This window comes from Mesorhizobium sp. B4-1-1, from assembly GCF_006439375.1.
Taxonomy (GTDB): domain Bacteria; phylum Pseudomonadota; class Alphaproteobacteria; order Rhizobiales; family Rhizobiaceae; genus Mesorhizobium.
In genome coordinates this window covers 112806-163715 of record NZ_VFTH01000013.1, presented here as the reverse complement: position 1 = coordinate 163715, position 50910 = coordinate 112806, and the positions used below count along the sequence as shown (strand labels likewise).

Sequence of the window (50910 nt, the reverse complement as noted above, 5' to 3'; positions counted from 1 at the left end):
GGTCAGGAAAATGGCCGGCGTGCGGACGCCGGCGGCGCGCACCGCCTTGATCATCGACAGGCCGTCGAGGCCGGGAACCATGCGGTCGGCGACGATCACGTCATAGGCGTTGCGGGTCGCGGCGAAGAGCCCGTCATGGCCGTCGCGCAGCAGATCGCAGACATGGCCGGCCTCGGTCAGTCCCCTGACGACGTAGTCGGCGGTTCTCGGATCGTCTTCAACAAGCAGAAGTCGCATCTTTGCGTGTGCCTACAACTATATCGGCAAGACATGCTTTCCCGGAAGGCCTACGAATCGAAAAAACCCAATGCCGGTTCTATGTTCTCGAAACTCTGGTCCATTTCGTACGCGCCGATGATCGGAACGGCGACATGACCAAAACGGATCGAGAGCTGCGCTTCTGACTTCTTCTCGCCGGTGTGCGCAATCGCCGCCATGTAGAGCGCCGCCGCCAAGCCGCTCCTGTCGGATCCCGCCTGGCAATGGATCAGCAACGGCTTGGGCGCCGATTTCATCAACGCAATCAGGGCAAACGACTGCTGTCGCGTCAATGTCGTGCGCGCCGACATGGCGAAGTCGATATGGCGGATGCCGAGTTCCTTCGCCGCGCGCAGCTCGGCATCGTACCATTTCTGGCCGGGAGCCGCGCCGCGCAGATTGATGATCGCCGCAATATGCTGGTCATGGTGATAGACGGCGATCTCATCGGCCGTCGGCTGGGCCGAACGATAGGCCTGGCCCTCGACAATGGCATATCGCTCAGATGGGTGGTCGCAAGCGCCCAGCCGCCCCATACGAACACGCCAAGTGCCGCTGCCGTCCAGACCGTAATGCGCCGAGATACCCTCACCGGCGGATTCCTCGCTGTTGCCTGGAAGTCTGAAATGGGGCCGGCAGCTGACGGGCAGCTTTTCAGCGGTGATAGTCAAAAACAGACCTTCAGGCATTTCTTCGACGTGAACGTCCCGCGGGTAGATCGTTGACCGGATCTTTCATTTCGTAGGCGACGACAGCAACTGCGGGACGAACTCCTCCGATGTGTCGTCAAATAGGGGCGGTTCTTCTTCAGCCTCCTGCTTGGGCTCGACCATCAGGAGACCAACGACGATGAGCGCCAGAGAGACCCAGGTGAGCGCCGGTATCGCCTCACCCAGCAAAAGCATGCTCCAGCCTATGCCGGCTACGGTGACTGCGTAGGCGTTCTGGCTTGCAAAAACAGCGCCTGTGCTGGAGATCAGCGCGATGAAAAGCAGCATCGCCAAATTGCCGGCAACGGCCATTAGAACGACGATCATGCCAAGCCGTCCGGTCAGTAGATCAAAAGGGATGAAATCCCGATAGAAAGCTGCCAGCGGCATCAGCATCAAAACCGAAGCAACAAGGGTGATGCCGAACAGAGCGACGCTATCGATGGCAGCAGGCTTGTACTCCGAGAGGTAAATATCCTCGGTCGCGTAAGTGATCGGGATGACGAGTGCAATGGCAAGCCACAACCAACTGGTCGCCATTTCCGCCGGCTCTCCATAGAGAAGTATGATGAAGATACCGGCGAGACCCAGTCCAAGTCCCAAAAACCGCTTCAGATTGGGCGCCTCCGTCCGCATCAAGGAAGCGAACAGGAATACGGCGAATCCCTCGAGGACAATGACAATAGAGACGATGAAGGCGGGAAGCTTGCTTGCCAGCCAATAGACCAGCACCTGATTGATCACCGAGCTGATGAATGCAAGGATGAGAATGAACTTCCAATCCGAGCGCGTAAGATCAGCAAAGCGGGGCATTGTCTGCCGCTTCATGCTTATCCCGATGCAGAACACAGCCCCAATCACGTCAATAAGGAGCGCCAGTCCGATCGGATGAGCTTCGACGAGTGAAGCCATCTTCGATAGTGGCACGACAAGGCCCCATAATCCTCCGCAAGCCAGCAGCAGCAGTGCGCCACGGAATGTGCGGATATTCTGCCGCATTTTGCGCTCGCGCTCATAGACCTTCTGGGCCATTGTGGCGAAAACCGTAGCGAGCTTGCCCAGACCATCCGGGCGGCCTGCCACATCGCGGATGCCGAGCTTTGAAGGATTGAACCTCCCGCTTTCCAAGGTCGCGGCCGCCTTCGTCAGCTTTGTCACCTGCCGCAGATATTCTTTCTCGATGTCGCGCAGCCTCTTCTTCTCGATGCAGGTGGAAACCCGTGCCTTGAGAAGTGCGAGTTCGAAGTCCTTGGGCAGGAAATCCTCGGCCCCCAATTCGATCGCCTTGACGACGCTGCTCATCTCATCGTCGAGCGCGGAAATCACAATAACCGGAACATCCCGCGTTCTGGACGATACCTTGAGATTCTTCAGTACCTCGAAGCCGTCCATTACCGGCATGATGATGTCGAGAAGGATGAGATCGAAATTTTCGGTGGCGAGCAGATCGAGCGCCGCCCGGCCGCTGTCTACCGCCGCGGCTTGGTGGCCGAGAGCCTCGACCGATTTCTTGAGCTTGATCCTTATGGTCCGGGAGTCGTCAACGATGAGAATCCTGCCAGGGTTGCTCAAATTATTCTCCCAGATTGAAGATCATTCGAAGCTCCGTCACGGCGGCGTCGAACGCGCGCTGTGCATTGTCGATTTCCGCCAAATCCGTCGGCCCGCCACTTGCGCATCGCGCCTCGACCCGGGCGCAGATTTGGCTGAGTTCGGCCGCACCCATGTCCCGCGCGTTGGATTTCAGGGAGTGGGCAGCCCGCCGGATGGCGGTCAGGTCGGAAGCCGGATCCGGCCGCATGTCTTGCATGATGGATGCCCCCTCATCGAGGAAAGACTCCACGAGCTCTACAAGGTCGGCTTCTTCGCCACCGATAAGCTCGCGCAGTTTATCAAGTGCCCCTATATCTATCGCCACGATGTCCCTCGATTTCGACCGAGAATTTCTATCGGCGCTGGCGATGTACGATCGAAATCGACCGCCCTGCTTGAATTTGTCAGCATTCCCTCGCGCTGAAAAGGTAGACTATCGTGGGCGCGCTAAATTAGCGATAGCGCATAGTTTTCGATCAATGCTGCAACGGCTGGTGGCGATTGCGCCAAGATCCGACCTTTGCATTTCAGAGCCTTGGCACGCTGGGCTCCTGGAAATCTCTCCCTGCACAGGCAAGTCTCTGCCCGCCAGCCAGCACCGCCTTGTTCAGCGAGGCGATGAGGTCTTCCACGCGCAGCGGCTTACTGAGGTAATCATCCATCCCTGCATCCAGATATCTCTCGCGATCACCGGCCATTGCGTTGGCGGTCAGGGCGATGATGAACGGCTGACGCGCATGTTGGCTGCCGGACGCGCGGATCAATCTTGTCGCTTCGAGACCGTCCATGTCAGGCATTTCAATATCCATTAGGATAACGCCATGGCTGCCCTGGGTATATGCAGTGACTGCCGACTGCCCGTCGACCGCCAGTTGCGGCTTGTACCCCAGGCGCTCGAGCACCTTGGAGCCAAGTTTCCGGTTGGTGGCATTGTCGTCGACCAGGAGGATGCGAAGCGGAAATTTCTCCGCCATCGTACTGTCGAGTGCCGGCGCCTTCAGCTGATCGGATCGGATGGAGCGTATCGGAGTTCCGGCAAAGATCGACAGCAATGCATTGAGCAACGGTGATGGCTTGATTGGCTTGGAAAGCATGGCCGCAAACTTGATACTTTCCATCTCTTTTTTCTTGTCTTCCGGTATCGGCACCATTGAACTGAGCAGCAACAACGGAACGCTGCCGTTGCCTTCGAGCGCGCGTATTTGCCTGGCCAGTTCGATCCCATCCATGCCGGGCATGTTCATGTCGAGAACGATGACATCGAAAACTTCACCTCCCGCAAGCCGTCGAAGCGCGTCGGCGGGATGTTCGATTGCTGATGCAGCCATGTCCCAGGCCTGTGCCTGCAAGGATACGATGCGCCGATTTGTTGCGTTATCGTCGACGATCAGCAGCCGCTTGCCAGCCAGTTCATCCTTCGTCGGCAGCAGTTGTGTCGCTCTTTGGCTCGAGGCAACCGGAGCGCGGATGGTGAAAAAGAATGTCGTGCCTTTTCCTTCGGCGCTCTCCACCCAAATCTCACCGCCCATCAATTCCACCAGACGCCTGCTGATCGCCAGACCGAGCCCGGTTCCGCCATAGCGTCTCGTCGTGGAAGCATCGACCTGGCTGAATGATTTGAACAGGCGATCCATCCGGTCCTTGGCTATGCCGATACCGGTGTCGCGCACCGCGAACTGGAGCGTACACGTTTTGCGCTCGCCCTCGCCCTGCGGACTGGTGCCCGCGGCTCCGGACGGCACCTCCATCACGGAAAGCACGACCTCTCCCCGCTCGGTGAATTTGACGGCATTGTTGAGCAGGTTGATCAGAACCTGCCTTAGACGGTTATTGTCGGCGACAATAGTTTCCGGCGTGCCGGGCTCAACGACATAGCCGAGGTCCAATCCCTTCTCTGCTGTCCTTGGCGCAATCAAATCGATCGCGCTTTCGAGGCACTCGCGTAATTCGAACTGCCGGGGATCGAGATCAAGCTTGCCCGCCTCGACCTTGGAAAAGTCGAGTATGTCGTTGATGATGGTCAGCAGCGCTTCCGCGCTGTTGTTTATCGTCTCGCCGATTTCCCGCTGCTCGTCGTCAAGTTTGGTAGCCAGCATCAGGTTGGCCATGCCGATAACGCCGTTCATCGGCGTGCGGATTTCATGGCTCATGGTAGCAAGGAACGTGCTCTTGGCTTCGTTGGCAGCCTCCGCCGCCTCCTTTGCCTCTGTCAACGCCGGCGAAAGTTCCTTGAGCTCGGTGAACAGTTGTGCGTTGTGAAGCGCCGCACCCGCATTGGCGGCGATGGTCGAAAGCAGCCGCAGTGAATTTTCGTTGAACATACCCTCTCGTGTCGTACTCTGCACACTGATCACTCCGACATTGCCCTGAGCGGTCTTGATCGGAACACCAAGATACGAAAGTGCATCCTTGCCAACCGGAGTTGCTCCGATTTCCGCGCCGCGTTCCGCGACATCCTGGTTGATGAGCAACGGCTCGCCGGTTTCCAGGATCTTGCTTGTAAGGCCCTCGCCGAGCTTGAGTGTGGTGAAGGCTTCGCCGAACTGATAAGGAAAATGGATCAGCTTTGTGTCCGGATCGAGCAGAGCGACGTAGACTATATCGGCGCTGAAAATCTCCTGCATCTGATCGCCGATCAGCTGGATTGTGTTGCCAAGTTCGGCTTCGCCGATGAGTGCCTGACTGACCTTGCTGATCGCACCCAGTTCAGCGGCTCGGTGCTCCGTTTCCTTTAGAAGCCTCTGGGTCTCATCGAAGAACCGGGCGTTGGCAATCGCGACACCCATATTGGAAGCTATCGTCTGCAACAATCGTACGTGATTCTCATCGAAGGCATTCTTTTCGTAGCTTTGAACACTAACCACTCCGAGCGTTCTCTCGCCCGAATTGATCGGCACGCCAATGTATGAAGAGGTCCTGTCATCTTCGTCCGGGAAATAGGCGCCGCGCGTTTTTCCTTCCTCCAAGGTTCTGAAAACCAGCGGCTTTCCCGTGGAAATAATCTCCGACGTAAGTCCTATCCCCATCGGGAACGGCTCGATGGTTTTGTAACCTCTGTAGTAAGCGTAAGGAACCCGTACTAAACCGGATTGGCTGTCGTGCAACAGAATCTCGCTGACCTCGGTGCCGAAGGCCTCCCTGACCTTATCGCCCACTAGCCGAATAATTGTGTCGACGTTCAGCGACTTCGTCATCGCTTCGCCTACGCTGTTGAGAATGGCAAGTTCCTTGGCCCGATCTTGCGCCACTTTCAGGAGCCGCTGCGTCTCGTCGAAGAGATACGCGTTGGCAATAGCAATGCCCATGCTAGACGACAGCCCTTGCAGCAGGCGCATATGATCTTCGTTGAAGGCGTTTTTTCTGTAGCTCTGCACACTAACCACGCCCAGCGTTCTGTCACCGGCAATAATAGGCACACCGAGATAAGTTTCAGTCTCGTCCTCTTCCTTGGGCATTAGGGCGCCCAACCCGATGGCTTCATCGAAGGTCCCCAGGAGTAGTGGCTTACCCGACAATATAACTCTCGAGGTAAGTCCTTCGCCCATCGCAAAAGGTTCAGGATACTGGTAATTGCCGTCGAATGCATAGGAGACGTTGATCAGATTGGACGTCTCGTCGTGCAGCAGGATTTCCGTCAAATCCGCGCCGAACATCTCGCGAACCTTGTCGCCAACGATACGGGTCACTGTTTCGACATTCAGCGTCTTGGCAGTCGCTTCGCCGACGCTGTTGAGGATGGCCAATTCCTTGGTGCGTTCCTCGATGAATTGAATCAATCGCTTGTTTTCGGCGGAAAGACGGTCAAGTTCGATTGCCGCAGCTGCCTCGGCCTTTTCCAGCTCTGCAATACGCCGGTTTGCGGATTCAAGGCAGCTGGAAAGGTCGTTTTCGACTGAGCCCTGCATGTCGGCTTCTCCCAAAAGGGACATTCCGCCAAGTTCGAGCGGAACGCTTCCCTCAACCCATCGTATATTAGCAAGCAATGTTACATGCCAGATCCCCGATTGACAGTACCTGCGAAGCTTGGCCTGAGGGGACAAGCTAGACTCCCGATGCAGACTACATGTCTGCTTTCAGCGGGTGGCAAGATTGCCTTCAGCGGCCGACATGAGGCGCAAAGCTGCCAATGGCTCACGGCAGGTGCCAAAGCCCAATTGTCACTTCAAGGTTTAGGCCCGACGCTACCATGTCACAAATGGTCGGCAACGAGCCAGACGTTACCCATTGCGGTGCTGCCCGCGTTACGTCGCGGCAGGGTATACCCCCTGGTGACGTAACGCGGGCAGTGCCGCTCTGCGTAACATTTAGGTCGACATCGCACCATTGGGACAATGTTGGGCTGGCCTAAACCTCAAAGTGACATCAACGCTTCGACAGGTTCGAGCAGCGCCAACGCCTAGCCTAATCGCAGGACCGCCAAGTTTTTCCGATGGCTCTTGCGGAGTTTTGGGAGACCATATCAACTAAGCGACGTTATCAACTAAGCGACGTTTTGCCGGAGTGCGGTTGTGGCTGAAGAAACCATCGTTTCTGCCGACCCACTTTATCTGAGTGCCCTGCCTGCCTCGGGGCAAGCGCCCCGGCAGGTCTGAAGACCGAAGTTCCTCATAACAGTATCGCTGTCTTGCCTTTCGTGAACATCAGTGGCGAGCCCGCGGAGGACCAATTCACCGACGGCCTAACTAAAGACATCATAACCGACCTTTCAAACGTCTCGGGCTTTCTCGTCATCGCACGAAATTCAACGTTCGCCTACAAAGGCAAATCCACTGATGTTCGTGAGATCGCCCGCGACCTAGGTGTCAAATACATACAAGGTAGCGCCCGGCGACCCGACAAACGCCTTCGGATCAATGTGCAGCTTATCGACGGTGCAGACAAAGGCACCCCTGAGGGAGTCGAACCGGCCCGATTGGCCAGCAAATGATCGGCGCTTGGTGACGACTAATAAGCAGGCCCTCGATTCTATCTTTAGAGTATGCTAAATTAGCATAAATTCTAAGGGAGGTTTTACCGATGCGCAAATTTCAAATTTTCCTCGCAGCTGGCGTCGTTGCTAGTCTGACTGGCGGGCCGGTATTGGCTGGCAAATTACCGAAAGACGCAGTCCCCCTATCGGCAGACGAGGTCAAGGCTATATACTCCGGTAAGACAGGGCTCTATGGAACCTCGACGGAATATTATGCGCCGGACGGAACGACGAAAGGGTTCGTCGGAAAGTCAAAAATCACAGCTACTTTTAAGGGAACCTGGAGCGTAAACGGAAACGAGGTCTGTGCAAAAAATAAGCCAAAAGGGGAAAGCAAGATCTATACGGACTGCAATAAATACTGGCGCTCTGGGAAGAAGGTTTTTGACCTTTGGGCAACCCACTACGACGGTTCCACACCTGATATGAAGAACGGCTATGCGACGGACACCGCAAAGAAACTCAGAAGCGGTGATTTGGTCTCGGCCAAATATGCTGCGGCTGGCGGAGAATAGTGAAAACGAAATCTCTCGCTAATCGTTAGCCTGATCCAGCTTGACATCGACTATTTGCAGCAAGGTAGCGTCGAGCCTCAAAACCTTGAGGTGACAGGCTATGGCTCGCATTGGTTACGCTCGCGTCAGCACGATTGATCAGGACCTCGAAACGCAACTCGCAAAGCTAAAAGCCGAGGGCTGCGAGGTCGTTCGGTCAGAGAAGGTGACGGGCGGCAGCCGCGACGGGCTGTCACACGTTTGCCAGCCGGATGTCGAAGGCCTATGCTGTTGAAATCGGCCGCCAGTGTTTCCGGATGCCGCCGACAGTAAGAGGTACGTGCTCTTGCCCGTTAGGGAGGAGAGCCATGCCTCAGTCCATCCTTCGCAATCACGTTTTGAAAACCCTCGCTCCAGAGGATTTTTCGCTTTTGCAGCCTTCGATGCATCGTGTCGAACTCCCCATCAAAGCTCGGCTGGAGGAGCCCTATCGACCGATAGGGCACGTGTATTTTCCAGAGATGGGTATTGCATCGGTTGTCGCCACCATGGCCGGAGGGCGGCAGAGCGAAGTCGGCATCATCGGCCATGACGGTGTGACGGGAATCGCGGTCATTCTCGGGCAAGATAGATCTCCCAACGAAACCTATATCCAAGTGGCCAGCAATGGCTGGTGTCTGCCCGTTGAAACTCTTCGTGCTGCTATTGCAGAAAGCCAGAGCCTTCGTGAGACGCTGCTTCGCTACGCCCACGCATTCCTCGTGCAATCATCCCGAACGGCGCTGGTCAACGGCCACTCGAAAATCGAGGAAAGGCTGGCCCGGTGGTTGCTGATGGTCCACGACCGGACTGAGGGAAAAATCCACCTGACGCATGAATTTCTGGCGACCATGCTTGGCGCTCGGCGACCCGGCGTTACCTCCGCCCTCCAAATGCTTGAATACCGGGGATTGATCCACGCCAAGCGCGGTGAGATTACAATTGTTGACCGGGCCGGAATGATAAAACTCACCCACGGAGCCTATGGCGAGGAGGAGCAACGTCATTTCGGCATAACATCCGACTGATTGTCCGGAAACAGACAGAGCCTTGAAAGCTGTCGCCTGTTGCCCGTAAATCGTTTTGGTTTGGGTTTCAGGGAGGCTTTCTTGATGACCAACACGTTCCACGCCATCACGGTCGAAGGAGCGGCCGAGGCCTATGTTCGTTCGAGAGGCAAGGCCCGGTATCTCTCCATCGAACAAGCTATCCGCGCCATCCGAACGCTTATGCCAGCCTGCCGGACTTCCGACCACGAGTTGGAGGAAATGCTGGCCGCAGCATGTATCGTCCAGGGTGTCCCCGTCGCTTTCGAAGTTGCAACGGCTGACAGCTCCGAAACGAAATCCTCCTCATAGGAACCCGCGATGCCTGCGCTCGCGCCGATGCCTGTTTTGTCGGACTATCGCTTGGCGATAGTGCGCTACCTGATTGACAACGTAGACCACCCAAGCGTCTCGATATCCGAGGTCATCCGCGCCGTGCGGGAGTTGTTTCCGCTTTGTGACCTGACGAATTGGGAACTTGGCGATTACATTGCACGAAGCGCAATCGATGCGGGATTTGTCGTCGAATTCGACGCGGAAGTTCCCTGAACGGATCGAGTTAACTGGAGACCTTCGTGGAACGCTAATGTTCCCATTGCGCGCCACGGCTGTTGAAGGACCAGAAACTCAAAAGCTTCCTAAGGCGGTGGTTCCGGAGGCTGTAGCTTGTCCTTGATGGCTTTCGCCTCTCGAAGCAGCGAGGACCAATTTGCCCCGAGCAGCGAGATCAACTCCAGCGCCTGCTCTTCGGTTATGCCGGTCTCTTCCAGCAACCTTTGCACAAGGCTTCGGTCCGATTCCTGCGCCACAAGACCACTCCCTAGGTCCACCCCAACCTTATCATTTGATATTGGTTCCACGGTATCCCATTGATTTTTAACGAGATGGCTTTCCTATTTTTGCCATCCCGGCACGTCCACCATGGGCTGGAGGACTGCTGAAGCGCCGCGCACCCGGATTGAAATCACCTCGATTGGCGCCTCGATCCAGCTTGACATCGACTATTTGCGCCGGGGTAGCGTCGGGCCTAAACCTTGAGGTGGCAAGCTATGGCTCGCATTGGTTACGCTCGCGTCAGCACGATTGATCAGGACCTCGAAACGCAGCTCTCCAAGTTGAAAGCCGAGGGCTGGCGAGGTCGTTCGGTCAGAAAAGGTGTCGGGCGGCAGCCGCGACGGTCGCGCCGAACTGGCAACGGTTTTAGACTTCCTCCGTCCCGGTGATGAACTGGTGGTGACACGCCTCGACCGGCTCGGCCGCGACACCCGCGACGTGCTCAACCTGATCCACGAATGTGAACAGAAGAGTGCCTTTGTGACCGTGCTCGACCCGCATGTTTCGACGCGGGGCGAGATGGGCCACATCGTTCTGACGGTGCTTGGCATGGTGGCTCAAATGGAGCGGCGTTTTATTAAGGAAAGGCAGCGCGAAGGCATTCAGCAAGCGAAGCGCGACGGGGTCTATAAGGGTGGTAAGCAGCGGCTTGACAGACAGTGGGTGATGGCGCTCCGGGCTGACGGCCTCGGCCCGGCTGGAATCGCGAACGTTGTGGGCTGCTCTAGGATGCAGGTTTATCGAATTCTCAATGAACACGCGGCGGATCGGCAGAACGGCAGGGAGTAACGGTCAACCGGTTACGAAGGCGCAAGCCGTGGAGCGTTGATGAAAGTCTTGTCTGCCACCGCGCTTAAATCACCCTTCTTCGGGCACGGTCATTCATCTCGCCGGATTACATGCCGTTCCCATTGGACTCCGTTCAGGCGGCGATGGACTTGCGCTCATGGAGCGGGCCGAGCAGGTGGAAAGAGGAGTTGCCCGTGACCGTCGAACCGCCCTATGGTTCAAGGCGGTGGGGGTGGGCTCCGATGGCGCCAAGGTTCATAGCGAAACAGCTTTCTTGGCCGACCGGAATCGGCGGCTGGCTCGTTCGAGCCGGAATGAATCGCGGCAATGCCCGGCTGAACAGCTACGCTCTCGATCAATTACAGCTGGTTCCGGAAGATCGTGCCATAGAGGTCGGATTCGGCGGCGGGGCGGCACTGCCACGACTTCTCCGGGGCGCAGCATTCGCCTGCGGAGTTGATCGCTCACAGGATGTCGTGGACGTCGCCGCCCGCCGGCTCGCCAATGCAGTACGCGCCGGGCGAGCTGAGTTTCGCGTCGGGACGGTCGAAAACCTACCGTTGCCGGATGCCACATTCGACAAGGCTCTCAGCGTCCACACAGTGTACTTCTGGCAAAGCCTTGGTGCTGGATCCGCGGAGCTCACACGCGTTCTCAAGTCTGGCGGGCGAGTCATGCTGGGCTTCCTTCCGAAGGCGCATATGGACCGAATGAACATGCCCGCCGACATCTTCACCCCGCGCGAGCCGGACGAAGTCATTGCTGTCTTGCAAGATGCCAGATTCAGCGACATCGAGATGCGCAGACCTGGCCCGGAAACCGCGTGGCTCGTTGCGACAGGTGTGCCAAGATGAGTGAGCACACGCAGAGCACGGTCGAAAGCATGTAGTTGAACTACTCAGCGAGTGGGCAATAGAGCTGACAATTTCGCCCGCAAGTGCGGCCTGACGAAGCGGTCGGCTGCTCAGGAACGCAGGTCTACCGCATTCTCCAAACGAACGGCCTGCCGGGCGGCAACTAAATTCTGCGTGAATTTGCGTTTGCGTCCTACAGTCGCCGGATTGAGACGCTCGAGCCCAAGAAGAGCAATGGTGACGCCGGGCCGCCTGCGCCGGGCATTACGGAAACGAGTTCCTCGAAATTGAGCTCCGCTCATTGCGTGCGTAGCGGAACCATTCCCACCCCGAAAGCTTCCTGAGTATGGATGACCTGGCTAATGATCTCAGCTGACAACTTGAAAGGGCAAGCTGCGCTTGTGGGCAACGTCAGGCGCCAGCTAGGCTCCAGGGCGACGAGGCGCTTCGCGCAGTCGTTGCCGAGCTTGCGGATCCATCCTGACATCCCGGATCATTTCAAAAGACTACTCAAGCAACTTGAGCATGAAGAAAAACGGCTTAAGTGAACATTGCTCGGCTCATGATCCTCTTCCCGAAACCAAATAAGGCGCGGACGTATGGTCGCCATTTGGTTGAACGACATGTTGAACGACATAGTGACTTCGGGATCGTAGCTGGTTTGCCGCTTGCCTAGTGACGGGCGCGATCCATGTAGCGGGCCCTTGGCCCCAATCTTGCGCGGATTGTTACGGCTGCACTGGCTTTTCTTAGCGAAGCCGCTAAGAGTGGATTATTCGTCAGGAGACATTGCATGCCGAGAGAGATTGGGAACGCCCGGGGCCAATTGATCGAACTGACCGCGGACATTGTGTCGGCCTATGTCAGCAATAACCCGGTGCCGGTTGCGTCTCTTTCGGAGTTGATTGCAAGTGTAAATTCATCGCTCGCGAAGGTCGGACAACCGGTTGAGCCCGAGAAGCCAATTTATGCTCCAGCGGTGAACCCGAAGCGGTCGGTATTTCCCGACTACATCATTTGCCTTGAGGACGGAAAGAGGTTCAAATCCTTGAAGCGCCACCTCGGAGTGCACTACGGCCTGACGCCTGATGAGTATCGGGAGAAATGGAGCTTGGCGCGCGACTATCCTATGGTGGCACCCAACTACGCTGCGCAGCGCTCTGCTCTGGCAAAGTCAAGCGGGCTCGGTCGAAAGGTAGGCACCAAGCCGACGAAAAAAATTTCAGCCAAGCGCCGGACGAAATGAAGGCACTCTCCGTCGCACTACTTCAGTTGGTAGGTGGCTCCCTCATAGCTGCCGCTTTCCTTCAATGGGTCACATATGAGTACCCCGACATTAATCCATTGGCACCGGGCGCGATCTTCGCACCCGGGATGCTATCGCAGCCGTTCAATTGGATACTCGTCTGCCTCCTCGGCACCACCGGAGTAGTTCTGATCGGCTTTGCTCGCAGCTGGCGGCAGAGGCAATACACGTAGCCGCTCATCGTTCATCCCGCCAACTACGTCTTGCCAATCGGATTTCCTTTAGGCGAAGGCAGCGGATTGTGAGAGACTCCTAGCCGGGCTTCCGGCGTTAGCGTGATCCTTGCGGACTATCGAGGACGTCGCCGGATTCGAAATCGGCAATTCGCATCATCCCAGCGGGATGCCCTCGCCCTTGGCCGCAGCCCTAGGTTCTTGGAATACGCCATGCCTAGAAATGAAATCTTCAGGATAGTTTGACAGGCTCGCGCCTTGCGGAACCCTGGAAGGGGTTCGAATGGATGATCAGGAGAAAGCGTAAGGCCTATCTGTGTCAGACCTCATGCACCTCGATGTGCAGGATGACCCTGCCTTAACCGCCGAAGTTGACCGACTGCTGGCGCGCCGAACGCGCGATATCCGCCTCAAAGGTGAAATCAAGCGTCTGTTTCGCGCACGAGTCTGGGCGCAAACGGCGAAGATCATCCGAGCCTGGATGATTTGGGTGGCCTTGTTGGATGTGCTGACGCTGGCGCTCAACACGCTGATGCTCCCAAGCGCAATCGCGCAGTCCATGCTCTTGCCTGGAGCCATCATCCCGCCTGTCGTCATCGCAGTAGTTCTCGCATGGCGAAAACCGCGCCCCTCCTGGCTCGAAGCGACTTCGCTGATTGTAGGTATGTTCCTGATCCTATTATCGGTTGCCTTGGTCGGCGTAAGCGCTGGCGGCGAGTTCTATGAACGGCAATTGAACGTCATGCTGTTCGTGGCCATTACCGCCATCATCATCTTCGGTATCCCGCTGGCCTGGACGGTCACCATTGCCGCGGAGGCGCTCGGATTGTATCTCGTGTTTCAGGTGCAGAATCCGGCCATCGAGCACGGGAGCGCCGTCGCTGGAACGCTGTTCTTCGCCAGCGGTATCTTCGCGACGGTCGCAGCACGGCGCATCATGACAATCCTCGCTCAGAAGACTTTCCTGTTTGAGCTGCGCGACCGGCGCAGGGTCGCTGAATTGGCTAAAGCGAACGATCGGCTGGAACTGCTGGCGAAGACCGATCCGCTCACGGGCATCGCCAACCGGCGCTGGATGACTGAAACACTCGACCAGTTGTGGGGAAATGACAAGCGTTGCCTCGACGGTGCCGCAATGCTGATGTGCGACATTGATCACTTCAAGAAGCTAAACGATCATCTGGGCCATGCCGAGGGCGATCGCTGTCTGGTGACGGTCGCCAGAATTATCCAGGAAAACATCAGGCGCGATCGCGATCACTTGGCGCGCTACGGTGGCGAAGAGTTCCTCGTGCTCCTGCCTGGAGTGACAGAGGAAGAGGCTGTCTCTGTGGCTGAGCGGATTCGTAAGTGCATTGAGGCCGCCGCTTTGCGTAACCCCGGATCCCGCGTCTCGCGCAGCGTCACCCTCAGCATTGGAGTTGCAGTTCAGACTGCTGACGAGGCCATTTCACCGGAGCAGTTACAGGGTAAAGCCGACGCCGCACTCTATCTGGCCAAGCAAACGGGCCGGAACCGGGTGCTGCTCCACAGACCGGACCCGGCGGGGCGCAAACATATTCACTCGACGCGGTGATGCCTCGAGGATCGATCGGCGCCTTGAATGCGCTTGGAGGAACCTGCGTTGCCAAACAAGGAACATCGGCAGCGTGTTCTCAAGGGCGCGACGATCATCACCCGCATTACGAACTCGGACACCACGTGCACGATTCGCAATCAACAAGCGACTGGAGCAGAATTGAAAGTGCCGGTTGAAACTAGGGTCCCGGCAGAAATTCTACTCAACGTCCCCGTCGATGGGATCGCTTACCGGTGCGTTATGCGCGGGCGGAAGAACGACAGGATAGGCGTTCAATTTACCGGCACCGAAACCAAGCCGAAGCTTCACTATTGCTGACGGATTGGCAATATTTCGCTTGGCATCTGACCGGATATTCGAAATGAACAAAGCCATCGTATGGGTATGTGAGGTCGGGGTGGCGTTTGATCCTTTTGTATGTCCTCCAGCACAATGGGCTGATCAGATTCTAAGTCGCGCCGGTCACGGTCAGTAGCTGGCCGCTGCCAGATCCAAAAGGAACATTGGCGAGCGAATCTCGTTGGTGAACGCGGCGCATAGGTAGGACTGGAACATTACTTGGCGCGCCGCCGTTGGGGATGACCTGACCAGCCCGCCCGAGATCGTTGTTCGGGCGGGCCAGCGTTTCACTTCGTCCCTGCCCCAAAAACCAGCGAGGTGCTCCTTGAACAAAACGGCATCACGGCAGGCTGGCGCTCCGGGCCAGCCGCTAGAGCAATAGAGCTTGAGCGAGGTCGAAGGGCGCGCACGGGAGGACGACCTCGAGATGCTGGTCAACAACGCCGGATTCCAGACCTATATGCCCTTCGTCGAGCTGGATCCGGCTGTCGGCGAGGCTGAAATCTCGGTTCAGGTGACAGCCGTCATGCGCCTCAGCCGGGCGGTCCTGCCGGCGATGTTTGGGCGCCGGTCGGGCGCGATCGTCAACGTATCCTCAATGCTGGCATTTAGTGCTGGGCTGGACAGCGCGTTTCTGCCCAAACGGGCCGTCTATGCGGCGACGAAGGCGTTCGTCAACTCCTTCAGCGAGACCCTTGCGAGCGAACTCGCCGGAGTGAAGGTGCAAGCCCTGGTCCCGGGCGTCGTCCGCACCGAATTTCATGACGTCGATGGCAAGCCAATCCTGCGACCTAACGTGCCGATCATGGAGCCGGAGGCCGTCGTTCAGGCTTCTCTGGCCGGCCTTGAGCTCGATGAGGTCGTCTGCGTTCCGGCATTGGACGAGCGTGGCCTGCTGGACGATGAACTGGAGGCTCGAAGGACCCTCTTCGGCAACGGACGCGGCAGCGAGCTTTCGTCCGGCTACCGAAAGGGCGGCTGAAACACCTTGCGGCGCAGCGACTCGAAAGCCCATGCTCTCCCAGTCTGATGTTCGGGAGCGCCGTAGAGGTCGGCGACGTACCCAACGCTGCGTCGGGATGGGTCCCGCATCGATCACGCTGGGAAACCGGGAAGGCGCACGCTCTAGGCGAACTGGAGTCAGAGGGCCGGCCAAGTGACAGTGAGCACGTCCGCGCGGTGGTGTCGCGCTTGCCGACAGCGCTGTCGGGAGCAAATGGGCGCTCGACGCCGAGATGGTGCCGTGACTGGCGGCAGCGGCAGCTGCTCGATGAACTGATCTAACGCGAGAGCTGGGGGAGACCTTGGGCGGGGCTTTCCTGCTTAGTTGATCTCCGTCGAACATTATTGGCGAAATTGAAGTCTCCGCGATCGCGACCCTGCCAGCCAAGCCTGCAGCGTCGCTTTCGATGACCGGCGACGTCGCGTTGAATGACAGGATTGAGGCGCGAAGCTGGCGGACAGCCTTAGGCCGAAGAACGACCCGCTTGCAACCTCGGCGCGGGGTCCCGATGATGTGTGCTTTGGGATGTAGACGGATGCCACCCTGGAAATTGTCCGCCTATCTCGAAGAGGCGCGAAATCACTCGCCTGACCACAGTGCAACCTGAGTCCCTGCCAGGCCAACAAAATTTTTTTTCTGCATCAATGTTGTTGACGGAGTGAGACACCGCCAACACGAGTCCTTCGGCGTTCAAAGGATCACTATTGCGGCGTCTCGGCAGGCTATTGTGGCCCTCTCGTCGATGCCCCAGCCTCGTATGCATGAATGGGGCATGCGGGCAGACAGGCGAGGATGGAGCGGCGGCTTTTTAGGCCGCCTTCGCCGCCGCGGGCGTTACCCGCAGCGCCCGCCTTGCCGACGAGCGCGAGCAGAAGCGTCGTCGGAAAGCACGCCAGCGCAGGGAGATGCCGAAGGGCCTGACCGAGGCAGCTCAGCGGACATGGCGGCTCAAGAAATTGCGATCGGCGTCGGCCCACAGACGCGTGGCGACACCGTGTTTCACGCCGTGCTGCCGTTGGCACTCCTGACCGGCATGCTCGCCGCCTGGAAGCTACGGCGACGTTGAGATGCGGATCATAGTGCGCTCTGCGATGAAAAGGGCGAACTGGTAGCCTCGCACCTTCTGATCCTCAGTACACCGGGCGCGGGCATTCGGTCTGGGACGCTCTGCGTCGATTGCCACCGCAAGAGCAGCGTCAGCCGGCGGCCATCTCGTCTTTGCCTCGTTGCGAGATCCCGAAGGGAAGATGTCGGGGGCACGGTCGGTTTGTAAAGTCGGCGTCGCGGCGGTCGTCGTTGAATTCGAGGCCGTGTCACAGGACGTCGTGCGAATTTTCGTCGAAGCGGTGCAGCGTGTGCATTTGCACATGTTCACCTTGCAGCCGGACGGCCATTATCGGGTATCGGTCGAGCCCTGGGACGATCCGCCAGCGCGAGACATCAAGCTTCGTCCACTCTATGACTATGCGCTGCTGCGGTTCGAGGCCTTATGTCGCCGCGCGGGCTTACCGGAGGTCACGACCAAACTTGTCCTGGCAGGCTTCCCCGCTGATCGCATCGCGGGGATACGATCATTGCCCTGGGTCACGCTTTCATATCTGGGCCAGGACTCTCCTCCACACTGGATACCTGTCGCCCAGAGGCAAGCTCTCCTTGAAGCGCCCTCGTTGCTCGATCGGCTTCGACTATTGATTGATCTGCTAGGCGGAGTTCGTCCTCCGGCCTCGCTTGCGGCCGACATGACCCCGTTCATCTTGCGAGCCGCGAATTCGGCGCAACTCACTTGAAGCCTGCTCGGACGGAGAAGCTCCGCTTCGCTCCTTTCGAAACACCTGTTTCTTCGCGCGGTTGCCGCATGTGCCCATATCGCACCAGCGACGAGAACCGTTTTTTGTGCGATCGATAAAGAGCCAATGACAGTCATCAGGCGGACATTGCTTCAGCCGAGGCAGTTCATCGCCACGAAGAAGATCGAGTGCGGACCAGGCGACGGCTCCAACAATCTTGTCGATACCCTGGAATGCAAAGGTTACGGGCGCTCCTGAAATTTCGGATGCCTGAAGCGCTCCGGCCGCGAGATCGCGGATAACATCCAACGCGGATGCGGGAGCTTCCTTGTGATGGGCAATCGCCGACCCTGCTTCAGTGATGGCTGACCGCAAGGCCATTGTGCGGTTCACCAAAGCGCCGCGTTCGTGCGCTGGGATGGCAAAGCGGCTGTCGATCGAACCAGCTTCCTTGGCCCAGGCCACGATATCGTCCACCGTCGTGAGATGGTCTGTCTCGCGGTCTGTTCCGCGCCAACTGATGGTGTTGGCGAGGTCCAGCGCGATGTTCCCGGAAATGCGATGGGGGAAGGACATCGATCCCTATTTCTGGTTCGTCCGCCGGTCTCCCGACGGGTCGTTGTGCGACAGTGCTATGCCGGCCGCCGTCAGCAACAAAACCGTGCCGCCGATTTCGGCAACGCCGATCGTCTCTCCGAAGAGCCACGCCCCCGCTGCGAGCGCGATGATCGGCGAAATAAACGCATAGAGGCCCGCTCTGGCGGTGCCCCACGCCTCCAGAAGCCGCAGATAGAGTGTATAGGCGACAATGGTGCCCAGGACAGACAAGTAGAGCAAGCTGCCGGCCACCGTCCAACTCGCCAAGCTGTTCAAGGCCCTCGGCTGAATCTCACCGGCAGCAAACGAGATCGCCATCAATGCGGCGCCCCCGATGATGGCGTGCAGCATTGTCAATGTCAGCGGTTTCACAGATCCAACGAGCGGCCGCGCGATGACGCTTCCGATGCAATAGCAACAGGTGCCCGCTACGATGGCGGCAAGCCCCATGCCGTTTCCCGCATCCTGCTCGGCCAGACGACTCCAGAAAAGGCCGACGAGACCGGCGCAACCCACGCCAAGCGCGAGCCCGTGACGCCATGTCGGCCGATCCTCGCCAACCAAAACGGCCAGGGCAAACAGCAACACGGGGATCAGCGAGAGATTGACCAGCCCCGACAGACCGGAGGGTACGGTCTGCATTCCCCAGAACAGGAGGCCGTAGGTGCCTGCATTCGTGAGCAGCGCTGACGCGATGATCCGGCCGGATCGCCCCTCCGAAAAAGCAGATCGGAGCTCCCTGATGATGGGCAGAAGGATGAACGCGGTGAGCATGTAGCGCAATCCTGCCAGGAGGATCGGCGGGGCGCCGGCATCAAGCCCGAACTTGATAGCTGCCCATGTCAGTCCCCAGATCAGCGCCATGAGGCCGAAGAGGATGAGATTGTGCACGCCGCTTCACCGTCAGCGCAGGTTCTGATCATCGATGAGGATGCGGTGAATTTCGATACGCTCGGGCAACTCGATCAGCAGTTCGGTATCGCGGTCGAGCGCGACTTTCTGAAGCGGTGGAATTCCTTCGGCCCGCATATAGGGCTCGTAGATATCCGCGATGTCTCGACGGGTGCGGCCGCGCCAGATGCGCGCGATGGTCGGCTTCGTAGCCATGGCAGTCTCCCTGCAATGAAAGCGTCGGTCGGCTCGACGCGGTTGGCGATCAGCGAAGCGTGCGCTGGAGAAAATCGCGGATCAGTGGCAGTACCTGCTCGAAATGCGTTTCCAGCAGCCAATGTCCGGCATCCTCGATGAGGTGCAGTTCCGCATTCGGCAGGTCGCGTTGGTAGGCGCGAGCCGACTCCTCGGGCATGTAGCCGTCCTGCGGCCCCCATACGACCAGAGCCGACGGTTGGCGCTCGCGCAGGAAAGATTGGTAGCGCGGGAACCATTCAAGGTTCTGTTCGAGCTTTTCCATCAACCCGACCGACACAGCCCGACGCACTGGCGTGTCCATCAACGGCCAATGCAGCTTCCAGAGATCAGGCGGCACCCGGCTGGCTACCTCGTCCGAAACTTCGCCGATGAACTCCTTGCGGAATCCCTGTTCGCTCACGGCCTCTTCGAGCGGACGATGTTTCTCATCCGACTTGTCAGCCCACCATGCCTTGATTGCCTTGTATTTCGGACCGAGTACATCCTCGTAGATGTCGCCATTCTGGATGATGAGCGCCATGGTCTTCTCGGGCCGTGCGATAGCGTGTCTGAGTCCGATCTGAGAGCCGTAGTCACGGAGCCAAAGCCCATAGCGTTCTAGACCGAACCCATCGGCGACATCGGCGAGCACCTCGGCATAAGCGTCGAAGTCCTAGCCGAATTCAGCGGGGTCCGGCGTGTCACTATAGCCGAAGCCCGGCCAATCGAAGGCGACCGTATGCCAGCGATCAGCCAAAGCGGGCACCAGCCGCCGAAACTGGAAGGACGAGCACGGATACCCGTGCGGCAGGAGCAGAACCGGAGCATCCTCCGGACCCGCCTCGCGCAAGAACAAGTTCCGTCCGCCGATCTCGGCGTATCGATGAACTGTGGAATGCTGCTGCACGACACCGTCCTCTCGAACTGGAATGGTCTAAACGCATATAGGCGGTTCCAGTTCCGATCTTTGGTGACGTTCTCGAGGCGGACGTCGCTTCTCAGATCGCGCGTGACACGAACCTCCGCGTCGTCGGGAATGGCGTGTCCCTCAGGGATTGTTTGAGGGTAGTTTGGCGGTCGCCCTTAGGACCGGGTCCTCGATGGCCGCCGCAACCACCTTGCAGGACTGCGAGCCGGCGCCCTCAAAGGCATCGCCGGCCTAGACAGCACGGACCGAGCGGGCGGTAGTCCGAGGTCAGCCACGCCAGTGCAATTTCAGGAATCTTTCAGCCGCTGTTCAGGACTGGAAACTCCGTGCTCGGCTAGGTTGCGGACAAGACATCCGCGGAATCGCGAAATGAGAAGGAGGGTGGCATGCGCGTGCTTGAAGGCAAACCGCAAGTCCGGCCGCATGCAACGGCAATGGCCGCAACCGCCATTTCGCGCTGCGACTTGATCATTTCTCTTCGGGCGCGCATGGCCGGCCCCGGCGGCTACTACAATTTTGGAAATGCGCTCGGGCTGACGACGGGCATCACAGTACAATTCGCCGCTCTGGCGCAAACCGGCGGCTCGCATGGGCAAACTACTATAACGGCGGCAGTGGCGGACTACTTCGCCGGCAGCCCTGGGGCCATCGCGTTGACATTGGCAACCCTGGTCTTCTTCTGCAGTGGTGAAATCTATCATCGCGCCTGGGCGGAACGACGGACCCCGGACCAGGCACTGAACCGCCTGGGGGACCTATTGTCGGGGCTCGGCGCGATCGGGCTCGGCGTGGCTCTGTACCTGCTTGGCGATCCACTGCTGGCTGCAACATCCGGCCTGCTGCACGCCTTGGGCAAATTCGGCAGCGCCTATCACCAGCCCGGGACGCCTGCCTTTATCGGCTGGCCCGGCACGTGGCCGGACCCGTTCCGCAGCGCCGTCCTTGCAAGCCGACTGCCCGCGATCGCGGCGGCGGGCGCGCAGTCATGGCTGGCACTTCCCGCCACCGAAGCCGGCGGACCACTGTCTGCTATCGCTGGTTCGACCACGCTGCTCGTCTGTTACCTGCTCTGGGCGAAAGCGGATCTGATGCTTTTCCGCAGTAGCGCGTGCAACGCGGTCGAGAAGAAGACCGACGATACCGTGTCCCTGCCCTTCATCTGAAGTAAGTGGAGATAAAACCATGTTCGGTAGCTCTCAAGACCAGGAACCTACCCTCCCACTCGACGACGCTCTTTACCCGATGCAGACCCGGATCCGCACCATCTGCGTGTTCGGCGGCGCCAGGACGGGCAACGACCCGCGGCTAGCCGAGGCGGCCACGGCACTTGGCGACGCAATCGGATCGGCAGGTATCCGCCTGGTCTATGGCGGCGGCGGCGAAGGCTTGATGGGCGCGGTCGCGGCCGCCGCGGCGACTGCGGGCAGCGAGGTCATCGCCATCGCACCACGCTTCCTTGTCGAGCGGATGCGCATGCCGCGCGGTGTTGTCCAGACCATCACCGTTCCCGACATGCATATGCGCAAGCGGCTGATGTTCGACTACGCGGACGCTTTCGTCGCGCTACCGGGCGGCATCGGAACGATCGAGGAGCTGGCCGAGGTCATGACCTGGCGCAAGCTGGAACGGCACAGCAAGCCGATTCTGGTCGCCAATTTTTGCGACTTCTGGTCGCCCTGGCTCGAACTGCTCGACCATTTGGAGGATGCGGGATTTCTCTGCGGCCAGGTTTCAGCAGCATGTCTTGTTGCCGATGCACCGGCCGCCATCGTGCCCATGCTTCAGCGCGGCGTCTGCTTCTCGCAGGACAGGTTGTCGCTGGCCGAATATTTTCGCTCGGCCTCGCGCCCCGGGACCCAACTCTTTTCGGCACCGCCACTTTGATCGACAGGCCCGTGGCAGCGACGTGTGGATCACAAGATGACAATCGCCCTCACCGAAGACCTTCTTGCCAAGTTCGACCGTAGGATCGAGGACACCGGCCCGGCGCCCGGGATTAAGATCCTCAATGATCGCGACTATCGCGCCATCCGCGCGCGGCTGCTTGCCGAACGTCCGCCGGGGACAGTCTGGGTGTTCGCTTATGGTTCGCTGCTATGGAACCCGTGCTTCGATGTCGAGGAGGAGCGAAAGGCCATGCTGCATGGCTGGCACCGCCGCTTCTCGCTGTGGCTGACGCGCTGGCGCGGCACGCGTGAGCGTCCCGGCCTGATGCTGGCGCTCGACCGTGGCGGCAGTTGCCGGGGGGTCGTCTACCGAATTCCCGAGCATGACGTGGAGGCGGCGATCGACCGGCTCCTGCGGCGCGAGATGGGCGCCAATCCGCCGACCAACGTTCCCCGCTGGATTTCCGTACGCAGCACGGGGGAGAACCTAAGAGCCATCGCCTTCGTCGCCGACCGCAATGGGCCAGCCTATGCGGCCACCTTGCCCGACGAGGCCACGGTCGAGATCCTGTCGCTCGCAGCCGGCCATGTCGGCAGCTGCGCCGACTATCTGCGCCGCACCGTTCTGCAGCTCGAGGCGCGCACAATTCGCGACACGACGCTGTGGCGGCTGCAGGCAAAGGTCGCCGTCTATCTCGCATCGCTCGATACCGACGCGACGTTGCCGCCACCAATCGTGGAGATCGACCATGCATGTGAAGGCTGACGGGATTTCACCCTCGGTGCTGGCGCGCGAGGAAGCGCTTAACATCCTCTCGAAGGTTGGCGCCGGGTTCTGCTGCGGCGAGGCCAACGAGATGCTTGCCTATCTCGACAGGCTGGCACCACTCGACGCGGCCATCGCGCCTGCCAGCGAGCGGCCTGGAACATGGCGTCGGCTTCGCAGCACCATTCTGGGCGGCCTCTTTCGCACTTGACCTTGCCTGCGTCTACGGTTCCGATACCAGACGCGCAACGAAGCGCGGCTATTGGGGCAAGGGATTGGCGCAACAGATCGGCAGCGCGGTTCTCGATCTCGACCTGGGTACGCTCAGGCGGGACGGCGAGATCGTGCCGGTGCGACCGAAGACCTTTGAGCTGCTCGCCTTCCTGGCGCGCAATCCAGGCCGTGTCCTGAGCAAGGACGAATTGCTGCAGGCGGTTTGGCCGGGCATCACGGTAAGCGAGGATTCGCTCACCCAGTGCATTCGCGACGTACGCAAATCGATCGGCGACGAGGCGCAAGCGTTGGTCCGCACGGTCCCCCGGCGCGGCTATCTGTTCCTGGCCGCCGACGACCAGCCGGCCGCGACGCCGGCCATCGTTGCGCTCACCGCCACGCGCGCGGCCGAGCCGATGGTTGCCATTCTACCTTTTCGTGTCCATGCGGCGGACGCTACCGCCAAGACGCTGTTCGACGGCGCGGTCGAGGAGATCATCAACGCGCTGTCTTATTTCAAGACCATCAGCGTTTTGGCCCGCCATTCTGCCTTCGCGCTGTCCGGGCATCCTTCCGAAGATATCGGCGCGACCGCCGAGCGGCTCGGCGCCGACTACATCGCGGAAGGCAGCGTCGAACCCGCTGGCGACGACTACAACGCCCAGATCGTGCTCACCGAGACCACGTCTGGCCGGCGCATCTGGGCGCAGGGCTTCACCTTCGCCAGGGAGGGCATCTTCGCGTTTCAGAAGACAGTGGCACAACGCATGGCGACAGCGCTGGTCGTCAATGTGGAAAGCGCGGCCATGCGACGCGGCCAGCCCGCGCCCGCCGCCAATGTCGAGGCCTACCTCCATCTGTTGCGTGGCATAGCGCTGCTGCGCAGCTATGGCGAAGGCGTCAACCAAGGCGCGCGCCAGCATTTTCTGAAGGCCCTGGAACTCGACTCGGCCTCAGGGCTGACGCATGCATATCTGGCGCTGGCCGATGTGATCATCGGCGGTTATTCCGTCGCGTCGCGCGCCGTGCTCGATGAGGCGCGCGACCGGGCGCTGCACGCCATCGCGCTCAGCCCCGACGAGGCGCGCTGCCACAGGATTCTTGCCCTTACGTTGCTCTATCGGAGCCGGGAGGATTACGATGCGGCCGAAAAGCACCTCACCCGCGCACTTGAACTCAACCCATACGATGCGGATACGCTCGCCCAGAACGGTTTCTTCCGGGCAATACGCGGCGATGGAGAAGCCGGCCTTGCCATGCTCGACCAAGCCATCCAGCTCAACCCGATGCATCCGCCCTGGTATAATTTCGACCGCGGTGAAACCTTGTTCGTCGTCGGCCGGTACCAGGAAGCGGCGGCGTCCTTTTCATGCCTGCCGCGCAAGGATGCCTGGCATTGGGCGCGGCTGGCAGCCTGCCATGCACTGGCCGGCGACACCACCAAGGCCAGGGCTTGCGCCAGGGAGGGCCGCCATCTGGAGCCCGGCCTAACCGTGGCGGATATCCTGGCGGACCTGCGTATGGAGCGCGCGGAGGACAGGGACCGGTTGCGCCTCGGTCTCGAGCGCGCCGGTTGGGACCATGTGGGCTAGCAGCGCCTCGTAAAACATAGCCGCAGCCCCATCTTCACGAAGGAAATTGCGGGCGCTGGTCATATCGATTCCGCTCAAAAGAGCTGCAGTGCTTGAGAAGACCTCCCACCTAACATCCGGAGCCCAGACGTTCCCACTCAGCGGGGAGATGCGCTTGAGCAGGCCATCTGGAATGAAGCGGCGGCCGTTGCGTAAATGGGTCACTGCTCGCTCGATATAGACCGTATTCCAGCTTCCTGATTAGCACGATGACGGTGATGACGCCCCGCCGATCCGTTTCCGTGCCGTTGGAGGAAACGCCATGAGCCTTGCTGACGGGCTCCTGGCCGGGCTGGCGCTCGGCAGGCCTGTTGCGCGGCCGTGTGATGTTCGCGGCGAGCTTGGTCTGGGGACCTACGTCGGCCTGATTGTCGCCTTCTACGACCGCGTCAGAGCGCCGCGCTCAAATACGGCACACGCGGAATCCACATCAACGCGATTTGCCCCGGCCTGATCTGGACGCCGATGGCCGATCGGATTGTTGGCGACGGTCAGGCGATGCGCTTGCGGCGATGGAAAGGGCATTCCGATGGGGCGGGTCGGCCGTCCGGAGGAAATCGCAAATGCGGTGCTCTGGCTTTGCAGTGATGCTGCCGCTATGTGACGGGACAATCCATCTCCGTGGATGGCGGCTTCGTCATGCGCCGACGGAGGTATTGAGATCGGCGATCTTCGCGGCTGCGGGCGCCAAGCTCAAAAAGTAGATTATTGGATGACGAGCATCTTCGTTCGAAATTTGCCCTGCAGCCAATCCAAAAAGCGCGAATGCGAGAGTTGCGGGGACGAAAATGGGCCGTTTGAGGTGCATCATGTTCGTCATCTGAAGGACATGCAGGACAGCCATTGGCCTCCAGCGCAGAGCAGCACGGCAGCGCAAGACGGCAGTCTTGTGTCGGCCATGCCATCTGGCGCGACACCAGGTCGAGAGCGCTCGTGGGCGGAGAGCCGTGTGCGATGAAAGTCGCACGCACGGTTCGGAGGGGGCGCAGGAACATCCTCATTGAGGTGTCCCGCGCCTACCCTATCCGAGCCAGGGTCTCATCCGGCTCCTCTGCGGGGGAATGTTTACCGAAGATCATACTTGAGATCTGTATTGTCATGCCCCGCGCAACCGTTCGGCAGCTGGTCTGCCTCCGGACCAGACGATTTGATCATCCGGACAGGCGATGTACTTTCAACGCGCCGTCCTATGGTGTTGAGATACTCGCAGACCAATCGCCGGCGGAATACGGTATTGCGAATCGAGTTTGCCTGCAGACAGTCGAAGCGGCGGCTTGCAGTAGAATTAAACGAAAACCGCCGGTGCGCAGTTATTTGAGCGGAAGATAAAGGTCCACGACGACTTCATGCGCCCGTATATCTGCGATGGGGACAAGTTGTCGCCGCGCGTAGATCGGGAAGTCACGCAACTCTTCTCCGCTTTCCGGGAGCCAGTCACGATAGAGGTATAAGGCCGCTGGTTCGAGGTTGTTGGTATTTCCAGGGTAGCGCAAGACGGCACAACGTCCCCCGGGTATTGTGCCAGCCTTCATCCATTCATCCTCCCTGGAGATCGAGCGATCGGTACTGACACAGAGGTCCACGCTGTAGTCTTCCGGCACGGCAGGCTCCCTTTCGGATCGGAAGACCATAAAGCTTGATCGCCCGGATCCAACCGACAGGCCAGATGCCTCACACCAGGCCCTGAAGCGCTCGGACGTTTCCTTGATTTTCGCGCGGCTACCGCGATGCTCCATGATTGCCACTGGCATATCGGGCACGTCGAGGATGGTGACGTCGTCGCGTTCGAAAATGATCTGCATGGCTTTGCCTCTCGCATTGTCCAAAGGCCCGAAGGCCGAGAGCCACGAAGGCCAATCGGGTGACTTCCGAAAGGACGACGGCGATTGCGCTAACCGTTGCCGGAAGGCACGGGCGAACGCATCAGGGGTGTCATATCCGGCATCCATCGCTATGGCAGTGATCGTTTGAGTATCATCCCATGCAAGTGTTTGAGACGCACGCTTTAAACGCGCGAGTTGAACATAGCGATGCACGGACAACCCGAAGGTTGCCGAGAACTGCCGGTGGAAGTGAAATTTGGAAAAAACTGCAACATGACTGAGCACCGCAAGGTCCAGTTCATCATCGAGATGAGCATCGACATAAGCCAAGACCCTTCGCATTCGAGCCCAATAATTTTCCTGTGCTGCGGTCATCCAACTCCCTTCGTGGCGCACTCCTTATGTACCCCAGGGCCCACCTCCGCTCGTCCGATCTTGCTATAGCGATAAAGCGAGCACCGTCGATTGAAGCTGCCTAGAACCGTCCAAAGAGGCGAGATCTATCGTTGTTCCGGTGATATTGTTTCGGAAGGCTTGTCGATGCGATGGCTCGAACAGCTGAACCTCGGGCCTCAGCTGTTGAACTCATTCTCCTATCCCCAGAATGACAGAAGATGCTCATTCGCGCAGCGTTGCCCCTGTAGGCGTCCGGCAATCGCTGCGGGCTTTCCGGATGCCGGGTTCATTTGACCACCGGTCGGCGCCAGCGCAGCCATCGTTTCTTCGTCGGGGTGGATCACCTCGACCTGTGCGCCAGCAGCCCTCAGAATGTCGACGCCGGCTTCGACAGGCACAACGCGCATGGCTTGGGGAGGCGAACGAAGCGCGAGTATCAGTATGCGCTCGTAGCCAATTGCGAGATCGGCGTTGTCCGACGAGTAGTAGCCACCATCAATATAATGGTGGCCGTCAAAGAACATCGCGGGCGAACCGAAGGAAGCTGTGGTCGCAATGATGGCGTCAACCAGATCAATACCGGACTCCCGATCAAATGCGCGGCGTTCTCCCGTTTCCGCGTTCACGGCGGGGATCAACACTCTCTGCTTTGGCCAAGTCCGCGAGGAAAGCTGGCGGGAAACGGTCGCCCGCCGATCCGATGCGGTCCCGGCACCGACAACCAACGCAAGCTGACCGTATCGCCGGAGTATTTCGGTGGGACTACCGCCCGACTGCCTCGCATCGTCCACACCCGCCCTGATCCGAGCCCAATCGATCTGGGGCGGTTGTTCCAACGAAGGGCCGTCGGGTCCGACGCGCTGCTGATAGAACTCCTTGAGCGATCTGCCGCTTGTCAGATCGACCGCAACCCTTGCCCCCGCCGAGGTTCCCACGAGCAGGTCCGTATCCCGCACATCGAGCCCACTATCGGCCATGCCTGTGACGAGGCCAATTTCCCATGAGCTTGCGACGTATCCGCCGCCTGCCAAAATCAAAGCCCCTCGTGTCTTACTCAATTTGTCGTTTCCGTCAGCACGAATTTCCGGCCCGCGATTGCAAGGCTAACCGGTGCCCTGGCGAAAGGAGAGGACCCGGGTTACGGTTTGCAGCCTCAGATCGCCACCGAGATACCTATCGATGCCGTCCTTTCGAACGCGATCGGAGCGTATGGCTGTGAGCCAGGTTTACGTCTTCCGTTTCGGGAAGCTGCGAACTAGCTAGAACACGCCTCCGCCTGCGCCGATCTCCTGCCCGGTAATCCACCGCGCTTCATTGCTCGCCAAGAAAAGGGCGACAGCCGCCACATCCTCAGGTTCGCCAATTCGCTTGAACGGCGATGCCTCGGCGGCCACGCGGCGATCGCGCTCCGGTAGTAGGTCTGTTTTCGTATAGCCTGGAAGTATCGCATTGACGGTGATGTTACGCGGTCCGAGCTCCTGGGCCACGGTGCGGACGAGTTGTTCGATAGTTCCCTTACTCGCCAAGTAAAGAGCGTTGCCTGGTATAAGCATTCTGACGCCGCCAGTCGACGTGACAATGATGCGGCCACCGTTCCGCAGGCGCTTTGCCGCCTCCTGGAGGATGAAGAAGACGCCTTTGGCGTTGACGTTGAATACCTGATCGTATTCGTCCTCGGAGAACTCGACGAACGGTTTGATAACTGCCGTGGCCGCGTTCGCGACGACGATGTCGATCTCTCCGAAGGCCGTCTCGGCCTCGTCAAACAGGCGCTGGATATCCTCGACGCGAGACATGTCAGCCTTTACCGCGAGCGCCTTGCCTTCGCCTTCGGCGATTGCCCGAACCGTGTCCTTCGCGGCCTCATGGTTCGAAACATAGTTGACGACGATTGCAGCTCCTTCACGACCCAAGCCTTCTGAGATGGCTCGGCCGATGCCGCGGGAGCCACCCGCGACGACCGCGACTTTGTCGCGCAAATTATATTTGCGGTGATGGGGGATCGACATTTCACATCTCCTGGGTTGCGCGCGAGAAGTCATCTCATGAGGGCTATGAAACGTCCGTCAGCCGTCTGTTGAGGCCGGTGCGAAGGTTCACACCGAACTGCAGATAGGCCTTCAAAGCACAAAGCGTGTAGGTCCAGCCGGCATTCTGACCGAGGGCGAGGTTCACACCGTCCTCGTCAAGTTCAAAACTCGCATCGATGACCGTTACGACCGTTGCGTCAGGACCATCGGCGTCGAACGAAATCGTCGTGCGCAGCAATCGCCCGAGCGCCGACGATTCATAGACGATCTTGCTGTCCTTATTCACTTCGAGGACGTCGATTCCGACCTTTGCGCCGACGTCGGCGAACTCCCAGGTCACATGCGCGCCTTCTTCCAACGGACCGCTTGCACCGCTGATGAAGTAATTGGCCATTTTGACCGGATCGACGAAGGCGTCGAACACCTCGCTAATGGGCTTGAGAATTCGTTCTCGGACTTTCACATCGAAGGTCATCACTTGTCTCCTCTTACTTTACTCCGTGTTTCGTCGCGCACTCGGGCGAGAGCCGAGATAGTCTTCGGACGTTGCCTCAGATGTCCCCTTGTGGCCGATCATCCAGTCGCTGCATCCGCACGCCCTCGATCGCGTAACGTGCAAACAGAAAATCATGGATCGCCACGACCCGCTCTTCGTCGAACGACAAGGCGATGAAATAGGCCGGCTCGTCGAGCGATACCTCGCGATCGTAGACGAGCATGGCTGGCCGTCCCTCGACAACGCCGGCGCCAAATATCCACTGCTCGCATGCCGCATAGCGGCCGTAATATTCGCCGACCATCGATTTCCCCCGCCGGGTCAGCTTCGACACCAGGTCGAGGCGGACGTCCTCGGCAAGCATGGCGCGCACCGCGTCGAAATCGCCGCTCTGGAAGCCATCGACATAGGCGGCGAGGCGATCCCGCATCTCGCGGGTCAGCATTGGCTGCTCGATATTGTCCGGCTCGTTGGCGAAGCTAAGCAATGCGGTACGTCCGCGTTGCAGCGCCGATTTTGCGGCCGCCGCGCTGACGCCATTGACCTCCGCGACTTCGTCCACCGAGTGACCAAGCACATCCTTCATCACCACCGCGCTGCGTTGCAGGGGTGGCAGTCGCATGAACGTGCGGATCGACAGGGACGCTGCCAAGGGATCGAGTTCGGCCGAAGCAGCAATCATTTCCATGGTCTCCAGGTCTTCGATCACCGGCGCGCGGCGGCGCTGGCGCAGGAAATCGAGCGCCGTGTTGTGAGCGATGCGAAACAGCCAGCCTTCGGGATTCGTCAGCCCCGCATTGCACCACGCTGTAGCCGCCTTCAAAAAGGCGTCTTGCACGATGTCCTCGGCATCGATGGTCGAGCCCACCATGCGCGCGCAATAGCGGTGCAACGCTGGGCGCATTGCGGACAACAATCGTTCGAGTTCCTGCTGGTGGGCGCTCATCGATCAGGCTTGATGACTATGGCGGTAGCGCTTTGAGCATCGATACCGCTCAACCCTCTTTGCATACGACCCCGGTACTTTCGTTGTGCTGCGGTCATCGTGTTCTCTTCTGGTCCACTACTTTTGCACACCTCGACCCAGTGCCACTCGTCCGATCTTGCTATTATGACAACGTCTTGCGAGCCGATCGACTAGCCTCAATCGAGCGGGAAAGGCTGCATGCCGGCTCGAATGCCGTAGGCCACGCCGGTTGTGTAAGCAGGGTCGGCGAGCCATTCGGCGACCTGCCGCCCGACTTGTCGGGGTTCGAGATGCGCGCCGTAACGCGCTAGGATATGCTCATCGATCATGATCCCTTCGGCTTCGGCATAGGCCGCCGCGACGCTGCGTCCAAGTTCGGTCCCGGCTATCAATTGTGCGGGAACGAGAACCTGAAAGCGGATGCCGAGTCCGCGCTCGCGAGAGACCGCATTGGCCTGGTGTGCCATGAACCATACCATGCGCTTAGCGCCGATATAGCCGCCGGACATGCGCAGATCTTCCGGCTTTATGGCGGGCATGCTCATCACCATCGCCGCTCCGCTCGACGTCACGAGTACGCGCGATCCCGGTCGCAAGGGCTTGTCGAGCGCTGCCTGGATGCCGACGAACGTCGCCCTGACATCGGTATTCCAGATCGCCGAGAAATCCTCCCAATTCTGACGGTCCAACGGTTTTGCGACCAGTCGAGCGCCGGCGTTGAGGATGAGGATGTCGGGATCGATATCATCGATCGCGCTCGCAATCAGATCAGCATCCGTCGCGTCGCCAGCGACTGTTCGAGCACCGCAATCGCGGGCAGCGACCAGCCTGCTTTCATCTCTGGCGATCGCGGTAACTTCTGCTCCCTGAGCGGCAAGCGACCGGACCATCTCCAGTCCGATACCTGAGCTCCCGCCGGTGACGATCGCCCGCTTGTGTTCCACTCCAGCCATTGTTGCCTCCCTCTCAAGCCACGCGCACATGCGCGACGGTGGTGAGGATGGAATCGAACCGTGCAAGCGCCGTGATCTTCGGAAAATAGGCTTGCATGCGCTCGTCGCTCTGCATGGCCTTGACGGCATCGCCGTCTCGCCACCGGGACACGATGACGACCTTTGCGCCATCCGCCGCCGCCAGCAGGCTCGTCGATATCCAGCCGTCCAAGGTCGAGATCACCTGATCGATATTCGCCTGCAGCAGCGACAACAGGTTTTCCTGATTGGCGGGATCGCAGGTCAGGACGTTCACGAGAGTGACGCCGTCGCGCCCAGAAGTAATGCTGTTCATCTTGAACCCTCCGATGAACACCGGGGATCGGCGTTCTCTGCAAGGCTAGACGTTGCGATTGATCGAAACGGATCGCAGATCGGAAGACTTTTTTCTCCCTGCAGCGCGCCAGACTGTGAGGGGCCGAGCAAACTCATTGGCGAGGAGTGCCACTGCTTGCATCCTGAGCCGAGGGATCGTTCCGGGAAACCGCGGCCGTTCGGACGTCAGGCAGCAGCAATTACTTGGATTTCGACCAACAAGTACCTCATCGACCTCGCCGCGCCAGAGGGGCTGATCGTCGCGCGAACATCATTTACGGTGAGTCAGCACGCACCATCCCAGTAACCGGACGGTTCCGGCTCGCCGGGTCATGATCCTTCAGGCTGGAAACAAAAACGCCGCCGCGGGATCGAAGAAGATTTGTCGGCCCGCAACGTCACCGACGTTGCTCCGATCGGTCGAATCCGAAATCGGCCTGGCATCGATCTCGTCGCCCCACTCGGTACGGGCCACGACGCGCCGGCGGTCACCAAAGAAGGCCGCATCGACGATCTCGACGGTGAGTGATGCGTTCCCCTCGACAGGCCTCATGCGGAATGCTTCCGGCCGCACCATCAGCCTGGCCTTCTGGCCGCGTTCGAACTCGTGCGTCGTCTTCACGCCCTTAACGATGGAGCCGTCGGCCAGCCGCACGCTGGCCGTGCCATTCTCGCTTTCTAAATGCTCGGCTGCGAGGAAATTCGAGTTGCCGATGAAGCCGGCAACAAAATCGGTTGCGGGTCTAAGGTAGAGGTCTTCGCCGGTGCCGATTTGTTCGATGCGGCCATCCCTGAAGAGCGCGATGCGGTCCGACAGATGCAGCGCTTCTTCCTGGTCGTGGGTGACGTAAAGGATGGTGACGCCGGTCTCGCGATGGATGCGGCGGATCTCGGCCTGGATCTCCTCGCGCAGCTTCTTGTCGAGCGCCGACAGCGGTTCGTCCATCAGAAGGATCGGCGGATCATAGGCCAGCGCACGGGCGAGGGCGACACGCTGCTGCTGGCCGCCCGAGAGCGCCGCGGGCAGACGCTCGGCGAAGCTGTCCAGCCGCACCAGCGAGAGCATGTCGGCGACCTTGCGCTTGACCTCGGCATCGGGCCGGCGGCGGACGCGGAGAGGGAAGGCGACGTTTTCGGCGACGCTCAGATGTGGGAACAGCGTATAGCGTTGGAAGACCATGCCAATGTTGCGCTTGTGCGAGGGCACCGACAGCAACGACTTGCCTTGCAGCAGCACGTCGCCGGAGGTCGGATCCTGGAAGCCGGCGATGGCATAGAGCGTGGTCGATTTGCCGGAACCCGACGGTCCGAGGAAGGTCAGGAACTCGCCCTTCGGAATGTCCAGCGTCACATCGTGAACGGCGGTGAAGGCACCGAATGCCTTGCGCAGTTTGCGGATCGAGAGAAAGGGTTGGGTCATGTCTGCAGCTTTCGGCGTAAGAGTGCCGTCACGATCATCAAGGCCAGCGTGAGCGCGACCAGCAAGCTGGAGGCGGCGGCGATGACGGGGGTGAGGTCCGAACGGAGGCTCCCCCAGATTTTGACCGGCAAGGTCTGCAAGGTGGGACTGGCCATGAAGATTGCCACCACCACCTCGTCCCAGGAGGCGAGGAAGGAAAAGATCGCGGCGGAGAAGATGCCGATGCGGATCGACGGCAAGGTGATACGCAGCTTCGCCTGCAGCGGGCTCGCGCCGCAGACGATGGCCGCGTCCTCGATCGACTTGTCGAAACCTTCCAGCGCGGTAGCGATCGGGATGACGGCGAAAGGCAGGGCCAGCACGGTGTGGGCGATGACGAAGCCGATCGTGCTGCCGCCGAGGCCAAGCCGCAGGAAGAAGGCATAGATCGCGATGGCGAAAACGACGACCGGCAGGACCATCGGCGTCAGCAGCAGTCCGCGCAGGATCTCGCGGCCGCGGAACTGGCCGCGCACCAGCGCGAAGGAAGCGAGCAGGCCGATGGCGACGGCGAGGGTTGCGGTCATCGTGGCGACGCGGGCGCTTGTGAGCGCGGCCTCGACCCAGGACGGATCGGCAAACAGCTCCTGATACCATTTCAGCGTCCAGCCGGGCGGCGGGAAGGCCAGCCAGCGCGACGAGCCGAAGGAGAGGAGCACGATGAAGACCACGGGCAGCAGCAGGAAGGCCGCAACCAGCGCCGTGAAGGCAAGCAGCGCGACCTTCAGCCAGCCAAGGCGGTCATAGTCGAGCAGCATCTCAGGCGCCTCCCGTCGTGCGTCTTGCGCCGACCAGGCGCAGCTGCAGCGCATAGAGCGCCATGGTGACGACGAGCAGGATGAAGGCGGCGGCACTCCCCAGGCCCCAGTTGAGCAGCGACTGGATCATCTGCGCGATCATTTCGGCGAGCATCATGTTCGACGTGCCGCCGAGCAGCGCGGGCGTCACGAAATAGCCGAGCGACATCACGAAGACCATCAGCCCGCCTGCGGCGATGCCGGGCAGCGACAGAGGCAGCAGGATGCGGCGGAGGGCGGCAAGCGGGCTCGCGCCGCAAAGGGCGGCGGCGCGCAAAATCATCGGATCGATCGCCCGCAAGGTGCCGACCAGCGGCAGGATCATGAAGGGCAGCATGATGTAGACCATGCCGATGGTGACGCCGGTGAGATTGTTGATGAGCGGCAGCGGCTGGTCGATGATGCCCGCACCCATCAGCGCCCGATTGATGACGCCGGTGCGCTGCAAGAGCACCATCCATGCATAGGTGCGGGTCAAGAGGTTCGTCCACATCGACAGGATGATGATGCCGAACAGGATCGAGGCGAGTGCCGGCGGCATGATCGCCAGCATCCAGGCGATCGGGAAGGCGACTAGCACGGTGACAATGGTGACGACGAAAGCGACGAGGAAGGTGTTGAAGAATACACGCGCATATGTACCGTCGCCCAGCAACGCCGCATAATTCTGCAGGCCCGGAGCGGGATCCGTGACGCTGCGCAGCAAGAGCGCCAGCACCGGCACGACGAAAAACAGTCCGATCAGGATCAACGCTGGAAGCAGGCCGCCGAGGCCTGCCGGTATTCGAGGGGTTGCCATCCCTTGCTGCTCTTCCACCGACATGGCGGTACCCCCGGATTGCGGATCGGGACCGCCAGTGCCGTCCCGAATTTGTCATGAAAGAACGGGCGTCACTTCGCCTGCCAGGCGTACCAGCGCGTGGCGATCTCGTCGCGATGCTCGGCCCAGTAGTTCATATCGAGGTTGATCTGCCCGTCGACATGGGCGTCGGGCAGGCTCTTGACCACATCGGCGGGCATCTCGGCCTTGGCCTTGGTGTTGACCGGCGCGTAGCCGCTCGCCTCGGCGAATTTCGCCTGGCCGGTCGGGCTGGTCGCGGCGGCGAGGAACTTCATGGCGGCGTCCTTGTTCTTGGCACCCTTCGGCACGACGAGAACATCGGCGGCGGTGAGGTTCTGGTTCCAAGAGACGCCGACATCGGCGCCATCCTTCTCCAGCGCGAAGACGCGGCCGTTCCAGAGCTGGCCAAAGGTGGCCTCGCCGGAGGCGATCAGCTGTTGTGACTCCGCGCCGCCGCCCCACCAGACGATGTCCGATTTGATGGTGTCGAGCTTCTTGAAGGCGCGATCGAGGTCGAGCGGATAGAGCTTGTCGGCCGGCACGCCGTCGGCGAGCAGCGCGATCTCGATCACGCCCGGCGCCGACCATTTGTAGAAGGTGCGCTTTCCAGGGAATTTCTTGATGTCGAACATGTCGGCCCAGCTTGCCGGCTCGCCGGAGACGGAGCCCTTGTTCCAGGCGAGCACGAAGGAATAATAGAAGCTGCCGACGGCGCTCTCATTCGAGAAGCGCGGGTCGAGATCAGCCTTCGGCACGACGGCGAAGTCGATCGGCTCGAGCAGGCCGTCCTTGGCCGCCTTGATGGCGAAATCCATCTCGACGTCGACGACGTCCCAGGTGACGTTCTTGGCGTCGATCATGGCCTTCAGCTTGCCGTAGTCGGTCGGTCCGTCCTGCAGCACCTTGATGCTGGACGAAGCGGTGAAGGGTTCGGCCCAGGATTTGGTCTGGGCTTCCTGCGTCGTCCCGCCCCAGCTGGTGAACACCATCTCATCGGCCTTCGCGGCCGTGGTCGCCATGAGTCCGGCAAGGATGCCGGCGAAAATCAGTTTCATCTCGTTCTCCTCTGATTGGTTGTTCCGTTTCTTGTTCTTCAGTGCACCGCCGCCATGCTTCCTCAGCGCATGACGAAGGGATCGGGGATCGGGTCGTCCGAGGTGCGGATCCACACCGATTTCGAGCGCGTGTAATCGCGGATAGCGTCGAGGCCGCCTTCGCGGCCGAGGCCAGAAAGGCCGTAGCCGCCGAAGGGCACCAGTGGCGAGACGGCGCGGTAGGTGTTGACCCAGACGACGCCTGCATGGATACCGCGCGCCATGCGATGCGCCTTGGCGAGATTTGATGTGAAGACGCCGGAAGCGAGCCCGAAGGGCGTGTCGTTGGCCAGAGCCAGCGCCTCAGCCTCGCTGTCGAAGGCGAGCACGCTGAGTACCGGTCCGAACAGTTCTTCACGCACGCAGGCAAGCGTCTGATCCTGTGCCTCGATGATGGTCGGCAGGTAGTAGAATCCGTCGGTCTTGTCCTTTGGCCGCGCGCCGCCCGAGATCAGGCGGCCGCCCGCCGCCACGCTCTCCGCGACGATCGCCTCGATCCTTTCACGCTGGCGCGCGGTCGCCAGCGGACCCATCTCGGTCGCCGGATCCTGCGGATCGCCGATGACGATGGCTTCGGCCTTGCGCTTCAGCCGGGCGAGGAAATCGTCCTTGACCGAGCGCTCGACCAGAAGCCGCGAGCCGGCGACGCAGCTTTGGCCGGTCGCCGCGAAGATGCCGGCGACGACGGCATTGGCGGCGCTGTCGAGATCGGCGTCGGCGAAGACGACGACCGGGCTTTTGCCGCCGAGCTCGAGCGTCGTGTAGGCGAGGTTCTCGGCCGTGTTGGCGACGATCCGCCGCGCGGTCGACGGGCCACCGGTGAAGGCGACCCGCGCGACCAGCGGATGGCTGGTTAGGCGATGCCCGCAATCATGCCCGAAACCGGTGATGATGTTGACAGCGCCGGCTGGAAAGCCGGCTTCGCCAACCAACTCGGCGAAAGCGAGAAGCGGCGCTGGGCCGTCCTCGGGGGCTTTCAGCACAACGGTGCAGCCGGCGGCCAGCGCCGGGCCTAGCTTGACCGCTGACAGGAAGAGCTGCGAGTTCCACGGCACGACGGCGGCGACGACGCCGATCGGTTCGGGCCGCACCGTCACTTCCATGTCGGCCTTGTCGATCGGGATGAAGGCGCCTTCGTGCTTGTCGGCCAGTCCGCCATAATAGCGGTAATAGTCGCCGACATAGGCGATCTGGGCGCGAGTCTCGCGGATGATCTTGCCAGTATCGCGCGTTTCCAGCTCGGCCAGCCGGCCGGCATTGGCGGCGACGAGATCGCCAAGTTTCACCAGCAGTTTTCCGCGCTCCGTCGCGGTCAGTGTCGACCATGGGCCGGAGCGCAGCGCGCGATGCGCGGCCTCGACGGCGCGGTCGACATCGGCAACGGAAGCGGCCGGCATCTTTGCCCACGGCGCGCCCGTCGACGGATCGATGCTATCGAAAGTGGAGGACGCCTCGGCGAACTGGCCGCCTATGTAGTTCGTGAAGGCCGTGCTGCTCATCGCGACCCCGCCTCCTGGAAGGCCGGCATCACCTTGTCCACGAACAGCTGCAGCGATTTCTTCTTGCGCTCATGCGAGAGGCCGCTGTCGATCCAGATGGAATATTGGTCGTAGCCCTGCGCCTCGTAAGTCTTCAGCCTGGCGATCACCTCGTCGGCTTCGCCAATGACGAGGTTCTGCCCGATCTTGTCGGGCGCGTATTGCGGCATGGCCGCGATCTCCTCCTCGGTCAGCGGTTCCAGAACGCCCTGGCGAACGGGCTTCTTGTTCTGGAACCAGGCGCCGAACTGGCAGTAGAACCGCGATAGGTCTTGGGTCAGGCGGTCGGCGTCGGCGGCGTCCTCGGCGACGAACGTGTGCATCAACAGCATGATCTCCGGCCGCGGGATGTCCGGATGGGCCTGGCAGGCGGCATTGAAGCGCTCCATCAAGCTGGCCACCTCGCCATCGCCAGAGGCGAGCGGCGTCACCTGCACCTGGCATCGGTTGGCGACGGCGAAGTCATGCGAATTCGGGTCGCGCGCGGCCACCCAGATCGGCGGGTAGGGTTTTTGCAAAGGCTTCGGCGAGGAGGTCGTCGGGGGAAATTGCCAGAACTCGCCGGAATGCTCGTAGTCGCCATCCCAAAGGCCGCGTATCGCTGGGATCATCTCGCGCATGCGCTGGCCGGCGCCCCAGGCGTCCAGTCCCGGAAAGACGCGCTGATACTCATAGCTGTAGGCGCCGCGCGCGATGCCCAGATCCAGCCTGCCGCCGGTGATGACATCGGCCATCGCCGCTTCGCCGGCGAGTTTGATCGGGTGCCAGAAAGGCGCGATGATGGTGCCGGTGCCGAGTCGGATGGTTTTCGTCTTGGCGGCGAGATAGGCGATGTTGATGAACGGGTTCGGCGAGATGGTGAATTCCATCCCGTGATGCTCGCCGATCCAGGCCGCCTCGAAACCGGCGTGCTCCGCCAGCAGCACGAGTTCTTCCAGCTCCGCCACGAGCTCTGAATGCGGCTTGTCGAGATCCGAGCGCTCCATATGCACGAAAAGCGAAAACTTCATCGGTCTCACCGCTGGCCGGAATTGGTTGGGCCGGAATGGATTGGCGCCGACGGCGCCGGCTTGGCGAGCGGCCGGACTTCGCCTTCGACCTCGTTGCCGACATAGACGCCGAACGTGTCCTCCGTGCGCTCGTGCGCATAGCGCGCCAGCATCGAACGCACCGCGGGGTCGGCGATCTTCAATTCAGCGATGCATTCGATCCCGACAAGGCGGATCTGGCCGTCACCGGAGACGGGTGCATCTACCGTTCCGCGATAATAGACATGAGTCCGCGAGACGTCCGTCGCGCCATCCCAAACCGCGTAGAGAAAGCCGAGCTCTGCGTCGATCGCCTTGGCGGCAAGTTTTCCCCTGAGGCTGCGGGCATCGTTCGCGGCGCCGAGACCACGACCGGCCGGCAATTGGTATCCTTCGGCGGTCTCGAAGAAGAGCACGCGGCCTTCATTCTCGAGGATGGCGCCGACCTCGGTTCCGGGCGGAGCGGCGGCGGCCAGCGCCTCCTGGCTCAGGCCCGGCGTGACATAGGCGCCGCGGCAGTAGCCAAGAGGCTGTGCGCCATTGTGACTGAAGTCGTGGACGCGGCCGATGAGGATCGAATGGTCGCCGGCATCGACCAGCTGCTCCATGCCGCAATCGAACACCGCGACCGATCCGTCGATCAGCGGATTGCCGGTCTGCCCGGGTTGCCACGCCACCGAGGCGAACTTGTCGGCCGCCTTCGAGGCGAAGATGCCGGACGCGGCCTTCTGGGCTTCCGACAAGATGTTGATGGCAAAGCCTCTCGAAGTCGAGAAGGCCTGATGCCCCAGCGCCTTCTTGGCAATGCAGACCAGCACCAGCGGCGGCTCGAGCGAGACGGAGGTGAAGGAGTTGGCGGTGAAGCCGCGCGCGTCGCCGGCCTCGTCGATCGTGGTGACGATGGTGACGCCAGTCAGAAAGGAGCCGAGCGCGCGCCGGAACTCCATGGCGTCGAACGCGGGGGCATCGAATGAGGGGACGACTTTCGCCGCCTCAGATTCAACAGCCGTGACCTGGTCGAGAAAGGCCGTGATGCGTTGAGTCACTTTTTGCGGCGAAGCGATTGTCATCATGTGCTTTTCGCCGCTCAGCACGACACATCGCCCAGCCGGAGCGAGCCGCGCCATCGCCGCCGACATGGCGGGAGTCGAGTTGCGATCTTCCGAGCCGGTCATGAACAGCGCGGGTGCCGTGAGGTTGGCCAGCCGATCGGCATGCGCGGTATCGGCGCTGGCAAACAGGCGGTAGGTTCGGGCGTAGCCTTCGGCGTCGACGCTTTCGAGCGCCGCGCGCGCCGTCGCGGCTGCGTCTGAAAGACCGGGTGGAACCGGATTGCCGAACCAGCGGGCGATCGTCGCGGCGATAGCCGAGGGATCGCCGGGTCCACCAAGCGCGGCCGCCCGTTCGCGCACCGCCTGAGCGAGATCCGGAGGGCGGCGGAAGACGGCGTTGAGACAGACGAGGGCGCTGACGCGAGGGGGAGCGCGAAGCGCGATTTCCTGCGCGACCAGCGCACCCATCGAGTGACCGACCACGGCGACGCGATCCAGGCCAAGATGATCAAGCAGGCGGATTGCTTGCTCGGCGAAGTCGGACAGGCCGGCGTTTTCGAGGGGCAGCGGCGAAGCGCCATGGCCAAGCATGTCGACGGCGATGACGTCGAACCGACCTTGCATGGCCGCGATCTGCGGCTGCCAGATCGCCGCATCCATGCCGACGCCGTGGATGAGCAGGACAGGCGCGCCCGAACCGGCACGGATGAAGCCGGTGCCGTCGGGAGCCTTGTTGCGCATCGTCGCGGCGTCAGCCATGCAGGTCTCCGATCTCCTTCAGATCCTGGTAGCGGTCGCCGATGCGATGATGCGGGCGGCCGCCGATCGACGCGCCGAGCGCCACCACTAGCTCGTCAGGGGCGGGCGCGTCGCCGATCTGGAAATGCACGGTCAGATAATGCGAGCGGCGGCCTTCGTCGTTCTTGTCCATCAGCGGGATCATGATCGGCGTGTTGGGACCGCCGCGCAGATTGGTGAAGGCGAGATAGGTCTTGGCACCGACGGCGCGGCGATAGTGGTTGCCGAAATGCAGCGTGTGGATCAGCGCCGAGGCATGCTCGACCTCGCCCGACGTGCCGCAGATGGCGGCCTTGCCGTAGCCTTCAATCGCCTCGCCAGAACCGGCGACACGGATGATCTCATTGGTTAGCGTCTCGCCGAGCAAGGGAGCGAGCGTCCGGATTTCAGGGGAAAGATCCTCGGTGAAGCCGCGGCCTGCCCACGGGTTAGTGAGCACCGCCGCGACGCCGATCAGGCGCAACGGTCGCGAGGCTACCTTGCCGCCTTCGATCAGCGTGTTCTCAGTATAGGTCACGATCTTGCGGATGGCCGACTGCATGGAATTCCTCAGGACGGAGCCGCTCGCGGCTGCATCGATTTCTATATCGTATTATGGTATACCATACTATGGAGTGCCGCATGTCTTGTCAATCGGTTATGGAATCTGTTTTTGTGACGAGACTAGGGATTCAGGAAAAATGGCTGACGACACGCTTCGCATCGACCGCTCCGCCAAGACGTTGAGGACGCTGGCGCTGGAGCGAATGCGCGAGGCGATCATGGATTTCCATTTCCAGCCAGGCGAAAGGCTGGTCGAGCGGCCGTTATGCGATCAGCTCGGGGTCAGCCGTTCGGTGGTGCGTGAGGTGCTGCGGCAGTTGGAGACCGAAGGCCTCGTGCAGATGATACCCGGGCACGGGCCGGCGGTGGCGAAGCCCGACCTTGGCCGCACCGACGAGATCTACGAGTTGCGCGCGCTGCTGGAGGGCATTGCCGCGAAGGCCTGCGCCACGTCGGCCACCGACGATCAGATCGCGCTGCTCGATGCGGCGCTGGCGAAGCTGCTCGAAGCGTGGGCGTCGGGCAAGCCGCCGGCGGTGATGCGCGCGACGACGACATTCTACGAGGCGCTGTTCGAGGCGGCCGACAAACGCGTCGCGTGGGAGATCGTGAGCGGGCTCAACGTGCGTATCAATCAACTGCGATCGATGACGATCGCCTCGGCGAACCGGCGCGAGCCGGCCATCGCGGAAATGAACGAGATCATGGATGCGATAAGGGCGCGCAAGCCGGATGAGGCCGAAGCAGCCGCGCGAAGGCATGTCGAATCCGCCTGGAAGATTGCCCGTACTGCGCTGCAGCCCGACGGCGAGTTTGGTTCGTTGCCGAGAAGCCGTTGATCCTTTAGCCTCCGACCTCTCCTCACACATACAGCCTCTCGTGCCAAGGGGGTGGACGCCGCCGCCTTCAACGATGTTCGATAAGGTTTGGTTCGTGATCGTTCACCCTGGGAAGGCTTGAGCGCAATCTTAATCTCCAGCGGTGGCTGACGATTGTCTGACTGCAGGAGAGCAGAGCCAGTATCCTCAGCAAAAGTTCAGGCGTTAAGCCGCTATCCGGAATCCGGACCAGTTGAGGTTCGCGCCAGCGCGCCCTGTCAAGAAGGCAATCTGCCAGAAGTCGGCGCGCCAATTATCCAAAAACCGAATCTAGGGTCTCATCTTGTCCATTAGCACCCACAATTCCGACCGGGGCGCGACTCAGAACGTTCGAAAAAGCTTCTAGGAACTTCGGCGCGCCCTACCTGCAGCGGATCGAGCGTTCAATCGTCTCGCCCCACGTTGACTCGACATGAGTGTGGCTGGACCGCAGGCCTGATTCGACGCGCTGCGGCGGGAGCGTCGTTGCTCAGACGTTCGGGTCTAAACCACCAATATCACTTTGGTCCCCCAATTGCCCCGCTCGGCAGCGCTTTTCCCTATTCCTCGCCCTTGACAAGCGGAAAGCAAGAGTATTTTCTCGCTGAAATGATATTACTTTCTCGTAGAAAAGATGATTAAACCACCCTCACCCCCGATGTGTGAGGCACTGGGCTGAAAAGCAGGAGAACGGGATGGCGGGCGAGCTCGGCAAAATGAAGATGTATATCGGCGGCGAGCGGGTAGAGCCCGCATCAGGGGATTACTTCGAGACGGTGGATCCCTTCACGGCCAAGCCATGGGCGTTAGTGCCAAGGGGAAATTCCGCCGACGCCGACCGGGCCATTCGCGCCGCGGACCGTGCTTTCAGAGAAGGCCCCTGGAGATCCATGCATCCTTCCGAGCGCGGAAAAATCATTCATCGGCTTGGCAGCCTGATCGAAGAACATGCCGACGCGCTCGCGGAAATAGAGGTGCGCGACAATGGTCGCCTGCTCGCGGAAATGCGGCATCAAATCCGCTATATTCCCAAATGGTACTATTACTATGCCGGCCTCGCCGACAAAATCGAAGGCATCGTCCATCCCTGCGACAAGCCGGCGCTAAGCTATTCTCGTCCGGAGCCTTTGGGGGTTTGCGTCGGCATCGTTCCATGGAACGCACCGTTGCTGCTTTTCTCGCTCAAGGCAGCGCCCGCTCTAGCAGCGGGCAACACCATCGTCATGAAGCCGGCGGAGCATACGTCCGCCACTGCCCTGAAGCTTATGGAGTTGGTCGAGCTGGCTGGCTTCCCGCCTGGCGTGATCAACGTCGTGACCGGGTTCGGCAAGGAAATTGGCGAGCCGCTCGTTACACATCCATTGACGCGACACGTTGGCTTCACGGGCTCGACGGTAACTGGAGCGCATCTGTATTCGCTTGCCGCTCGCGACGTGAAGCGGGTGAGCCTTGAGCTGGGCGGCAAATCGCCAAACATCGTGTTCGACGATGCCGACCTGGACAACGCGGTGCGCGGCGTCGTCGGCGGCATTTTCGGGGCGACAGGACAGACTTGCATCGCCGGTTCGCGCCTGCTCGTGCAAAGGCGCATTCACGATCAGTTCGTCGAGAAACTTTCCGCCTTTAGCGGCGCGGCACGGGTAGGCGATCCGCGCAAGGTGGAGACCCAGATCGGCCCGATTGCCAACGCCACGCAGTACGACAGGGTGCTGGGTTACATCGATATTGCCAGGCAGGAGGGAGCAAGCCTCGTGTTGGGAGGCAAACGGCCCGAGCTTGCCGAATGCGAAGCAGGCTACTTCATCGAGCCAACCATATTCACCGGCGTCGAAAACGATATGCGGATCGCCCGCGAGGAAGTGTTCGGCCCGGTCCTTTCGACGATCGTGTTCGACGACCAGGAAGAAGCGGTGGCGATCGCCAACGATAGCGAGTTCGGCCTGGCGGCCGGCGTCTGGACCTCAGACATGAAGCGTGCGCTGCGCATGTCCGAACAGCTCGAGGCGGGCAGCGTCTGGATCAACACTTATCGCGACATCTCTTATACGACGCCGTTCGGCGGCTACAAGAAGAGCGGTCTGGGGCGCGAAAACGGCGTGGAGGGCATTCGCGAATACCTCCAGACGAAGGCGGTGTGGCTATCGACGGCCAAGGAAATCGAGAACCCCTTTGTCATCGGTTGAAGGACACCGGACAGATCGGAGTCGGGCTAGGAGGTGAGTGCAAAGATGATGAAGCGGAAGGGCAGCGAGATCCTCGCTGACGAACTCAGGCTCAACGGGGTCGAGCTCGTCTATCACGTCCCCGGCGAGAGCTTTCTTTCGGTGCTGGATGCGCTGGCGTGCCGCCATCCGGAAATCCGCACAATCACCTGCCGCCACGAAAACGGCGCTGCTCAGATGGCCGAGGCCTACGGCAAGCTGACCGGAACGCCCGGTATCGCATTTGTCACACGCAGTCCCGGCGCCACTAACGCCGTGAACGGCGTGCACACGGCGTACCAGGATTCTTCGCCGATGATCCTGGTGGTGGGCCAAGTGAAGCGGGGGTTGATGGAGCGCGAAGCGTTCATGTCCTACGACTTCCGCACGATGTTCGCGCCCATGACGAAATGGGTGGCGCAGATAGATGATCCGAAACGCATCCCGGAATTCATCCAGCGCGCCTATCACACGGCCATGACCGGCCGGATGGGCCCGGTCGTCCTCGTGGTGCCGGAAGACGTGCTCGAGGAGGAATGCGTCGTTGCGACAGGAAAGCCCTACACGCTGACCTCCGTCGGGACACCCGCCCCGGCCGACATGGCGAAGGTCCGCGATATGCTCTCCGATGCGGAGCGGCCAGTCATCATCGTCGGCGGCTCCGGTTGGACCGAGCAGGCGCGCGACGACATCCAGCGGTTTGCCGAAAATTGCCGTGTGCCTGTCGTCACCACCTTCCGCCGCCGGGATATCATCGACCATCGGCTGGAATGCTATGCCGGAGAGATCGGCATCGGCTCCAACCCGGCTCTTCTTTCGCACATCCGGGACACCGACCTCGTCATCATGGTCAACGACGCGCTCAGCGATGTGAACACGATAGGGGCCGGATATATGGAGGGCTTCACACTCTTCGATATTCCCGTGCCCAAGCAGAAATTCGTCCATGTGATGAGCAGCCTCGAAGAATTGAACCGGGTCTTTCAGGTCGATCTCGCGATACTTGCCGACAATGACGCGTTCGCCGCCGCGCTCGCCGGGCTGCCTTCGGTCGACCGCGCCGCGAGAGCGGAATGGGTCCGCCGGCTGCGCAAAACCTTCGAGATGGAAACGAAGCCGGGACCGTGTCCGGGTCCGATCGACTTGCCGAACATGATGAAATGGCTTCGGAACCGGTTGCCCGATGATGCGATCGTGACGAACGGCGTGGGCGCTTACGCGACCTGGAGTCAGAGATATTTCGCCCATTATAAGCTGCATACGCAGCTTGGTCCGATTAGCGGCTCGATGGGCTATAGCCTTCCGGCGGCCATCTCGGCGAAGCTGCTTTACCCGGAGCGGATTGTCGTCAATTTCGTCGGCGACGGCTGTTATCAGATGTGCGGAGAAGAGCTTGCGACCGCCGTCCAATACGGCGCCAACGTCATCATCCTGCTTTTCAACAACAACATGTACGGGACCATCCGTATCCACGAGGAAAACAGGCTCGATGGCCGTATCAACGGGACGAGCCTGGTAAATCCCGACTTCTGCATGCTTGCCAAAGCTTACGGCGCCCATGCCGAGCGTGTGCGCAAGACCGAAGATTTCGCCCCGGCGTTCGAACGCGCGATCGGCTCCGGCAAGCCCGCGCTGATCGAGCTCGCCCTCGATCCCGAAGCGATCCACACGCGCTATTCGCTAACAGACCTACGAAAACGACGATCGGCAGGGGCCTGAGCCATCCGGTCCGACGCGAGCAAATTGGCCGGTTCGCTGAACCGGCTGCCGGCCGGCAAAGCACCCTCGACAGAAAGGGTGACCAACACAAGGGTGTCAAACCCTCCCAACCTCACCAACAAAGGGGAAGTAAAATGAAGAAAGTAATAAGTGCAGTTTCGATCGGCTTCCTGGCGGTAGCCGTTCTCGTACTCGGCAGGCCGACAATCGCGCTCGCCGACGATGTTATTACCGCTTCGGTCAAGACCGACCCGGCCTTGCACGCAATGCTGCCCAAGAGCATTCAGGATTCCGGAATTATCAAGCTGGCGACCGACGCGCACTATCCTCCGTGCGAGAGCTTTGCGGAGGATAATGTCACGATGGTCGGCTGGGAGCCGGACCTTTGGAATGCCTTGGCAAAGAAGCTCGGGGTGCAGGTCAAGGCGGAATCGATCAACTTCGATGGCCTGATACCAGGCGTCCAGAGCGGTCGCTACGACACCGCGATGGAGTGCATCTCCGACACGGTCGAGCGTGAAAAACAGGTGACGTTCGTTGATCTGTCGATTTCCATCAACGGCATCTTTACGCGTGAGGACAGTCCGATAACCAAGGATCCGCTGAGCCTGTGCGGCCTGAAAAGCGGCGAGCAGAAGGGCACGACATTTGTCCAGAGCGTCACGGAGTTGCTTTCGCCTCTCTGCGTAAAGAACGGCAAGCCGCCGATCACCACGAACGAATTCGCTTCTGCAGATGCCACTATCCTGGCCTTGCTTTCGGGTCGCGTCGATTTCTTGGTCAACGATGCTTCCGCCGCCGCCTATATCAAGAAACAGTCGTCTAAGCCGGTGAAGCTTATCGTGCTAGATGTGATGCCGAAGCAGATCGACGGCTTCATAGTGAAGAAGGACAACACGGAACTGGCCGATGCGCTGTTGGCCGGAACGAAGGCGCTGATGGACGAGGGCGTCTATGACCGCATCTTTGATAAGTGGGATATCGCGGCTCTGAAGCTGAAGACGCCCGGCATCAATCTGGTCTCCAAGGGCGCGACCGCCAACTGATATCCGAAATAGCCAAGGCATAAGCTTCCATCATTGCCTTGGCATCACAGCTTTCCGGCTCCGATCGCCCAATCGGGAATCGAGCCGGAAAGAACCGCTGGGCCAGCCGTCTGGACTTCGAGACAGCGCCGAATCTTCTTGCAAGACAACGGCGCATGGGAGGAAATGTTGGAAGCCATGCAAGCACGAAAGCTCGACGATCCCGTACCTGAGACGCCGCTCGACCAGGCGGAGCCGAAGCGGCTGCAACGCAATCTTGCCTCCGACCACAAGCTGACGGTCGTTCCCGTCCGCAATCCGGGCAGATGGATCGCCGCGGCGGCGATGGCGGCGGCGGCGATATGGCTGGTTCATGGAATCGCCACCAACCCCAACTTTGAGTGGGAGGTGGTGTTCGCGAACCTGTTTGCACCGGTCGTCCTGCAGGGACTGGGACTAACACTCTGGCTGACCGTTGCCGCAATGTGCATCGGATCGGTTTTGAGCGTCATCCTCGCGGTTATGCGGATCTCGGAGAACCCCTTTCTAAGCGTTCCGGCAGGACTTTATCTCTGGTTCTTCCGCGGAACGCCGATCCTTGTGCAGCTCATTTTCTGGTACAATCTCGCATTTCTGATACCAGAGATTGTCATCGGAATACCCTTCGGCCCGACTTTCTTCAGGGGTTCGGCCAACGATCTGATTACACCCTATTCCGCCGCTTTGCTCGGCCTCGGGCTCAATGAGGGCGCGTATATGGCGGAGATCGTCCGCGCTGGCATCATGTCTGTGGATCAGGGGCAGCAGGAGGCTGCTCGAGCACTGGGAATGAGGCCGGGACAAATTCTGAGGCGGATCGTTCTCCCGCAGGCACTACGAGTGATCGTGCCGCCGACCGGCAATGAGACGATCGGGATGCTGAAGATGACATCGCTGGTGAGCGTCATCGCGCTGTCCGATCTCCTCTATTCGGTCCAGACGATCTCATCCCGTACCTTCCAGACCATCCCGCTGCTGCTCGTCGCCTGTGTTTGGTACCTCGCTATAACCTCTGTGATGACCGCGTTGCAGGGACGGCTAGAGAAACGATTTGCCCGGGGAGAACGCGCGGCGACGGTGTCGTGGTCGAGACGGATGTTCGGCGGCTCAGCCACAAGGAATTCGAAATGACAATGCCCATGGTTTCCGCCGTTCAGGTGGGCAAGAGCTTTGGCGCCCTTCAAGTTCTCAAGGGGATTGATTTCGATGTCGAACTCGGAGAGGTCGTATGCCTGATCGGCCCTTCCGGTTCAGGCAAGTCGACCTTGCTCAGGTGTATCAATCATTTGGAGAAGATCGATTCCGGCGCACTCTATGTCGATGGCGACCTGGTGGGATACTGCCGTAGGGGAGATCGACTTTACGAACTTAAAGAAAGGGAAATCTCCGTCAGACGATCCAACATCGGAATGGTCTTCCAGCGCTTCAATCTGTTTGCCCATATGACCGCGCTGCAAAATGTGATCGAGGCTCCCATCCTGGTTCAAAAGCGTGCCAGGAAAGAGGTCATCGACGAGGCGATCGCACTCCTCGAGCGGGTCGGGCTGCGCGACAGGCTCGACGCGCATCCGGATCAGCTTTCAGGCGGGCAGCAGCAGCGGGTGGCAATCGCGCGTGCCTTGGCGATGAAGCCCAAGCTCATGCTTTTCGATGAACCGACGAGCGCGCTGGATCCCGAACTCGTCGGCGAGGTCCTCGACGTCATGCGTTCGCTTGCCGCCGACGGCATGACGATGATCGTTGTCACCCACGAGATGCGCTTTGCCGAAGAGGTGGCGGACAAGGTCGTGTTCATGGACGGCGGCATGGTCGTTGAAGAAGGGCCGCCGAAGCTGATTTTCGGCGATCCCAGTCATGAGCGGACGCGCGCATTTCTTTCGCGCATCATTTGAGCCTGCCATACGTCAATCCAAGGACGCGGACGCCGCTTTTGACGCGCCCTTCCCGCTTCCCGTTGAGACCCGGGACGAGGCCCGGAACAGGCGCAGCCGGCCAAGGCGGCGTCTGCCACCCGGGGCGATGGCCTTGCCGAAGCGGCCCAGCCGGTGCCGAACCTCCATCCCTCGAGGATGGGCGTCGCCATCACGCGGCAGTATGAGCCGCCCAGGATCGTCGCCGCGCTGGCCGGCTCACCCTTCAAGCAGCGCCGGGTTTAATGGACTGCGCGCGCTTTCAGGCACCCTTCGAACGGCTCAGTCGTTCGCGAAGATGATGGAGTTCGCGCAGATATAGCCCCACGTCATGTTGGGTCCCAGCGTGGTGCCGGCTCCCACCGCCCATGTGCCGAATGGGTTGGCCATCGCTGCGCCGGCGCAATAGAGCCCCTCCACCAAGCTTCCGGCCGGTCTGAGCACGCGGCCGCCTGCGTCGGTTCGAGGTCCACCCTTGGTCGAGACGATGGTTCGGTTGAACGGAATTGCGATGAAGGGAGCCTTTTGGATAGGTGACAGTCGGCTTTTCCCGGGCCTCGCCTTCGTCGCGACCGATGCCATATTCTCGCGATGAAATTGTTCATCCACGCCGGACGCACAGGACGCGTTGAAACGCTCGATCGTCCGTGCGAGTTCATCGGCTGGCAGTCTAGTCGCTTCGGCTAGCGCCGCGATCGTTTGCGCCTTCCTCGTCCAACCCGGATTTCGCGCTGCAAAGTGCCGCACGACGGGCAAGTTCTCAAGGAACGCCTGATCGCTGACCAGCCATGCCGGCAGATGAGCCGGCTGTCCGGTGGAGGGTTCGCGTTCATCTATGACTTCCCCGAGGTTGAAGCGGTATTCGTTGACGAAACGCCGGCCGTGGCGGTTCACAACAATCGCGTTGGGCTCCTGATGAAAGAAGGAGCTGATGCCGAATGGGCGACGTGACCCATCCAGAGGCAGACCTCCCGTGATGTTCGCCTGATCCATGTGCGCGAGTTCCGCGCCAGCCTCGACAGCGATGCGATGGGTGTCGCCGTCATTTCTCGACGGGCTTCCCAGGAAATCGCAATGTCCGGGAAAATGCTTTTCCCGCCATTCAGCGTCCCATTCAAATCCACCGGTGGCCAGGACCACCCCCTTGCGGGCCAGAATATTCCGTTTCCGCCCCTCCGCCTCCACCACCAGTCCCCTCACACGTCCGGTCTCGACGATCGGGGCGATCGCGCGGGTTTCCAGCGCGACACGGCAGCCATGATCAAGGCAGCCTCTGAGCAGGCCTGTGACGAGGGCGGTTCCCATCCCCCTGCCGCCGGTTAGCCAGCGCCAGAACAGTTGCGGCAACCTCTTGAAGGCGGCTTCGACCGGATGGTGGAATGGGTCGAGTTCAAGCATCTCCTGGAAAGTGAATACATGCGGAAGGCTGGGGGGCTGCAGGATTCGGGCATATGGCCCGGCCAGCTTCCTTCGCAGTATCCGTGGCGAAAGCATCCGCCCCATCCGCACAGCCCCTGTCTTTTCGAGATAGGGATCGGCTTCCTTGATCAACGAGAAGCGCAGGGGGGTCTCTTTTTCCAGGAAAGCCAGCATGTTCGGGGCCTCATCCACAAAGCTCCGCCAGAGCGCGTCTTCGGTCTCTCTCCAGCCCTCGGGAGCCACGGCCCGGATGTAAGTGAGGGCACGCTCCCGGTCGTCCGCTAGACCGGCGACGGCGGCGTGGTGGTTCGCCGGAATCCAGATGGCGGCTCCGGAAATCGCCGTCGTTCCGCCGATGAGACCGGCACGTTCGACAATGATGGTGGATAGACCCGCAGCGGACGTGCGAAGCGCCGCCGCCAAGCCGGCCGAGCCGGATCCCGCAACCAGAACGTCGCACGCTTCGTCGGCCTCTGCCATCGGCCTGTCTCCTACGTTTTCCCGTTCGAGGCGGGCAGATTGCCGCGTCAGCCGACGCGCCTGCAGCCGGATGATTTCGGGTCGGAGCGATCTCGAACTCCAAATCGAAGAGATAGGCAATGAAATCCGAAACCGCTCGCGCCCTCAGGTCATGCTCGGACAGCGTCCG

General features: G+C 60.5%; 47 protein-coding genes and 4 pseudogenes (1 of these 51 cut by a window edge). 24 read left to right on the top strand and 27 right to left on the bottom strand.

From position 1 onward, the window contains the following. The 5 genes from FJW10_RS19370 to FJW10_RS19350 form a co-directional block, all read right to left on the bottom strand. Window positions 1-237 (bottom strand): response regulator (locus FJW10_RS19370; protein ID WP_140901256.1); only part of this gene is annotated, 237 nt, incomplete at its 3' end. 50 nt (window positions 238-287) lie between these two features. Beyond that, window positions 288-947, bottom strand: coding sequence for a tyrosine-protein phosphatase (locus FJW10_RS19365; protein ID WP_140901255.1), 660 nt, complete (start codon window positions 945-947; stop codon window positions 288-290). A gap of 45 nt (window positions 948-992) precedes the next feature. Further along, window positions 993-2540 (bottom strand): response regulator, encoded by a 1548-nt coding sequence (locus FJW10_RS19360; protein ID WP_140901254.1) that lies wholly within the window; start codon window positions 2538-2540, stop codon window positions 993-995. A gap of 1 nt (window position 2541) precedes the next feature. Further along, window positions 2542-2886, bottom strand: a complete 345-nt coding sequence (locus FJW10_RS19355; RefSeq protein WP_140901253.1) for an Hpt domain-containing protein — start codon at window positions 2884-2886, stop codon at window positions 2542-2544. A gap of 202 nt (window positions 2887-3088) precedes the next feature. Beyond that, window positions 3089-6466, bottom strand: coding sequence for a GAF domain-containing protein (locus FJW10_RS19350; protein ID WP_181177592.1), 3378 nt, complete (start codon window positions 6464-6466; stop codon window positions 3089-3091). Between the two features lie 707 nt (window positions 6467-7173). Between FJW10_RS19350 and FJW10_RS30830 the strand changes: the two are divergent. The 12 genes and pseudogenes from FJW10_RS30830 to FJW10_RS19285 all read left to right on the top strand — a co-directional run. Continuing rightward, a pseudogene (locus FJW10_RS30830) lies at window positions 7174-7431 on the top strand (adenylate cyclase); the annotation flags it as partial. Window positions 7432-7577: 146 nt separating this feature from the next. Next, on the top strand, window positions 7578-8045 hold the full coding sequence (locus tag FJW10_RS19340) for a DUF995 domain-containing protein (protein ID WP_140901251.1): 468 nt from the start codon (window positions 7578-7580) through the stop codon (window positions 8043-8045). 100 nt (window positions 8046-8145) lie between these two features. Then, a pseudogene (locus FJW10_RS19335) lies at window positions 8146-8286 on the top strand (recombinase family protein); the annotation flags it as partial. A 106-nt stretch (window positions 8287-8392) separates the two neighbouring features. After that, entirely contained in the window at window positions 8393-9091 is a 699-nt protein-coding gene (locus FJW10_RS19330) for a Crp/Fnr family transcriptional regulator (RefSeq protein WP_140901250.1), read from the top strand. Window positions 9092-9175: 84 nt separating this feature from the next. Next, the gene (locus tag FJW10_RS19325; RefSeq protein WP_140901249.1) at window positions 9176-9421 is read left to right on the top strand and encodes a hypothetical protein; all 246 of its coding nucleotides are present in this window, start codon (window positions 9176-9178) and stop codon (window positions 9419-9421) included. Between the two features lie 9 nt (window positions 9422-9430). Next, on the top strand, window positions 9431-9658 hold the full coding sequence (locus FJW10_RS19320) for a hypothetical protein (RefSeq protein ID WP_140833202.1): 228 nt from the start codon (window positions 9431-9433) through the stop codon (window positions 9656-9658). 500 nt (window positions 9659-10158) lie between these two features. After that, window positions 10159-10732, top strand: a pseudogene (locus tag FJW10_RS19315) (recombinase family protein). A gap of 194 nt (window positions 10733-10926) precedes the next feature. Next, window positions 10927-11586 carry a class I SAM-dependent methyltransferase gene (locus tag FJW10_RS19310; protein ID WP_181177591.1) on the top strand — a complete coding sequence of 220 codons (660 nt, stop codon included), beginning with the start codon at window positions 10927-10929 and terminating at the stop codon, window positions 11584-11586. Between the two features lie 793 nt (window positions 11587-12379). Next, window positions 12380-12832: a MucR family transcriptional regulator gene (locus tag FJW10_RS19300; protein ID WP_140901246.1), complete on the top strand. Its 453-nt coding sequence runs from the start codon at window positions 12380-12382 to the stop codon at window positions 12830-12832. A 561-nt stretch (window positions 12833-13393) separates the two neighbouring features. Beyond that, complete coding sequence (locus FJW10_RS19295; protein ID WP_140901245.1) at window positions 13394-14641, top strand: GGDEF domain-containing protein; 1248 nt, start codon at window positions 13394-13396, stop codon at window positions 14639-14641. 27 nt (window positions 14642-14668) lie between these two features. Next, complete coding sequence (locus FJW10_RS30825; RefSeq protein WP_140901244.1) at window positions 14669-14962, top strand: PilZ domain-containing protein; 294 nt, start codon at window positions 14669-14671, stop codon at window positions 14960-14962. A gap of 406 nt (window positions 14963-15368) precedes the next feature. Then, a complete protein-coding gene (locus FJW10_RS19285) occupies window positions 15369-15965 on the top strand; it encodes an SDR family NAD(P)-dependent oxidoreductase (RefSeq protein ID WP_140901243.1) in 597 nt (198 codons plus the stop codon). 1721 nt (window positions 15966-17686) lie between these two features. Here the strand turns inward: FJW10_RS19285 and FJW10_RS19275 are convergent. The 4 genes and pseudogenes from FJW10_RS19275 to FJW10_RS19260 form a co-directional block, all read right to left on the bottom strand. Further along, complete coding sequence (locus FJW10_RS19275; RefSeq protein WP_140901241.1) at window positions 17687-18349, bottom strand: CGNR zinc finger domain-containing protein; 663 nt, start codon at window positions 18347-18349, stop codon at window positions 17687-17689. Window positions 18350-18355: 6 nt separating this feature from the next. Further along, entirely contained in the window at window positions 18356-19261 is a 906-nt protein-coding gene (locus tag FJW10_RS19270; RefSeq protein WP_140901240.1) for an EamA family transporter, read from the bottom strand. A 12-nt stretch (window positions 19262-19273) separates the two neighbouring features. Further along, window positions 19274-19477, bottom strand: a complete 204-nt coding sequence (locus FJW10_RS19265) for a hypothetical protein (RefSeq protein ID WP_140901239.1) — start codon at window positions 19475-19477, stop codon at window positions 19274-19276. Window positions 19478-19526: 49 nt separating this feature from the next. Then, window positions 19527-20405: pseudogene (locus FJW10_RS19260) on the bottom strand (alpha/beta hydrolase). Window positions 20406-20812: 407 nt separating this feature from the next. On the opposite strand from FJW10_RS19260, the gene FJW10_RS19255 reads away from it, so the two are divergent. The 6 genes from FJW10_RS19255 to FJW10_RS31060 all read left to right on the top strand — a co-directional run bounded on the left by FJW10_RS19255 (window position 20813) and on the right by FJW10_RS31060 (window position 25526). Beyond that, window positions 20813-21589, top strand: coding sequence for a hypothetical protein (locus FJW10_RS19255; RefSeq protein WP_181177590.1), 777 nt, complete (start codon window positions 20813-20815; stop codon window positions 21587-21589). A 79-nt stretch (window positions 21590-21668) separates the two neighbouring features. Next, the gene (locus FJW10_RS19250; RefSeq protein WP_181177589.1) at window positions 21669-22310 is read left to right on the top strand and encodes a TIGR00730 family Rossman fold protein; all 642 of its coding nucleotides are present in this window, start codon (window positions 21669-21671) and stop codon (window positions 22308-22310) included. 36 nt (window positions 22311-22346) lie between these two features. Beyond that, window positions 22347-23078, top strand: coding sequence for a gamma-glutamylcyclotransferase (locus FJW10_RS19245; protein ID WP_140901237.1), 732 nt, complete (start codon window positions 22347-22349; stop codon window positions 23076-23078). Beyond that, window positions 23062-23289: a hypothetical protein gene (locus FJW10_RS30500; protein WP_181177588.1), complete on the top strand. Its 228-nt coding sequence runs from the start codon at window positions 23062-23064 to the stop codon at window positions 23287-23289. The genes FJW10_RS19245 and FJW10_RS30500 overlap by 17 nt, the downstream gene beginning before the upstream one ends. Before the next feature lie 64 nt (window positions 23290-23353). Beyond that, the gene (locus FJW10_RS19240) at window positions 23354-24883 is read left to right on the top strand and encodes a winged helix-turn-helix domain-containing protein (protein WP_181177587.1); all 1530 of its coding nucleotides are present in this window, start codon (window positions 23354-23356) and stop codon (window positions 24881-24883) included. Window positions 24884-25451: 568 nt separating this feature from the next. Further along, the gene (locus tag FJW10_RS31060; RefSeq protein WP_281407683.1) at window positions 25452-25526 is read left to right on the top strand and encodes a hypothetical protein; all 75 of its coding nucleotides are present in this window, start codon (window positions 25452-25454) and stop codon (window positions 25524-25526) included. A gap of 33 nt (window positions 25527-25559) precedes the next feature. Here the strand turns inward: FJW10_RS31060 and FJW10_RS19225 are convergent, their stop codons facing one another. From FJW10_RS19225 to FJW10_RS19150, 16 genes are all read right to left on the bottom strand, one after another. Continuing rightward, complete coding sequence (locus FJW10_RS19225; RefSeq protein ID WP_140833230.1) at window positions 25560-25766, bottom strand: hypothetical protein; 207 nt, start codon at window positions 25764-25766, stop codon at window positions 25560-25562. A 466-nt stretch (window positions 25767-26232) separates the two neighbouring features. Then, on the bottom strand, window positions 26233-27120 hold the full coding sequence (locus tag FJW10_RS19220; RefSeq protein WP_140901235.1) for an AraC family transcriptional regulator: 888 nt from the start codon (window positions 27118-27120) through the stop codon (window positions 26233-26235). Window positions 27121-27338: 218 nt separating this feature from the next. Next, a complete protein-coding gene (locus FJW10_RS19215) occupies window positions 27339-28199 on the bottom strand; it encodes a patatin-like phospholipase family protein (protein ID WP_181177586.1) in 861 nt (286 codons plus the stop codon). Between the two features lie 201 nt (window positions 28200-28400). Continuing rightward, window positions 28401-29150 (bottom strand): SDR family oxidoreductase, encoded by a 750-nt coding sequence (locus FJW10_RS19210; RefSeq protein ID WP_140901233.1) that lies wholly within the window; start codon window positions 29148-29150, stop codon window positions 28401-28403. A gap of 43 nt (window positions 29151-29193) precedes the next feature. Beyond that, entirely contained in the window at window positions 29194-29646 is a 453-nt protein-coding gene (locus FJW10_RS19205; protein ID WP_140901232.1) for an SRPBCC domain-containing protein, read from the bottom strand. A 76-nt stretch (window positions 29647-29722) separates the two neighbouring features. Then, the gene (locus tag FJW10_RS19200) at window positions 29723-30613 is read right to left on the bottom strand and encodes a sigma-70 family RNA polymerase sigma factor (protein ID WP_140901231.1); all 891 of its coding nucleotides are present in this window, start codon (window positions 30611-30613) and stop codon (window positions 29723-29725) included. Window positions 30614-30810: 197 nt separating this feature from the next. After that, window positions 30811-31587: an SDR family oxidoreductase gene (locus FJW10_RS19195; protein ID WP_140901230.1), complete on the bottom strand. Its 777-nt coding sequence runs from the start codon at window positions 31585-31587 to the stop codon at window positions 30811-30813. A gap of 13 nt (window positions 31588-31600) precedes the next feature. Further along, complete coding sequence (locus tag FJW10_RS19190; protein WP_140901229.1) at window positions 31601-31921, bottom strand: antibiotic biosynthesis monooxygenase; 321 nt, start codon at window positions 31919-31921, stop codon at window positions 31601-31603. A gap of 360 nt (window positions 31922-32281) precedes the next feature. Continuing rightward, window positions 32282-33361, bottom strand: a complete 1080-nt coding sequence (locus FJW10_RS19185) for an ABC transporter ATP-binding protein (protein WP_140901228.1) — start codon at window positions 33359-33361, stop codon at window positions 32282-32284. Beyond that, window positions 33358-34158, bottom strand: a complete 801-nt coding sequence (locus tag FJW10_RS19180; RefSeq protein WP_140901227.1) for an ABC transporter permease — start codon at window positions 34156-34158, stop codon at window positions 33358-33360. The genes FJW10_RS19185 and FJW10_RS19180 overlap by 4 nt, the downstream gene beginning before the upstream one ends. A 1-nt stretch (window position 34159) precedes the next feature. Further along, on the bottom strand, window positions 34160-34996 hold the full coding sequence (locus tag FJW10_RS19175; RefSeq protein WP_246674312.1) for an ABC transporter permease: 837 nt from the start codon (window positions 34994-34996) through the stop codon (window positions 34160-34162). A 92-nt stretch (window positions 34997-35088) separates the two neighbouring features. Next, window positions 35089-36093, bottom strand: a complete 1005-nt coding sequence (locus FJW10_RS19170) for an ABC transporter substrate-binding protein (protein WP_140901225.1) — start codon at window positions 36091-36093, stop codon at window positions 35089-35091. 62 nt (window positions 36094-36155) lie between these two features. Continuing rightward, a complete protein-coding gene (locus FJW10_RS19165) occupies window positions 36156-37631 on the bottom strand; it encodes an aldehyde dehydrogenase (protein WP_140901224.1) in 1476 nt (491 codons plus the stop codon). After that, window positions 37628-38680: an LLM class flavin-dependent oxidoreductase gene (locus FJW10_RS19160; protein ID WP_140901223.1), complete on the bottom strand. Its 1053-nt coding sequence runs from the start codon at window positions 38678-38680 to the stop codon at window positions 37628-37630. Before FJW10_RS19160 ends, FJW10_RS19165 begins: the two co-directional genes overlap by 4 nt. A gap of 5 nt (window positions 38681-38685) precedes the next feature. Then, window positions 38686-40509 (bottom strand): alpha/beta fold hydrolase, encoded by a 1824-nt coding sequence (locus FJW10_RS19155; protein WP_140901222.1) that lies wholly within the window; start codon window positions 40507-40509, stop codon window positions 38686-38688. After that, window positions 40502-41089: an amino acid synthesis family protein gene (locus FJW10_RS19150; protein WP_140833256.1), complete on the bottom strand. Its 588-nt coding sequence runs from the start codon at window positions 41087-41089 to the stop codon at window positions 40502-40504. Before FJW10_RS19150 ends, FJW10_RS19155 begins: the two co-directional genes overlap by 8 nt. 139 nt (window positions 41090-41228) lie before the next feature. Here FJW10_RS19150 and FJW10_RS19145 point away from each other — a divergent pair, with 139 nt between their 5' ends. The 6 genes from FJW10_RS19145 (at window position 41229) to FJW10_RS19120 (ending at window position 48824) form a co-directional block, all read left to right on the top strand. Beyond that, the gene (locus FJW10_RS19145; RefSeq protein ID WP_140833258.1) at window positions 41229-41930 is read left to right on the top strand and encodes a GntR family transcriptional regulator; all 702 of its coding nucleotides are present in this window, start codon (window positions 41229-41231) and stop codon (window positions 41928-41930) included. Between the two features lie 713 nt (window positions 41931-42643). Then, window positions 42644-44131, top strand: a complete 1488-nt coding sequence (locus FJW10_RS19140) for an aldehyde dehydrogenase (RefSeq protein WP_140901221.1) — start codon at window positions 42644-42646, stop codon at window positions 44129-44131. A 48-nt stretch (window positions 44132-44179) separates the two neighbouring features. Further along, window positions 44180-45868 carry a thiamine pyrophosphate-binding protein gene (locus FJW10_RS19135; protein WP_140901261.1) on the top strand — a complete coding sequence of 563 codons (1689 nt, stop codon included), beginning with the start codon at window positions 44180-44182 and terminating at the stop codon, window positions 45866-45868. A gap of 134 nt (window positions 45869-46002) precedes the next feature. Further along, a complete protein-coding gene (locus tag FJW10_RS19130) occupies window positions 46003-46914 on the top strand; it encodes an ABC transporter substrate-binding protein (RefSeq protein ID WP_140901220.1) in 912 nt (303 codons plus the stop codon). Between the two features lie 165 nt (window positions 46915-47079). Then, on the top strand, window positions 47080-48063 hold the full coding sequence (locus tag FJW10_RS19125) for an amino acid ABC transporter permease (protein ID WP_246674311.1): 984 nt from the start codon (window positions 47080-47082) through the stop codon (window positions 48061-48063). Beyond that, window positions 48060-48824 carry an amino acid ABC transporter ATP-binding protein gene (locus tag FJW10_RS19120; RefSeq protein WP_140833264.1) on the top strand — a complete coding sequence of 255 codons (765 nt, stop codon included), beginning with the start codon at window positions 48060-48062 and terminating at the stop codon, window positions 48822-48824. The genes FJW10_RS19125 and FJW10_RS19120 overlap by 4 nt, the downstream gene beginning before the upstream one ends. Window positions 48825-49124: 300 nt before the next feature. Here the strand turns inward: FJW10_RS19120 and FJW10_RS19115 are convergent, their stop codons facing one another. Together FJW10_RS19115 and FJW10_RS19110 are read right to left on the bottom strand one after the other, a co-directional pair. Next, a complete protein-coding gene (locus FJW10_RS19115; protein WP_140901219.1) occupies window positions 49125-50741 on the bottom strand; it encodes an FAD-dependent oxidoreductase in 1617 nt (538 codons plus the stop codon). Between the two features lie 149 nt (window positions 50742-50890). After that, window positions 50891-50910 carry the end of a DoxX family membrane protein gene (locus FJW10_RS19110; RefSeq protein ID WP_181177585.1) on the bottom strand. The gene runs 352 nt beyond the window's last position, so the window shows 20 of its 372 coding nt (coding positions 353-372); its start codon lies beyond the right edge, outside the window; the stop codon is at window positions 50891-50893.

Excerpts from the sequence above, each read along its gene's own strand:
- FJW10_RS19325 (WP_140901249.1), top strand. The coding sequence starts at position 9,176 with ATGACCAACACGTTCCACGCCATCACGGTCGAAGGAGCGGCCGAGGCC.
- FJW10_RS19295 (WP_140901245.1), top strand. The coding sequence starts at position 13,394 with ATGCACCTCGATGTGCAGGATGACCCTGCCTTAACCGCCGAAGTTGAC.
- FJW10_RS30500 (WP_181177588.1), top strand. The coding sequence starts at position 23,062 with ATGCATGTGAAGGCTGACGGGATTTCACCCTCGGTGCTGGCGCGCGAG.
- FJW10_RS19170 (WP_140901225.1), bottom strand. The coding sequence starts at position 36,093 with ATGAAACTGATTTTCGCCGGCATCCTTGCCGGACTCATGGCGACCACG.
- FJW10_RS30825 (WP_140901244.1), top strand. The coding sequence starts at position 14,669 with ATGCGCTTGGAGGAACCTGCGTTGCCAAACAAGGAACATCGGCAGCGT.
- FJW10_RS19300 (WP_140901246.1), top strand. The coding sequence starts at position 12,380 with ATGCCGAGAGAGATTGGGAACGCCCGGGGCCAATTGATCGAACTGACC.
- FJW10_RS19225 (WP_140833230.1), bottom strand. The coding sequence starts at position 25,766 with ATGGCTGTCCTGCATGTCCTTCAGATGACGAACATGATGCACCTCAAA.
- FJW10_RS19140 (WP_140901221.1), top strand. The coding sequence starts at position 42,644 with ATGGCGGGCGAGCTCGGCAAAATGAAGATGTATATCGGCGGCGAGCGG.
- FJW10_RS19340 (WP_140901251.1), top strand. The coding sequence starts at position 7,578 with ATGCGCAAATTTCAAATTTTCCTCGCAGCTGGCGTCGTTGCTAGTCTG.
- FJW10_RS19275 (WP_140901241.1), bottom strand. The coding sequence starts at position 18,349 with ATGTCCTTCCCCCATCGCATTTCCGGGAACATCGCGCTGGACCTCGCC.
- FJW10_RS19135 (WP_140901261.1), top strand. The coding sequence starts at position 44,180 with ATGAAGCGGAAGGGCAGCGAGATCCTCGCTGACGAACTCAGGCTCAAC.
- FJW10_RS19365 (WP_140901255.1), bottom strand. The coding sequence starts at position 947 with ATGCCTGAAGGTCTGTTTTTGACTATCACCGCTGAAAAGCTGCCCGTC.
- FJW10_RS19160 (WP_140901223.1), bottom strand. The coding sequence starts at position 38,680 with ATGAAGTTTTCGCTTTTCGTGCATATGGAGCGCTCGGATCTCGACAAG.
- FJW10_RS19220 (WP_140901235.1), bottom strand. The coding sequence starts at position 27,120 with ATGACCGCAGCACAGGAAAATTATTGGGCTCGAATGCGAAGGGTCTTG.
- FJW10_RS19190 (WP_140901229.1), bottom strand. The coding sequence starts at position 31,921 with ATGAACAGCATTACTTCTGGGCGCGACGGCGTCACTCTCGTGAACGTC.
- FJW10_RS19330 (WP_140901250.1), top strand. The coding sequence starts at position 8,393 with ATGCCTCAGTCCATCCTTCGCAATCACGTTTTGAAAACCCTCGCTCCA.
- FJW10_RS19320 (WP_140833202.1), top strand. The coding sequence starts at position 9,431 with ATGCCTGCGCTCGCGCCGATGCCTGTTTTGTCGGACTATCGCTTGGCG.
- FJW10_RS19265 (WP_140901239.1), bottom strand. The coding sequence starts at position 19,477 with ATGGCTACGAAGCCGACCATCGCGCGCATCTGGCGCGGCCGCACCCGT.
- FJW10_RS19245 (WP_140901237.1), top strand. The coding sequence starts at position 22,347 with ATGACAATCGCCCTCACCGAAGACCTTCTTGCCAAGTTCGACCGTAGG.
- FJW10_RS19205 (WP_140901232.1), bottom strand. The coding sequence starts at position 29,646 with ATGACCTTCGATGTGAAAGTCCGAGAACGAATTCTCAAGCCCATTAGC.
- FJW10_RS19200 (WP_140901231.1), bottom strand. The coding sequence starts at position 30,613 with ATGAGCGCCCACCAGCAGGAACTCGAACGATTGTTGTCCGCAATGCGC.
- FJW10_RS19210 (WP_140901233.1), bottom strand. The coding sequence starts at position 29,150 with ATGTCGATCCCCCATCACCGCAAATATAATTTGCGCGACAAAGTCGCG.
- FJW10_RS19185 (WP_140901228.1), bottom strand. The coding sequence starts at position 33,361 with ATGACCCAACCCTTTCTCTCGATCCGCAAACTGCGCAAGGCATTCGGT.
- FJW10_RS19155 (WP_140901222.1), bottom strand. The coding sequence starts at position 40,509 with ATGGCTGACGCCGCGACGATGCGCAACAAGGCTCCCGACGGCACCGGC.
- FJW10_RS19120 (WP_140833264.1), top strand. The coding sequence starts at position 48,060 with ATGACAATGCCCATGGTTTCCGCCGTTCAGGTGGGCAAGAGCTTTGGC.
- FJW10_RS19130 (WP_140901220.1), top strand. The coding sequence starts at position 46,003 with ATGAAGAAAGTAATAAGTGCAGTTTCGATCGGCTTCCTGGCGGTAGCC.
- FJW10_RS19115 (WP_140901219.1), bottom strand. The coding sequence starts at position 50,741 with ATGGCAGAGGCCGACGAAGCGTGCGACGTTCTGGTTGCGGGATCCGGC.
- FJW10_RS19145 (WP_140833258.1), top strand. The coding sequence starts at position 41,229 with ATGGCTGACGACACGCTTCGCATCGACCGCTCCGCCAAGACGTTGAGG.
- FJW10_RS19125 (WP_246674311.1), top strand. The coding sequence starts at position 47,080 with ATGTTGGAAGCCATGCAAGCACGAAAGCTCGACGATCCCGTACCTGAG.
- FJW10_RS19250 (WP_181177589.1), top strand. The coding sequence starts at position 21,669 with ATGCAGACCCGGATCCGCACCATCTGCGTGTTCGGCGGCGCCAGGACG.
- FJW10_RS19165 (WP_140901224.1), bottom strand. The coding sequence starts at position 37,631 with ATGAGCAGCACGGCCTTCACGAACTACATAGGCGGCCAGTTCGCCGAG.
- FJW10_RS19350 (WP_181177592.1), bottom strand. The coding sequence starts at position 6,466 with ATGCAGGGCTCAGTCGAAAACGACCTTTCCAGCTGCCTTGAATCCGCA.
- FJW10_RS19175 (WP_246674312.1), bottom strand. The coding sequence starts at position 34,996 with ATGGCAACCCCTCGAATACCGGCAGGCCTCGGCGGCCTGCTTCCAGCG.
- FJW10_RS19150 (WP_140833256.1), bottom strand. The coding sequence starts at position 41,089 with ATGCAGTCGGCCATCCGCAAGATCGTGACCTATACTGAGAACACGCTG.
- FJW10_RS19255 (WP_181177590.1), top strand. The coding sequence starts at position 20,813 with ATGCGCGTGCTTGAAGGCAAACCGCAAGTCCGGCCGCATGCAACGGCA.
- FJW10_RS19195 (WP_140901230.1), bottom strand. The coding sequence starts at position 31,587 with ATGGCTGGAGTGGAACACAAGCGGGCGATCGTCACCGGCGGGAGCTCA.
- FJW10_RS19180 (WP_140901227.1), bottom strand. The coding sequence starts at position 34,158 with ATGCTGCTCGACTATGACCGCCTTGGCTGGCTGAAGGTCGCGCTGCTT.